This is a genomic window from Mycetocola sp. Y442, from assembly GCF_056898615.1.
In genome coordinates this window covers 858,679-915,131 of sequence record NZ_JBXHBV010000001.1, presented here as the reverse complement: position 1 = coordinate 915,131, position 56,453 = coordinate 858,679, and the positions used below count along the sequence as shown (strand labels likewise).

56 protein-coding genes, 3 tRNA genes and 1 other RNA gene (2 of these 60 only partly in view) are annotated in these 56,453 nt (G+C 64.7%); 40 read left to right on the top strand and 20 right to left on the bottom strand.

The window, feature by feature from the left end:
- On the top strand, nt 1-876 hold the 3' end of the coding sequence (locus AC1X6S_RS04360) for an ATP-dependent DNA helicase (protein ID WP_483404560.1). Its footprint begins 2,433 nt before the window's first position; the window shows 876 of its 3,309 coding nt (coding positions 2,434-3,309); the start codon falls outside the window, past its left edge; its stop codon occupies nt 874-876.
- On the opposite strand, the gene AC1X6S_RS04355 is transcribed toward AC1X6S_RS04360, so the two are convergent.
- Nucleotides 780-2,123, bottom strand: coding sequence for a phosphotransferase (locus tag AC1X6S_RS04355; protein ID WP_483404559.1), 1,344 nt, complete (start codon nt 2,121-2,123; stop codon nt 780-782). The two genes, AC1X6S_RS04360 and AC1X6S_RS04355, sit on opposite strands and share 97 nt — an antisense overlap.
- 95 nt (nt 2,124-2,218) lie before the next feature.
- Between AC1X6S_RS04355 and nudC the strand changes: the two genes are divergently transcribed.
- Nucleotides 2,219-3,211: an NAD(+) diphosphatase gene (gene nudC, locus AC1X6S_RS04350; RefSeq protein ID WP_483404558.1), complete on the top strand. Its 993-nt coding sequence runs from the start codon at nt 2,219-2,221 to the stop codon at nt 3,209-3,211.
- Complete coding sequence (locus AC1X6S_RS04345) at nt 3,208-4,956, top strand: ATP-dependent helicase (RefSeq protein WP_483404557.1); 1,749 nt, start codon at nt 3,208-3,210, stop codon at nt 4,954-4,956. Before nudC ends, AC1X6S_RS04345 begins: the two co-directional genes overlap by 4 nt.
- A gap of 776 nt (nt 4,957-5,732) precedes the next feature.
- Here AC1X6S_RS04345 and AC1X6S_RS04340 read toward each other — a convergent pair.
- A complete protein-coding gene (locus AC1X6S_RS04340) occupies nt 5,733-7,103 on the bottom strand; it encodes a zinc-dependent metalloprotease (RefSeq protein WP_483404556.1) in 1,371 nt (456 codons plus the stop codon).
- A 176-nt stretch (nt 7,104-7,279) separates the two neighbouring features.
- Between AC1X6S_RS04340 and AC1X6S_RS04335 the strand changes: the two genes are divergently transcribed.
- The 3 genes from AC1X6S_RS04335 to AC1X6S_RS04325 all read left to right on the top strand — a co-directional run bounded on the left by AC1X6S_RS04335 (nt 7,280) and on the right by AC1X6S_RS04325 (nt 11,600).
- Nucleotides 7,280-8,374, top strand: coding sequence for a YlbL family protein (locus AC1X6S_RS04335; protein WP_483404974.1), 1,095 nt, complete (start codon nt 7,280-7,282; stop codon nt 8,372-8,374).
- Between the two features lie 84 nt (nt 8,375-8,458).
- A complete protein-coding gene (locus AC1X6S_RS04330; RefSeq protein ID WP_483404555.1) occupies nt 8,459-11,392 on the top strand; it encodes a UPF0182 family membrane protein in 2,934 nt (977 codons plus the stop codon).
- A gap of 134 nt (nt 11,393-11,526) precedes the next feature.
- Nucleotides 11,527-11,600 (top strand) — tRNA-Met (locus AC1X6S_RS04325).
- 600 nt (nt 11,601-12,200) lie between these two features.
- On the opposite strand, the gene AC1X6S_RS04320 is transcribed toward AC1X6S_RS04325, so the two are convergent.
- Both AC1X6S_RS04320 and AC1X6S_RS04315 read right to left on the bottom strand, forming a co-directional pair.
- Nucleotides 12,201-13,544, bottom strand: coding sequence for a M23 family metallopeptidase (locus AC1X6S_RS04320; protein ID WP_483404554.1), 1,344 nt, complete (start codon nt 13,542-13,544; stop codon nt 12,201-12,203).
- A 337-nt stretch (nt 13,545-13,881) separates the two neighbouring features.
- Entirely contained in the window at nt 13,882-14,214 is a 333-nt protein-coding gene (locus AC1X6S_RS04315) for a DUF7882 family protein (protein WP_483404553.1), read from the bottom strand.
- A gap of 75 nt (nt 14,215-14,289) precedes the next feature.
- Between AC1X6S_RS04315 and AC1X6S_RS04310 the strand changes: the two genes are divergently transcribed.
- A complete protein-coding gene (locus AC1X6S_RS04310) occupies nt 14,290-15,105 on the top strand; it encodes a carbon-nitrogen hydrolase family protein (RefSeq protein WP_483404552.1) in 816 nt (271 codons plus the stop codon).
- Between the two features lie 13 nt (nt 15,106-15,118).
- Here the strand turns inward: AC1X6S_RS04310 and AC1X6S_RS04305 are convergent, their stop codons facing one another.
- Nucleotides 15,119-16,315: an aminotransferase class I/II-fold pyridoxal phosphate-dependent enzyme gene (locus AC1X6S_RS04305; RefSeq protein WP_483404551.1), complete on the bottom strand. Its 1,197-nt coding sequence runs from the start codon at nt 16,313-16,315 to the stop codon at nt 15,119-15,121.
- 118 nt (nt 16,316-16,433) lie between these two features.
- Between AC1X6S_RS04305 and AC1X6S_RS04300 the strand changes: the two genes are divergently transcribed.
- From AC1X6S_RS04300 to AC1X6S_RS04270, 7 genes are all read left to right on the top strand, one after another.
- Nucleotides 16,434-17,006 (top strand): hypothetical protein, encoded by a 573-nt coding sequence (locus AC1X6S_RS04300; protein ID WP_483404550.1) that lies wholly within the window; start codon nt 16,434-16,436, stop codon nt 17,004-17,006.
- Nucleotides 16,982-17,788, top strand: a complete 807-nt coding sequence (locus AC1X6S_RS04295; protein ID WP_483404549.1) for a hypothetical protein — start codon at nt 16,982-16,984, stop codon at nt 17,786-17,788. The genes AC1X6S_RS04300 and AC1X6S_RS04295 overlap by 25 nt, the downstream gene beginning before the upstream one ends.
- Before the next feature lie 237 nt (nt 17,789-18,025).
- Nucleotides 18,026-19,693 carry a S1C family serine protease gene (locus AC1X6S_RS04290; protein WP_483404548.1) on the top strand — a complete coding sequence of 556 codons (1,668 nt, stop codon included), beginning with the start codon at nt 18,026-18,028 and terminating at the stop codon, nt 19,691-19,693.
- A 163-nt stretch (nt 19,694-19,856) separates the two neighbouring features.
- Nucleotides 19,857-20,945 carry a glycosyltransferase family 2 protein gene (locus AC1X6S_RS04285; protein WP_483404547.1) on the top strand — a complete coding sequence of 363 codons (1,089 nt, stop codon included), beginning with the start codon at nt 19,857-19,859 and terminating at the stop codon, nt 20,943-20,945.
- A complete protein-coding gene (locus AC1X6S_RS04280; protein ID WP_483404546.1) occupies nt 20,926-21,741 on the top strand; it encodes a CDP-alcohol phosphatidyltransferase family protein in 816 nt (271 codons plus the stop codon). The genes AC1X6S_RS04285 and AC1X6S_RS04280 overlap by 20 nt, the downstream gene beginning before the upstream one ends.
- Complete coding sequence (locus AC1X6S_RS04275; protein WP_483404545.1) at nt 21,728-22,615, top strand: glycosyltransferase family 2 protein; 888 nt, start codon at nt 21,728-21,730, stop codon at nt 22,613-22,615. The genes AC1X6S_RS04280 and AC1X6S_RS04275 overlap by 14 nt, the downstream gene beginning before the upstream one ends.
- A gap of 18 nt (nt 22,616-22,633) precedes the next feature.
- A complete protein-coding gene (locus tag AC1X6S_RS04270; RefSeq protein ID WP_483404544.1) occupies nt 22,634-23,968 on the top strand; it encodes a CDP-glycerol glycerophosphotransferase family protein in 1,335 nt (444 codons plus the stop codon).
- 12 nt (nt 23,969-23,980) lie between these two features.
- Here AC1X6S_RS04270 and AC1X6S_RS04265 read toward each other — a convergent pair whose 3' ends face one another.
- From AC1X6S_RS04265 to AC1X6S_RS04245, 5 genes are all read right to left on the bottom strand, one after another.
- On the bottom strand, nt 23,981-24,835 hold the full coding sequence (locus AC1X6S_RS04265; protein ID WP_483404543.1) for a hypothetical protein: 855 nt from the start codon (nt 24,833-24,835) through the stop codon (nt 23,981-23,983).
- Between the two features lie 82 nt (nt 24,836-24,917).
- Nucleotides 24,918-25,661, bottom strand: coding sequence for an ABC transporter ATP-binding protein (locus AC1X6S_RS04260; RefSeq protein WP_483404542.1), 744 nt, complete (start codon nt 25,659-25,661; stop codon nt 24,918-24,920).
- On the bottom strand, nt 25,661-26,479 hold the full coding sequence (locus tag AC1X6S_RS04255; protein ID WP_483404541.1) for an ABC transporter permease: 819 nt from the start codon (nt 26,477-26,479) through the stop codon (nt 25,661-25,663). The genes AC1X6S_RS04260 and AC1X6S_RS04255 overlap by 1 nt, the downstream gene beginning before the upstream one ends.
- A gap of 59 nt (nt 26,480-26,538) precedes the next feature.
- Nucleotides 26,539-27,231, bottom strand: coding sequence for a phosphocholine cytidylyltransferase family protein (locus tag AC1X6S_RS04250; protein ID WP_483404540.1), 693 nt, complete (start codon nt 27,229-27,231; stop codon nt 26,539-26,541).
- A gap of 550 nt (nt 27,232-27,781) precedes the next feature.
- Nucleotides 27,782-28,138, bottom strand: a complete 357-nt coding sequence (locus tag AC1X6S_RS04245; protein ID WP_483404539.1) for a hypothetical protein — start codon at nt 28,136-28,138, stop codon at nt 27,782-27,784.
- Nucleotides 28,139-29,378: 1,240 nt separating this feature from the next.
- Here AC1X6S_RS04245 and AC1X6S_RS04240 point away from each other — a divergent pair.
- From AC1X6S_RS04240 to AC1X6S_RS04230, 3 genes are read left to right on the top strand one after another with little or no spacing between them, the layout of a single operon-like run.
- Entirely contained in the window at nt 29,379-30,179 is an 801-nt protein-coding gene (locus tag AC1X6S_RS04240) for an ABC transporter ATP-binding protein (RefSeq protein WP_483404973.1), read from the top strand.
- On the top strand, nt 30,155-31,738 hold the full coding sequence (locus AC1X6S_RS04235; protein ID WP_483404538.1) for a hypothetical protein: 1,584 nt from the start codon (nt 30,155-30,157) through the stop codon (nt 31,736-31,738). Before AC1X6S_RS04240 ends, AC1X6S_RS04235 begins: the two co-directional genes overlap by 25 nt.
- A gap of 27 nt (nt 31,739-31,765) precedes the next feature.
- Nucleotides 31,766-32,056, top strand: a complete 291-nt coding sequence (locus tag AC1X6S_RS04230) for a DUF3039 domain-containing protein (RefSeq protein WP_108391427.1) — start codon at nt 31,766-31,768, stop codon at nt 32,054-32,056.
- Between the two features lie 11 nt (nt 32,057-32,067).
- Here AC1X6S_RS04230 and AC1X6S_RS04225 read toward each other — a convergent pair whose 3' ends face one another.
- Nucleotides 32,068-33,339, bottom strand: a complete 1,272-nt coding sequence (locus AC1X6S_RS04225; RefSeq protein WP_483404972.1) for a nicotinate phosphoribosyltransferase — start codon at nt 33,337-33,339, stop codon at nt 32,068-32,070.
- 150 nt (nt 33,340-33,489) lie between these two features.
- On the opposite strand from AC1X6S_RS04225, the gene murI reads away from it, so the two are divergent.
- From murI to AC1X6S_RS04205, 4 genes are all read left to right on the top strand, one after another.
- The gene (gene murI, locus AC1X6S_RS04220; RefSeq protein WP_483404537.1) at nt 33,490-34,326 is read left to right on the top strand and encodes a glutamate racemase; all 837 of its coding nucleotides are present in this window, start codon (nt 33,490-33,492) and stop codon (nt 34,324-34,326) included.
- Between the two features lie 49 nt (nt 34,327-34,375).
- The gene (rph, locus tag AC1X6S_RS04215) at nt 34,376-35,119 is read left to right on the top strand and encodes a ribonuclease PH (RefSeq protein ID WP_483404536.1); all 744 of its coding nucleotides are present in this window, start codon (nt 34,376-34,378) and stop codon (nt 35,117-35,119) included.
- On the top strand, nt 35,116-35,727 hold the full coding sequence (rdgB, locus tag AC1X6S_RS04210; protein WP_483404535.1) for an RdgB/HAM1 family non-canonical purine NTP pyrophosphatase: 612 nt from the start codon (nt 35,116-35,118) through the stop codon (nt 35,725-35,727). The genes rph and rdgB overlap by 4 nt, the downstream gene beginning before the upstream one ends.
- 156 nt (nt 35,728-35,883) lie before the next feature.
- Nucleotides 35,884-36,792 (top strand): cation diffusion facilitator family transporter, encoded by a 909-nt coding sequence (locus AC1X6S_RS04205; RefSeq protein ID WP_483404534.1) that lies wholly within the window; start codon nt 35,884-35,886, stop codon nt 36,790-36,792.
- On the opposite strand, the gene AC1X6S_RS04200 is transcribed toward AC1X6S_RS04205, so the two are convergent.
- Both AC1X6S_RS04200 and AC1X6S_RS04195 read right to left on the bottom strand, forming a co-directional pair.
- The gene (locus tag AC1X6S_RS04200) at nt 36,789-37,550 is read right to left on the bottom strand and encodes a DedA family protein (protein WP_483404533.1); all 762 of its coding nucleotides are present in this window, start codon (nt 37,548-37,550) and stop codon (nt 36,789-36,791) included. The two genes, AC1X6S_RS04205 and AC1X6S_RS04200, sit on opposite strands and share 4 nt — an antisense overlap.
- A gap of 62 nt (nt 37,551-37,612) precedes the next feature.
- Nucleotides 37,613-37,694: transfer RNA gene (locus AC1X6S_RS04195), tRNA-Leu, on the bottom strand.
- Nucleotides 37,695-37,831: 137 nt separating this feature from the next.
- Between AC1X6S_RS04195 and AC1X6S_RS04190 the strand changes: the two genes are divergently transcribed.
- From AC1X6S_RS04190 to AC1X6S_RS04150, 9 genes are all read left to right on the top strand, one after another.
- On the top strand, nt 37,832-39,064 hold the full coding sequence (locus tag AC1X6S_RS04190) for a TadA family conjugal transfer-associated ATPase (protein ID WP_483404532.1): 1,233 nt from the start codon (nt 37,832-37,834) through the stop codon (nt 39,062-39,064).
- 110 nt (nt 39,065-39,174) lie between these two features.
- A complete protein-coding gene (locus tag AC1X6S_RS04185) occupies nt 39,175-39,924 on the top strand; it encodes a type II secretion system F family protein (protein WP_483404531.1) in 750 nt (249 codons plus the stop codon).
- Nucleotides 39,912-40,859: a type II secretion system F family protein gene (locus tag AC1X6S_RS04180; protein ID WP_483404530.1), complete on the top strand. Its 948-nt coding sequence runs from the start codon at nt 39,912-39,914 to the stop codon at nt 40,857-40,859. Before AC1X6S_RS04185 ends, AC1X6S_RS04180 begins: the two co-directional genes overlap by 13 nt.
- A 48-nt stretch (nt 40,860-40,907) precedes the next feature.
- The gene (locus AC1X6S_RS04175) at nt 40,908-41,093 is read left to right on the top strand and encodes a hypothetical protein (RefSeq protein ID WP_483404529.1); all 186 of its coding nucleotides are present in this window, start codon (nt 40,908-40,910) and stop codon (nt 41,091-41,093) included.
- Between the two features lies 1 nt (nt 41,094).
- Nucleotides 41,095-41,499: a TadE/TadG family type IV pilus assembly protein gene (locus AC1X6S_RS04170; protein ID WP_483404528.1), complete on the top strand. Its 405-nt coding sequence runs from the start codon at nt 41,095-41,097 to the stop codon at nt 41,497-41,499.
- Complete coding sequence (locus AC1X6S_RS04165; RefSeq protein WP_483404527.1) at nt 41,483-41,947, top strand: hypothetical protein; 465 nt, start codon at nt 41,483-41,485, stop codon at nt 41,945-41,947. The genes AC1X6S_RS04170 and AC1X6S_RS04165 overlap by 17 nt, the downstream gene beginning before the upstream one ends.
- Nucleotides 41,944-42,393, top strand: coding sequence for a Tad domain-containing protein (locus AC1X6S_RS04160; RefSeq protein ID WP_483404526.1), 450 nt, complete (start codon nt 41,944-41,946; stop codon nt 42,391-42,393). Before AC1X6S_RS04165 ends, AC1X6S_RS04160 begins: the two co-directional genes overlap by 4 nt.
- A 938-nt stretch (nt 42,394-43,331) precedes the next feature.
- On the top strand, nt 43,332-44,138 hold the full coding sequence (locus AC1X6S_RS04155; RefSeq protein WP_483404525.1) for an SDR family oxidoreductase: 807 nt from the start codon (nt 43,332-43,334) through the stop codon (nt 44,136-44,138).
- Complete coding sequence (locus AC1X6S_RS04150; protein WP_483404524.1) at nt 44,135-44,476, top strand: hypothetical protein; 342 nt, start codon at nt 44,135-44,137, stop codon at nt 44,474-44,476. Before AC1X6S_RS04155 ends, AC1X6S_RS04150 begins: the two co-directional genes overlap by 4 nt.
- A 2-nt stretch (nt 44,477-44,478) precedes the next feature.
- Here AC1X6S_RS04150 and AC1X6S_RS04145 read toward each other — a convergent pair whose 3' ends face one another.
- Complete coding sequence (locus tag AC1X6S_RS04145; protein ID WP_483404523.1) at nt 44,479-45,750, bottom strand: MFS transporter; 1,272 nt, start codon at nt 45,748-45,750, stop codon at nt 44,479-44,481.
- 57 nt (nt 45,751-45,807) lie between these two features.
- Between AC1X6S_RS04145 and prfB the strand changes: the two genes are divergently transcribed.
- The 5 genes from prfB (at nt 45,808) to AC1X6S_RS04120 (ending at nt 50,267) form a co-directional block, all read left to right on the top strand.
- Nucleotides 45,808-46,917, top strand: a complete 1,110-nt coding sequence (gene prfB, locus AC1X6S_RS04140; RefSeq protein ID WP_483404522.1) for a peptide chain release factor 2 — start codon at nt 45,808-45,810, stop codon at nt 46,915-46,917.
- A gap of 83 nt (nt 46,918-47,000) precedes the next feature.
- Nucleotides 47,001-48,035, top strand: coding sequence for a cell division ATP-binding protein FtsE (ftsE, locus tag AC1X6S_RS04135; RefSeq protein ID WP_483404521.1), 1,035 nt, complete (start codon nt 47,001-47,003; stop codon nt 48,033-48,035).
- Nucleotides 48,032-48,946: a permease-like cell division protein FtsX gene (gene ftsX, locus AC1X6S_RS04130; protein WP_483404520.1), complete on the top strand. Its 915-nt coding sequence runs from the start codon at nt 48,032-48,034 to the stop codon at nt 48,944-48,946. The genes ftsE and ftsX overlap by 4 nt, the downstream gene beginning before the upstream one ends.
- A gap of 107 nt (nt 48,947-49,053) precedes the next feature.
- Nucleotides 49,054-49,530 (top strand): SsrA-binding protein SmpB, encoded by a 477-nt coding sequence (smpB, locus tag AC1X6S_RS04125; protein WP_483404519.1) that lies wholly within the window; start codon nt 49,054-49,056, stop codon nt 49,528-49,530.
- The gene (locus tag AC1X6S_RS04120) at nt 49,530-50,267 is read left to right on the top strand and encodes a tyrosine-protein phosphatase (protein ID WP_483404518.1); all 738 of its coding nucleotides are present in this window, start codon (nt 49,530-49,532) and stop codon (nt 50,265-50,267) included. Before smpB ends, AC1X6S_RS04120 begins: the two co-directional genes overlap by 1 nt.
- Here the strand turns inward: AC1X6S_RS04120 and AC1X6S_RS04115 are convergent.
- Nucleotides 50,264-50,953 (bottom strand): SIMPL domain-containing protein, encoded by a 690-nt coding sequence (locus AC1X6S_RS04115; RefSeq protein WP_483404517.1) that lies wholly within the window; start codon nt 50,951-50,953, stop codon nt 50,264-50,266. The two genes, AC1X6S_RS04120 and AC1X6S_RS04115, sit on opposite strands and share 4 nt — an antisense overlap.
- Nucleotides 50,954-51,128: 175 nt before the next feature.
- On the opposite strand from AC1X6S_RS04115, the gene ssrA reads away from it, so the two are divergent.
- Nucleotides 51,129-51,504: a transfer-messenger RNA gene (gene ssrA, locus AC1X6S_RS04110) on the top strand.
- 103 nt (nt 51,505-51,607) lie between these two features.
- Entirely contained in the window at nt 51,608-51,895 is a 288-nt protein-coding gene (locus tag AC1X6S_RS04105; RefSeq protein ID WP_483404516.1) for a hypothetical protein, read from the top strand.
- A gap of 66 nt (nt 51,896-51,961) precedes the next feature.
- On the opposite strand, the gene AC1X6S_RS04100 is transcribed toward AC1X6S_RS04105, so the two are convergent.
- Genes AC1X6S_RS04100 through AC1X6S_RS04090 form a run of 3 tightly spaced genes read right to left on the bottom strand, consistent with a single transcriptional unit; the run spans nt 51,962 to nt 54,308 of the window.
- A complete protein-coding gene (locus tag AC1X6S_RS04100; RefSeq protein WP_483404515.1) occupies nt 51,962-52,675 on the bottom strand; it encodes an alpha/beta hydrolase in 714 nt (237 codons plus the stop codon).
- Between the two features lie 23 nt (nt 52,676-52,698).
- Nucleotides 52,699-53,472 carry a lysophospholipid acyltransferase family protein gene (locus tag AC1X6S_RS04095; RefSeq protein ID WP_483404514.1) on the bottom strand — a complete coding sequence of 258 codons (774 nt, stop codon included), beginning with the start codon at nt 53,470-53,472 and terminating at the stop codon, nt 52,699-52,701.
- Between the two features lie 38 nt (nt 53,473-53,510).
- Nucleotides 53,511-54,308: an inositol monophosphatase family protein gene (locus AC1X6S_RS04090; protein WP_483404513.1), complete on the bottom strand. Its 798-nt coding sequence runs from the start codon at nt 54,306-54,308 to the stop codon at nt 53,511-53,513.
- Nucleotides 54,309-54,419: 111 nt separating this feature from the next.
- Here AC1X6S_RS04090 and AC1X6S_RS04085 point away from each other — a divergent pair.
- A tRNA-Lys gene (locus AC1X6S_RS04085) sits at nt 54,420-54,495 on the top strand.
- 117 nt (nt 54,496-54,612) lie between these two features.
- Nucleotides 54,613-54,837, top strand: a complete 225-nt coding sequence (locus AC1X6S_RS04080; RefSeq protein WP_483404512.1) for a PLDc N-terminal domain-containing protein — start codon at nt 54,613-54,615, stop codon at nt 54,835-54,837.
- 172 nt (nt 54,838-55,009) lie between these two features.
- Here AC1X6S_RS04080 and AC1X6S_RS04075 read toward each other — a convergent pair whose 3' ends face one another.
- Both AC1X6S_RS04075 and AC1X6S_RS04070 read right to left on the bottom strand, forming a co-directional pair.
- Nucleotides 55,010-55,537, bottom strand: coding sequence for a hypothetical protein (locus AC1X6S_RS04075; RefSeq protein WP_483404511.1), 528 nt, complete (start codon nt 55,535-55,537; stop codon nt 55,010-55,012).
- Nucleotides 55,538-55,652: 115 nt separating this feature from the next.
- Nucleotides 55,653-55,841 carry a hypothetical protein gene (locus tag AC1X6S_RS04070; protein ID WP_483404510.1) on the bottom strand — a complete coding sequence of 63 codons (189 nt, stop codon included), beginning with the start codon at nt 55,839-55,841 and terminating at the stop codon, nt 55,653-55,655.
- Between the two features lie 195 nt (nt 55,842-56,036).
- Here AC1X6S_RS04070 and otsA point away from each other — a divergent pair, with 195 nt between their 5' ends.
- Nucleotides 56,037-56,453 carry the 5' end (the start) of an alpha,alpha-trehalose-phosphate synthase (UDP-forming) gene (gene otsA / locus AC1X6S_RS04065; protein WP_483404509.1) on the top strand. 1,095 nt of this gene lie beyond the right edge of the window, so the window shows 417 of its 1,512 coding nt (coding positions 1-417); the start codon lies at nt 56,037-56,039; the stop codon falls past the right edge of the window.

Here is a 56,453-nt window from a genome sequence, read left to right as displayed (position 1 = left end):
GCGGCCGACGAGAAGTTCGAGATCTGGCCGCTGAATCCGCTCGGCAACCGAGCCGATGCCGTTCACGCTGCCGCAGCATCCGTCATCGAGGCAAACCCCGCAGCCGACACCGCCTGGTCGGGAGACATCGACCTGCTGCTCGCCGAACGGAACCGCCGGATGCACGCCGAGGAGTTCGTGCCGATTCCCGACCGCGTTCCTGCCTCGCGCTTCAAGGACTACGTGACGGATGCCGCCGGCCTCGCCGCCCGAATGCGCCGCCCGCTCCCCGAAAAACCGTACCGCCAGACCCGGCTCGGAACCCTCTTCCACAGCTGGGTTGAGCAGCGGTCGGGAATCGCCGGCGGGCAGGAGAGCCTCGATTCGGATCCGTTCGAGTTGGACCTCGACCCGGATTCGACGACCGGGTCGGTCCAGGGCACGCTGATGCCGATCGAGCAGCAGGAACGGGAGGCTCTCGAGGTGCTGCAGCGCACCTTCGAGAGGTCGGAGTGGGCGGACCTCGCTCCCATCGACGTGGAACGCGAGATCAACTTCGTGCTGGAGGGCCAGATCATCATCTGCAAGCTCGACGCGGTGTACGAACGCGACGGCAGGTTCCAGATCGTCGACTGGAAGACGGGTCGCGCGCCGAAGACTGCCGCCGAGCTCGACGACCGCCAGTTCCAGCTCGCGCTGTACCGGCAGGCCTATGCCGAGTGGAAAGACGTCGACCCTGAACTCATCGACGCCGTGTTCTACTACGTCGCTGACGACCTGGTCCTGAGGCCGGAGAACCTCTACTCGGCCGAAGAGCTCGGTCGACGCTGGGTCAGCGGAGTGATCTCGCCCGATTCCGCAGCCTCGAGCGCCGCGAAGTCCAGCTCGGCGGTGTAGCCGTCACCGGTTGCGCCAGTTGCTGGAGTGCCGGTTGCTGGTGAGCCGGATGCCGTCTGGTCGCGTGCGGCAGCGTTCGCCTCGGTAGCGGCCGCGCGGGCTTTCTCGACAGCGGCGAGGTCGATCGGACCGGTCTCGATGGCATCCGTGTTGTTTGTGCCGTCGTTCTCGTCGCGGTCACCGTCTACGTCGTCCTCGGCCAGCGCTGCCTCGAACTGGGACCGGTCGTAGCTGTCCGTTTCCATGGCGAAGCCGTGCGCCTGCGCGGCAGACGTGGTCTGCGGGGTGCGCGAGAGCATCTCTTCGACGTCGGCAACGGCCATGATCGGGCCGGTCTGGGGTGACAGCGGATGCATCAGGTCGCCGAGCACGTGATCGACAAGACCGTCGAGGAGCGCCACGGCATCGTCGATGACCTGCTGGTCCTTTGTGTCGACGCCGTGCAGCAGCCAGCGCGCAAGTTCGAGCTCGGCGTGAAGCATCGATCGCTGGCTGATCAGCCGGTCCGGATGCCGTGCGGCGCTCAGCCGGTAGGCGGCGAGGACGCTGTCAGCTGCTTCACCCGCGCCGCTCAGCCAGTGCAGGTCCCGCGCCGGGTCGCCCACGCGCAGCGAACCCCAGCCGATAATCCCGGTAACGATCGGGCCGACGTTGTGGTCGGTGATGACGAACGATTCTGCGCTCAGGGAGCCATTGATGACCGCCGGCTGGAACTGCCACAGCGCTTCGTCGGCGGCGGCGTCGGTCCAGCGCTGCTTCACCGCGGCGGGGAGCAACCGCGTTGCCGCGGCGCGCTCGATGACGTTGCGGGCTTCGGTGCGGCAATCGGCTGCGGTCAGCGACGGCAGCCCGACCTCGGCCACAAACGAGCCAGGGAGAGAGTGGATGGCGGCGATCGCAGCGCCGATCGACGTTGCGACTCCATCGCCGGCGGGAATGTGCTCGGCGGGCACGCCGTACCCGGGCAGGTAGTCGTAGACGACGGCGCGGGTTCCGCGAACGGATGTCTGACCGACGACGGTGGGGACCTCGAACGGCAGCCGGCTCCGGATTCCGGCCGTCATCGCCTGGAGAGCGATGAGTTCGACCGACTGGTCACTCGCCGATTGCTCGTTGGCGGGCACCCGGACGACGAGTTCCCTGTCGTCGCTCGTGCGGAGGAGTGCGGAGTCGAAGTCGCCGGTCTGGCCGTGACCGAACGGGCCGCTGCCGACGAGCTGCAGGTCCGCGACAGCTGAAGTTGCCAACGCGGCTAGAGTTAGATGCGATCTGGCCATGGCATCTAGGTTAGGTCGCTAAACGGGCTGGCAGCCACACGCCACGCCCTTCTGAACCGGAGTGTATGTCGTTGATTCCTGGCGCGCTAGCTAACCTGCCCCTTGCGCCAAGCGCTGTCGACCGCGACGCTGACGCGCGAGAGCTGGCAGAGATCTTCACAGACCTCGCGGCAGACCCGGCAACACGAACGCTCGTTCTGTGGCGTGGCCGCCTGGTTCTCGACGGTGATGCCGTGCGGCTCTCTCCCGCCGACATCGTGACCGGAGAGTCGACGCTCGTCTATCTGGGCAGGACCATCGCCGATTCGCCCTCGGTGTCAGCCGGTACGCGGGTGGTGCTGGTGATCGCCACCGACGACGTTGCACGTGAGATCGAACCGGACGAGGAGAAGTGGGTGACGTTCCGCACGGCCGCCCCGCTGGTCGGCGAGCCGTACTCGAGCCTGGTGACCGAGGCAGCCGCCCTGTCGAACTGGCACCTCAGCTCATCGTTCTGCCCCCGCTGCGGGTCGGCGACCGATCCTGAAAGCGCCGGGTGGGCCCGCCGCTGCGTGTCGTGCAACAACCAGATCTTCCCCCGCACAGACCCCGCCGTTATCGTCCTCGTCCTCGACGACGATGACCGGCTCCTGCTTGGCTCGAACATTCTCTGGCCGGAGGGGCGATACTCGTTGCTCGCGGGGTTCGTCGAAGCGGGTGAGTCGCTTGAACAGGCCGTCGTCCGGGAGATTTTCGAGGAGGCAGGTGTTCGTGTCGACAGCCCGCGGTACCTCGGCTCGCAGGCCTGGCCGTTCCCACGCTCGATCATGCTCGGGTTTTCTGCCCGGGTCGCGCCGGGGCAGAACCCGGCTGGAATCGAACCAGACGGGCTCGAGATCGTCGACCTGCGCTGGTTGAGTCGCGCCGAGCTCCGCGCCGAAGCCGGAACGCTGTTGCTTCCCGGCTCCACCTCCATTGCCCGCGCACTGATCGAGCACTGGCTTACCGCCGACGGTGGGCCCAGCCTCGACGAGGCGGCGAAGAGTACGACTGCGCACGACACGGAGAACTCGCGATGACGGCATCCGTTACCGAACCAGCGGCATTGCTCGCAGGACTCGACGATGACCAGCGAGTCGCGGCGGAGGCCCTCAGGGGACCCGTCTGCATCCTGGCCGGTGCCGGAACGGGAAAGACACGGGCGATCACGCACCGAATCGCCTACGGCGTCGCGACGGGAACCTACGCGGCGAACCGGGTGATGGCACTGACCTTCACCAACCGTGCCGCGGCCGAACTCCGGGGGAGGCTTCGCAACCTTGGCGCCGGTTCAGTGCACGCCCGTACCTTCCACGCTGCGGCGCTCAGCCAGCTCAACTACTTCTGGCCGCACACGGTCGGGGGGACAATGCCTGCCCTCATCAACAGCAAGGGCCGCATGCTCGGTCACGCTGCTGAGCGTCTCCGGCTCAAGCTCGACACGGCCACCCTGCGCGACATTGCCGCGGAGGTCGAGTGGCGCAAGGTGTCCGGTTTGAGCATCGAGCAGTACGCAGCCGCGGGCCGACCGAGCCCGCAGGCGCTCACCGTTGAGCAGGTTGCAGACATGCAGCAGGCGTATGAGGACCTCAAGGATGAGCGCAAACAACTCGACTTCGAGGACGTCCTGCTCGCCTGCGCCGGGATGATCGAAACCGAACCGGCCGTCGCCATGCAGGTGCACGAGCAGTATCGGTTTTTCGTTGTCGACGAGTACCAGGACGTGTCACCGCTCCAGCAACAACTGCTCGACCTCTGGATCGGCAACCGCAACGATGTGTGTGTCGTCGGCGACGCGAGCCAGACCATCTACTCGTTCGCGGGGGCAAAGAGCGATTACCTCCTTGACTTCCCCGCACGGCACGCGGATGCCACTGTCGTGCGCCTCGAACACAACTACCGGTCGACCCCGCAGATCGTCGATACCGCGAACCGGCTGATGCGGGGGAGGACGGGAGCGCTCACCCTGCAGGCCGACCGATCCGGCGAGGCCCAGCCCGCGCCAGAGGTGACGGCGTACCCGCACGACCACGCGGAAGCACGCGCGATCGCGCAGTCGGTGCTCCAGCAGATCGCGTCCGGCGTGAAACCTGAGAACATCGCCATCCTCTATCGGATCAACGTGCAGTCCGCCGCGATCGAAACAGCGCTCGGCGATGTCGGGGTGCCGTACCTGCTGCGGGGGAGCAAACGCTTCTTCGACCTGCCCGAGGTGCGCCAGGCGATCCTGACCCTGCGTGGAGCGTCGGTCTCGGTCACGGGCGAACCGCTGTTCAAGTCGGTGTCCGATGTGCTGCGTTCCCTCGGCTGGACCCAGAAAGCCCCGGAAACCGCCGGAGCCGTGCGTGACAAGTGGGAGTCGCTCAACGCGATCATGGGTCTCGTCGACACGATGCCGCCGGGAACCACGTTCCGCGAATTCACCGATGAACTGCTTGAGCGGCAGGCCGGTCAGCACGAACCGACGGTTTCAGCGGTGACGCTCGCCACCCTGCACTCCGCCAAGGGGCTGGAATGGGATGTCGTTTACCTTCCCGGCCTCAGCGAGGGCCTCGTTCCGATCAGTTACGCCAAGACCTTCGAGCAGATCGACGAGGAACGCCGACTGCTTTACGTGGGGATTACCCGAGCCCGCTCGCGGCTCTTTCTGTCGTGGGGAGAACAGCCCGGTCGTGGCTCGCAGCCACGTGAGCGGTCTCGATTCCTGACAGAGATCGGCATCCGCAATGCGGGTGTTGCCGGTGCCAGGCGCGGCGCCCCGACTGCGAGCGCGCGTCGAAGCTGAGCGTCGCTGACGCGAGGTCGTTCACGCGGCCGTTCAGTCGTGACTCGGTGACTCGAGCGGCGAGCCCGGCAACCACGCTGATGAGTGGTTCGCGTTCGGACGTCGTTGCCTGCCCGAGCAGTTGCGAGGCGATGGCCGGCCAGGCCGGATCTCGCTCGGCTGTGTCCCTGGCGAGACAGTGCAGGCACGGACCGGTTCCCGGTTCCACGAGTGGGCCGACGCGCACCCCGGTGTCTGTGTAGACGACGGCCAGGTGGGGGATGTCGCGGCTCAGCCACCGGACATACCGGCGGGGGTCGATGACGTGATGGGCGATGATGATGGCGAGACCCGGGCTTTGCGAGTCCCCGGAACCCAGCCCGGGAATCCCTGTCGCCGTCAGAAGGGACGCAATCCGCTCGGCGGTCGGTCCAGCGCCTTCCACAATCCAGCTCGCTTCAGTCGGTGGGACGGATTCGGGCACGAGCGCTGGGCCAATCTGGCTGACCAGGCTGGATACCTCGCTCTCCTCGATGCCGAGCCGGACGGCCAGCCTGTCAAGCTCCGAGCGGCTGATACCGGCCATCAGGGCGCCGATCAGCCGTTCGGTCGGTCCGCTGACGTGCTCCAGCGTCACGACGGGAGTCTCTGCACCGATCTGGAGTGACAGCTGGTCGCGCCAGACCAGCGGATATCGCGGGTCGAGTCTGAGCACCATGCACGCCATCATGCCGGAGCCGGTGATAACGCCGGAGAGTTATCCACAGTGCTGCCCGGGTGCGCGTGAGCGCGTCGGGTCAAACGTGCGGCGGGGTCTCGCCGTCCGCAGTGCCGGAGCCGTCTTCCTCGCCCCGCAGGAGGTCCTGGAGCGCCGTGTCGAACTCGTCGGGCTCGGGCGCATCGCCACGCGCGCTGGCCTCGAGTCGCTGGATGAGCGCCGTCGGGTCGTCGATGTCTTCCGCGGAGGGGATGAGGTCGGGGTGAGACCAGAGCGAATCGCGCTGTTCGTTGCCGACGGCATCCGTGATCTTCTGCCACATCGCGGCAGCCTCGCGCAGCCGGCGTGGCCTCAATTCGAGGCCGACGAGGGTTGAGAAGGCGGATTCCGCCGGACCGCCAGTCGCTCGGCGGCGCTTGACGGTTTCCGCGACGGCATCGGACTTGGGGAGGCGGGCTGTGGCAGCGCCTGTGACGACGTCGACCCAGCCCTCCACGAGCGCGAGGATCGTCTCGAGCCTGGCGAGGGTGACCAGCTGGGCCTCGGTCTTCGGCGGGATGAGCGAACCGTCGACCATCGCCTGCCTGAGTTCCTCGGGGTTGGCGGGGTCGAAGCTGTCTGCGAGGCCCTCGAGCCGGTCAGTGTCGATCCGGATGCCGCGAGCGAACTCCGTGATGGAGGTGATGAGGTGCAGGCGCAGCCACCGCGCGTGCCGGAACAGGCGAGCGTGCGCGAGTTCGCGGACGGCCAGGTAGATCTGCACCTGGTCGTCGGGGATGTCGAGGCCCTCACCGAACGCTGAGACGCTCTGGGGGAGCAGCGCGGCCTGGTTGTCGTCGAGGAGAGGGATGCCGATGTCTCCGCCAGACACAACCTCGGTCGAGAGCTGGCCGACGACCTGGCCCAGTTGCATGGCGAAGAGCGCTCCACCGATGCTTCGAAGCAGGCTGCTTGCGCCCTGGACCATTCCCTGCATTTCCTCCGGCGCCTGTTCGCTGAGAACCCGGGTCAGCGCGTCGGAGATGCTGGTTGCGACAGGCTCGGCGAGCTGGGTCCAAACCGGCATCGTTGCCCGAACCCATTCTCCGCGCGTCATGAGCCCTGGAACGTTGGTGAGTTCGGTGATCTGGGTGACGTCATCGAGCCACAGCGCTGCGATGTGGAAGGCCTGGTCGAGCTGTGCCCTCTGCTCAGGTGAGGTGGGCACGGCGCTCGCCGTGGCGATCTGCACCGCCTGGTCTGTCGCCACCTGCCAGTTGATGCCACCATCGGACGCGCCGCGCATGGCGTTCTGCAACTGGGCGAGCATCGCCTGGATGCTCGCTGGATCGGCGGGCAGACCGGCAGCTCCGGCGAGTTGGCTCGGGTCGACTCCGCCCTTTCCCGACAGGAAATCCCGCAGCATGTCGCGGAATTCGTCTTCGGGATTGTTGTCAGGTACGTCGGGCACTGAGGCCACCTTTCAGACATCGTGCGGTTGCTCGATCTACGCTAGTGCGTGAACCTCTGAGTTTCGCGTGGCTTCGGCTTGCCGGTGTCCGCCCGCCGCGAACAGCACGAAAGGCCGCAGTGACCCTCTATCTCCCCTCGACGCCTGAACCGGACGAGCAATACCAGGCGACCGAAATCGAACTCGAACGCCAGGAACGCGCCCAGAAACGGTCGCAGCGGGGCTGGCTGGCACTCGGGCTGTCATTCGTGATCCTGCTCGCGCTCGCGCTCTGGCCGAGCTCGTATGTCATTCAGCAGCCCGGCCCGGTGTTTAACACACTCGGCACCGTGGAGATCGACGACAAGAAAGTGCCGATGATCACGGTCGATGGCGCGGAGACCTTCGAGACGAGCGGAGCTCTCGATATGCTCACCGTTCAGGCGGTCGGCAATCCTGAGCAACGACCGAACTGGTTCGAAATCACCCTCGCGTGGTTCAACCCGAGCAAGACAGTTGTTCCCCTCGAGTCGGTCTTCCCCGTCGGTGAAACCACCGAGGAGCGCGACGCGCAGAACGCAGCGCTGATGGTCGATTCGCAGCAGGACGCTGTTGCCGCTGCGCTCACCGAACTCGGATACGAGTTTCCCGCACAGCTCACCGTCGGTCAGATCGCTGACGGCGCCCCGGCCGAGGGTGCACTCAAGGTGGAGGACGAGATCATGGGCGTCAACGGGGTGCCGGTGACCGACCTCGCCTCGCTCCGGGAGGCCATCGCCGACAACGGCACAGAGCAGGCCGCGACGTTCGACATCGTGCGTGCCGGGGTCCCGATGACGATCTCGATCACACCGACGCCGGCAACTGCGGCCGACGGCACGGAAACCGGCGTCATCGGAATCGCAACCAAAATGGTCTACGACTTCCCGATCGACGTGACAATCCAACTCGATAACGTCGGCGGCCCGAGCGCCGGCATGATGTTCGCGCTGGGAATCGTGGACAAGCTCACCGAGGGTGAACTCAACGGAGGAGCGGATGTCGCTGGCACGGGGACCATCGATGCCCAGGGTGCTGTCGGCGCCATCGGAGGCGTCCGCCAGAAACTGTTCGGGGCGAAAGACGCGGGTGCTGAATACTTCCTTGCGCCAGAGGCCAACTGCAACGAAGTGATCGGTCATGTGCCGGACGGACTGAGCGTCTTCAGCGTCGCGACGCTCGACGACGCCGTCACCGTACTTGAGGCGATCGCCGACGAATCTGGGCTTGAGATGCTCGCTACCTGTGAGTGAGCGGTGACCGCTGGCCCACAGGGTCAGAGCGGCTGATCTCCCCAATAGAATGAAAGTCCGTCCGAGTATTGACAGAGGCCAAAATTGACTTCCGCTACATCCGCAAATTCCACAGCACCGAACAAGACACGAGCACCGCTGGCGATCACGGCGGCTGTAGTCGGCGCCCTCGTGGTGGCGTTCTTCATCTTCGCGGGTCTTTACTCTGATTTCCTGTGGTTCCAGCAGGTTGGCTTCACCAACGTGCTCACCACCCAGTGGTTCGCCTCCGCGATCATGTTCGTCGTCGGCTTCCTGGGCATGGCAGTGCCCGTCTACGTCGCGATCCAGCTCGCCTATCGACTCCGCCCCGTCTACGCGAAGCTCTCGAGCCAGCTCGACCGGTACCAGGAGCTCGTCGAGCCGCTTCGCCGCGCCGCGACCTACGGCATCCCCGCGCTGCTCGGCCTCTTCGCAGGCTTCTCGGCGGCGACCCGCTGGGAGACCGTGTGGATCTGGTTCAACCGCACACCGGCAGGAACCGTTGACCCGCAGTTCGGCCTCGACGTGTCGTTCTACATGTTCGAGCTTCCGTTCTACCGCGGCCTCGTCGGATTTGCATCGGCCGTCATCCTCATCGCGACGCTCCTCACCGTCGCCGTCTGCTACCTCTACGGTTCGATCCACGCGACGGGTCGCGAGTTGCGCATCTCGAAGGCCGCCCGAATCCAGATCGCGGTTCTCGCCGGGCTGTACCTCGCCCTGCAGGCCGTCTCCATCTGGCTCGACCAGTACGCGACGCTCAACCAGACCGGTGACCTCATCACCGGTGCGAACTACACCGACGACAACGCAACGATCCCCGGCCGCGTCATCCTCGCCGGGATCGCCGCGCTGGTCGCCCTCTTCTTCTTTGTCACGGCCTTCATCGGCCGCTGGCGTCTTCCGATCGTCGGAACGGCGCTCCTGCTCGTTGCCGGACTTCTCGTTGGAACCGCATACCCGTGGGTGGTGCAGCGCTTCCAGGTCGACCCGAACGCCAAGAGCCTCGAGCAGCCGTATATTCAGCGCAACATCGACCTCACTCGTGAGGCCTACGACGTCAAGGACGTCGAGGAGATCCCCTTCAACGCGAAGACCGACACGACGGCCGGTGCGCTCCGCGCGGATGCCGAGACAACGGCATCCATTCGTATCATCGACCCCGCGCTCGTCAGCCCGTCGATTTCGCAGCTCGAGCGATTCAAGAACTACTACGCGTTCTCCGAAGACCTCGACGTCGACCGCTACTCCATCAATGGCGAGAGCCAGGACACGGTCATCGCGCTTCGTGAACTGAGGCAGGACGCCGAAGACAACTGGGTCAACAACACGCTCGTGTACACCCACGGTTACGGTCTCGTCGCCGCGTACGGAAACCAGCGCTCCGTCGACGGACAGCCGGTCTTCCTCGAGTCGGGTATCCCGACCACAGGGGCGCTCGGTGACTTCGAGCCGCGGATCTACTTCGGCGAGGCCTCTCCCGAGTACTCGATCGTCGGCGGGCCCAAGGACGCGACCCCCATTGAGCTCGACTACCCGTCAGGTGAAGAGGGAAACTCGGAAACCTACAACACCTTCGACGGTGACGGTGGGCCGAAGCTCGACAGTGTGCTCAACAAGCTGGTCTACGCGCTCAAGTTCCAGTCTGAGCAGATCTTCCTGTCGGATGCCGTCACCAACGAGTCGCAGATCATGTACGACCGTGACCCGTCGACGCGTGTGCAGAAGGTCGCTCCGTACCTGACGCTCGACTCCGACCCGTACCCGAGCGTCGTGGACGGTCGGGTGGTATGGATCGTGGACGGTTACACCACGTCTGATGCTTACCCGTACTCACGGACGGTGGGACTGTCGACGGCGATCGCTGACAGCGAGAACAACGACCAGCGGTTCGCGCTCGACAACATCAACTACATCCGGAACTCCGTCAAGGCAACAGTCGACGCGTATGACGGCTCGGTCACTCTCTACGCCTGGGACACCGAGGACCCGATCCTCAAGACCTGGCAGAAGATCTACCCGTCGTCACTCCAGCCGATCTCCGAGATGAGCGGCGACCTGATGAGTCACGTGCGTTACCCGGCTGACCTGTTCAAGGTCCAGCGGTCGATCCTCGGCCAGTACCACGTGACCGACGCGGGCAAGTTCTACTCCAAGACTGACGCATGGTCGACTCCCGTCGACCCGCAGTCGGAGGCCGCGGAGAACCTTCTCCAGCCGCCGTACTACCTGACCCTGCAGATGCCGGGTCAGGAAGCTCCGACCTTCTCGCTCTACTCCACCTTCGTTCCGCGAGGAACCGGTGACAGCGCGTCGAGCGTCCTGACCGGCTATCTGGCTGTGGACGCTGACGCTGGAGCCGACGACGGAACGATCGGCGACGACTACGGCAAGATGAGGCTGCTGACGCTTCCGAAGGAAGTGACAGTGCCGGGCCCGGGTCAGGTGCAGAACGCGTTCAATACCGATCCCGAGGTCTCCTCGCTCATCAACCTGCTCAAGCAGGGACAGTCGAAGGTCCTCAACGGTAACCTGCTGACCCTTCCTGTCGGAGGCGGCCTGCTCTACGTGCAGCCGGTCTATGTGCAGTCGACCGGTGAAACAAGCTACCCGCTGCTCCAGAAGGTCCTCGTTGCCTTCGGTGATCAGATCGCGTTCGAGAACACTCTCGATGAGGCGCTCGACTCGCTGTTCGGTGGTGACTCCGGTGCAACCGCCGGCGACACGAATACGCCTCCGACCGACGACCCGATCGTTCCTGAACCGGATGCCGGTGGCGAGGCGAGTCCTGACACTGATGCGGGTGACGGCGGTACCGGTGGAACCGAGACCGGTGACCCCGCAACTGACGCCGAAATCAAGGCAGCACTCGAAGAGGCCAGGACCGCAATGGCGGAGCGCGACGCCGCTCTCCAGGCCGGAGACTGGACCGCGTACGGCGAAGCCGACAAGCGGCTCTCTGAGGCTCTGGCGCGGGCGATCACGCTGATCGGCTAGCGAGGCCTGACGTGTGGGGTGATGACCGATAGCGGTCATCACCCCACCTTTAGTTAACGAGAGACGACAGCTCCCGTCCCTGCGGCGCTCGATTCGCGCGGCAGGGAGACCCGTGATAGAGTAATTTCTTGTGCCGCGGGGTGGAGCAGTTCGGTAGCTCGCTGGGCTCATAACCCAGAGGTCGTAGGTTCAAATCCTGCCCCCGCAACAATAAAGGCCCGGAATCGAAAGATTCCGGGCCTTTTGCTTTGCCCTCTGTGCTGTCAGGACGCTGTGTTGTCAGGACGCCGTGTTGGGCTGACGTCGCGTGTTGCGTGAAGCTGTGTGTCGCTTTGGCGCTGTACGCCGGCGTGGCTCGTTGTGGGCGCCCGGGCGCCGCGGGTGCGTGTGTCGGTCAGGCAGGCAGGGGGTGCGGGGCCACGCGGGGGAGTGCCAGCGGAAAATCTGCGCAGCGCCTCGGGCGCGAGGAATGCCGTGAGGCCGACAGGGATCGACGCACCGCCCTGCGGGTGGCCCGGCCCGTTTTCAGGGTCCTGGTGCGGCGCTGAAGGACGGGGTCCGACCGTCGTCGGTCGGACTCGTATGCCTGGACAGCGGCATCCGGGCGAATCGGGCGTCCCCACGATTCGGCATCGGTGGTCGGTCTGTCCTGCGTCCCATTGAGTGGGGGAGAGACAGACAGGGTGTCACGGCGAAAGTAGCGTACCGCGATGGCATGCCTGACGGTGCGCCAGACGGCGTACCCGAATGGCGTGCTGAAGCTTTGTGCCCGAAGGGCACGCCTCAGCGACGCGCCTCAGCGGTGTGCTTAGACGACGACGCCCTTTTCGCGGAGGAACGGAGCCGGGTTCGTGTGCTCACCGTCGATGTTCACCTTGAGGTCAAGGTGGCATCCGCTGACAACGCCCGTCGCTCCAACCTCAGCGATGACGTCACCACCGGCAACCGTGTCACCGACCGCGACGGAGTAGGAACCGCTTAACAGGTGACCGTAGATGGTTTCGGTACCGTCGCCGTGATCGATGATGACGCGGTTGCCGTAGGCACCAGCATTGCCGACGAAAGTCACGCGACCGGCGGCGGTCGCTTTGATCGGTGTTCCGCAGGCGCCGGCGAAGTCCATTCCTTCGTGGAAGGAGTTGGAGCATCCGACGCTGTTGCAAATGAGGCCGCGCGGGCCGTACTTCGACGTGATCACTCCGGGAAGCGGACGCCACCAGCCGCTCGCAGAAGGAGCGAGGTACGCGGCAAGCGCCGTCGCGTTATCGAAGATGTACGTGCTTGACGCGTAGGCGGCGTCGAGTTCTTCTTCGCTCGTAGCGGAGTACCCGTCACGCTCGAGTTCTGCGAGGGTGACGTCGCCGCTCACCGTGAGGGACTGGCCCTTCACCGCGCTGCTCATGATCTGCTCGTTGGCGTCAGCAACAGCACCGTCGGAGGGGGCGAACGCGTATGCGGGAAGAGCAACCGTGGCGAGAAGACCCGGAATCGCGAGAGCCACGATGCTCGTCGAGCGCAACGAGCTCCAGCGGCTCTTGCGTTCGGCGGGAAGCAGGCTTTCTGTGTCGCGCGTGACCGAAGCGGCCGCGACAGTTGCGTTGATGGCCGCATCAGCGGACAGCCGGCGCGCCGTCGCGCGGGGAGCGTGCGCGGACGTTGGTGGTGCGATGAAAGCTGCGGCGAGGAAGGCCGAGGTGTCGTTGGCCAGCACGGGAGGCTGGATGCGCTGTTCCGCCTGTGCCTCCTGACTGGTCGCTGCGCCAGCGGTTACGCTTTCTGCCGAATCCGCCCAGGCCGGCGTCGGCAGAACGATTTCGTCGATTTCAACGGGCTGCGCTTCGGCATCAGGTGCAACGGCGGGTGGGAAGACCGTAGTGGACTCGGCCGTGGTGGACGCTTCGGCGCGGTCGATGGTCGGCACAGCCGTGCGGTTGCGGCGGCGGCGAAGAAGGGGCGCCTCTTCGGCGTGCGCGAGCGAGGTGGCGACAGCTTGCTCGGCAAGGAGCGTTGCTTCTGCCTGAAGCGCTGCCTGCATCCTGCGGCTGCGACGGCTGGGGAGCTGCTCACCTGCGGTGACGGGAGGGGACTGCTGCTCGGTGCCTCGAGGGGTCGACTGGACGTTCGAAGGCTGGGGGGCAGCAGTATTCGCCAAAGTGTTTTTCTCCGGGCCTCAGGAACAATTACGGGTGATTGCGTCGTCATTCAACGTAGATCGGGTTTATCCAGACGAGGAGACGATGTGAGGCGCCTCGCGTGGAATCCTTTGGCGCTGAAGAGGCCGGTGGACATCCCAAGGTTACGCTAAATCACTGGGCATTGCATCTTAAATGCCAGATTTATAACAGGTTTATAACGTGAATAATTAGCAAATAAAACGTATTCGACACGAAAAGCAGCAAGAACGTGTACGGGATCGGCGAATCGCGCAACGAATCGTGCGACGAACGAAGGTCGGACTCAGGGAAACTGAATCAGGCGTCCAGCTCGGCTTAACTGCCGTTTGCGCGCACCGGCGGCATCTTGTCTGCCTCTGCCTCGCTCACGAGGTGCAAGCCGCGTGGCCCGAAGGATGAATCAGCGAGGACCTCGAGCCAATGACGGTTGAGCTGCGGAGGCTTGCTGCCTACGAACCTGAACTGGAGAGGGATAGCGGGGGAGACCCAAACCGAAACGCGGCCGGATCCGTCTTCGGGACGGTGCTCCCAGCTGACAAAGAAGCCCTCCTGACGGCGGAGCTTTGAGCCGATAACGATTTTGAGGTGAGCAAGGGCGCGGTCATCGATTTCATATTCCGTGCCATCGCCGTAGACGAGGTATCCCATGGGATCATTCTGCACGACAGGGCAGGCATTGTCCGCATCCGGGACGATTCGGTTCTCGGTGTCTATGCTGGGCGCATGACCGAGCACGCTCCGATAGGTATTGCCGTTGCCCAGTTCAGCCCCGGTGCTGATGTGGACGCAAATCTCCTGGACATCCGGGTGCTCGCCGAGCGCGCCGCGGAGCGCGGGGCCGACGTCGTCGTGTTCCCGGAGTATTCCAGTGCTTTCATCAACCCCCTGGGCCCCGAGCTTGTCGCGCGGGCGGAGCCCCTCGACGGGGTGTTCGTCGAGACGCTGGCCGGTGTCGCGCAGGACCTCGGAATTCACCTGGTCGCGGGCATGGTGGAGCGCACGGGTGACGCCAGCCGATTCTCCAACACGGTTATCGCGGTCTCCCCGCAGTCCGAACTCGTCGCCAGTTACCGCAAACAACACCTCTACGACGCTTTTGGGCAGACCGAGAGTGACTACGTTGTCGCCGGTGATCTGTCGGATCCCGAGACGTTCACCGTCGGCGGTCTCCGAGTGGGAATCCAAACCTGTTATGACATCCGATTCCCGGAAGTGACCCGGCGCATTGTTGACGCCGGGGCAGACGTCGTGCTGGTTCCCGCTGAGTGGGTACGCGGACCGCTCAAAGAGCACCACTGGAAGACACTCATTACCGCGAGAGCGATCGAGAACACCGTGTACGTCGCTGGTGCAGACCACACGCCCCCCATCGGCGTCGGCAACAGCATGATCGTCGATCCCGCCGGCATTCAGGTCGCTGGCATCGGCGTGGAGACCGATGTTGCCGTGGCTTTCGCGTCGGCGACCCGTGTTGCAGACGTCCGTGAGTCCAATCCCGCTCTTGAATTGCGGCGGTTCCGCGTCGTCCCTCGCACCTGAGCGGAACCGACGGTCAGCGGCCGAGCCGAGCCAGTTGGGCTGCGGCCCGTTCGAGCACGTCGACCTTCTTGCAAAAGGCGAATCTCACGAGCGACGCATAGTCGGCGAGGTGCTCCCCGCTCACGAACGCCGCGAGTGGAACAGCGACAACACCGGCGAGGTCAGGGAGGCGGCGACAGAATTCCGTTGCATCCTCGAATCCCAGCTCGGCGGCATCCGCGACGATGAAGTACGAGCCGTCGGGCTTCGACAGTGCGAATCCGGCCGCATCGAGACCGGATGCCAGGAGGTCGCGCTTGTATCGGAGGCCGTCGGCGACCGCGGCGAAGTAGTCATCGCCCAGCCGGAGTCCCGCCGCTATGGCCGGTTGGAACGGCGCGCCGTTCACATAGGTGAGGAACTGCTTGACGGTCGTAATCGCGGTGATGAGGGCCGCTGGCCCGACTGCCCAGCCGATTTTCCACCCGGTTGTATTGAAGGTCTTACCGCCGGAGGAAATCGTGATCGTCCGGTCCCACGCCCCGGGCAGGCTGGCGACGGGCACGTGCTCGACGCCGAAGGTGAGGTGTTCGTAGACCTCGTCGGTGACCAGTATCGCGTCGTGCTGGTGCGCGAGCTCCACGAGAAGCTCGAGCGTCTCGCGGGAGAGCACTGAGCCAGTTGGGTTGTGGGGATTGTTGATGAGGATGATCCGCGTCCGGTCGGTGACCGCCCGGCGCAATTCCTCATGGTCTGGCTGAAAGTCAGGCCAGCGCAACTGCACCGTGGTGTGCCTTGCGCGCCCGAGCGCGATGAGGCCGCCGTACGCGTCATAGAAGGGCTCGAACGTGAGAACTTCGTCGCCGGCATCGGTGAGGGCGAGGATCGTTGATGCCAGTGCCTCGGTGGCGCCCGCGGTGACGAGAACGTCGGTGTCAGGGTCGGAGGGGATGCCGTAGAAACGCTGCTGATGCTCAGAGATCGCCGCGCGGAGCTCGGATGTGCCACGGCCGGGCGGGTACTGGTTCATTCCGTCGCTGATCGCGCGGTGTGCTGCATCGAGGACCTCACGCGGACCGTCCTCATCCGGGAATCCCTGCCCCAGATTGATGGCGCCGGTTGAGGAAGCGAGGGCGCTCATTTCAGCGAAAATGGTCGCGGCAATCGAGCCGTCTGGCCGGAGCAGTCCGGCGCCTTCCGCTGTCCGCTGCCAGGAGCCGTGCACAGTCATCCGTATCCTTTCGCGAGTCGACATTCGTTGTCACTCGCCTTCCTAGGCTATCCGGCCGCAGACCAGAGCCTGTGGATAACTCCCACAGGATCAGGTCGATTTGCTCTACCGTGACTGCATGGAACGCGGCGGGCGACACCGGATGCCGATGCTCGTGCGCGCGGTCGCTGCCGGTGTCGTGGTTGTGAGTGCGGCGGTGCCCCTCGTTGCCTGTGCCCAGCCAGCACCACAGCCCACCCCCACTCCGACCGCGATCTTCGCGAGTGAGGAAGAGGCGCTCGCCGCTGCGACTGACACTTACGCGAAATACTCGGCGGCGTTCGACCAGACCAATTCGATTGGCGGCGGTGACGTTTCCGCCTTGGCGCCGTACGTGACGGGGGCGCATCTAGAGGATCTAGGTGTACCTGGGATGCTTGAAGAGAATGGTTGGCGCACCACAGGGATCTCTACCTTTACTGCTGTCGGGATCGATGGTCTGGAACAGGACCTCGAACATGCCGAAGTGATATTGAACCTGTGTCGTGACGTCTCGCAGGTGAGAATCATTTCAGCTGACGGCGCGGACGTAACCCCCGAAGAGCGCTCGGATGTCGTCCCCCTCGCAGTCACGCTGACATCAGCGACCGAAGATCCGAGGAAACTACTTGTCTCGAAGGTCGAATCATGGGATATAGACGTTACCTGCTGACCGCGCTGGTACTCGCGACCGCGGGCGGTTTCATTTCTATAGGCGGGCCCGCGAATGCCGCTGCGTGCGATGTTACCGACCGGCTAAATGGATTCTGCACCGGCGGCAGCCTGGAGAATGGCGAAGCCATCATCCGGGGCGACCAGGACAGCGGCGGTGGGGGAGGTGGCGGCGGAAACGGTGGCGGCGATGATACCGATGGCCGCGCGGATGACAACGGTAACGCGGATGGATCCGACGGCCCGGGAGGGATCGACCGCAGCGTGCAGTGTGTCTCGGGCGAGCTGTGTCTCCCCGACGTCGTGACCATCAGCGACCTCGCTCGGTTCCGTCCCGCAGCTCCTGCACTCACGATGGAGCCTGACGGCTGGCTCCTGATCGGCCTTCCCGCCAATTTCATCGCCGATACGAATCGCCACATCCAACCGGGTGTGCTCTTCGACGTTCCGATTGAGGTTCGGTTCACACCAGTGAGTTATTCCTGGTCGTGGGGAGACGGTTCTCGTTCGCGAACAAGTGTGCCCGGTTCGACGTGGGCCGAGCTCGGACTGCCGGAGTTTTCGCCGACGGCCACGAGTCACGTCTTTGCTGACACCGGCGTTTACGCCGTCATGGTCACGGTGGCGTTCGCCGTGGAGTACCGGGTGGCGGGAGCGTCGTGGATAGGGATTGATGGCACGCTGTCATCGCCTGCGGTCACCATCGCGGCGCTCGCGGGCGATGCCAAGACCGTCCTCGTGGACAAAGAGTGCAACAGGAACCCCGCCGGCCCCGGCTGCTGACGACTGCGAGGACATCCGGACCCGTCGGGTCCTCGACAGCTCGGACCCTCGACAGGACGAAGGTCCCGGGCCCGATTAGGGCAGAGTAGGTAGTCTCTGGGTATGTGAGATCCCGCTCCGTGGCAGTTCTTCGCGGGCTTTGATGTCCCAGCCCACCCATGGCCCGCTCACAGGCAGCGTGAATGAAACGCACAGCTCCGACCGGGATGCTGATTGTGCTTTGGAAGGAGCGCCACCATGACCGACCACTCTCAGGACTCGAGTCCAGACGGAGACCAGCAGCGTCCCTCTGCGCAGAACCCCGATGCCGCTAGCCGGGCGCACGAGGGCACGACCCCCGCCCCGCGCCTGCCACAGCCGGCAGCCGGGCAGGGATCGACCGACGGCGGATCGATCGGGCAGAATCCTGACCGGGCAACGCCGCCTGAGGGTTCTCCCACCGCGGCCGCCGCTCACGATTTCGGTGCATCGCCCACGCAATACCCGGGCCACGACCGCACCTCGCCCCAGAATGCCACGGCGCCAACGGGGGCACAGCACCCCACCGGCAACCAGTACCCGGGCTCTTCAACCGGAAACGGTTATGACGGCACGTCGCACTTCGCTGGCAACGCGTATCCGACACAGGCCGATCCCGCGAGCGCCGCTTACGGCCCGAACGGTTACGCGCCGGGCTCGCACCCGCAACCGCCTGCTCCTCGCGAAAAGCGTCGGTCGAACGTGGGCCTCCTGGTTGCCGGTCTCGCGGTTGGAGCGCTTGTTGGTGGTGCTGCCGGTGCGGGTACGTCGGCCCTGATCATGTCCAACCAGTCGGGCACGGTCAGTCCAAACGCGACGGGGTCCGAGAACATCACCATCAATGACACATCAGATGTCTCGCTGGTGTCGGCCATCGCGGCCAAGGCGTCCCCGAGCGTTGTCACACTTTCCGTCGAGGGCAGCCAGAGCGCGGGGAGCGGCTCAGGAATCATCCTGAGCGAGGACGGTTACGTTCTCACCAACAACCACGTCGTCACTCTCGACGGGCAGCTCAGCGACCCGGCGATCCAGGTGACCAGCAACGACGGCAAGCTCTACGACGCAACGGTCGTCGGCACGGATCCCGCGTACGACCTCGCTGTCATTCAGCTCGAGGACGTGTCCGGGCTGACCCCGATCGAATTCGCCGACTCGAACAAGCTCAACGTCGGTGACCTTGCTGTTGCAATTGGCGCGCCGCTCGGTCTCGCTGGCTCGGTCACTGACGGGATCATCAGCGCCCTGAACCGAAGCATTACCGTTGCCTCGTCCGCTGTTCCTGAAGAGGGCTCCAACGGCGACGACACCGAACAGGACCCGTACGACGTGTGGGGCTTCGACATCCCGGGCCAGACGCCAGAGTCGGCCCCCAGCGAGCAGGCGGTTATCTCCCTTTCGGTCATTCAGACGGATGCCGCGATCAACCCGGGTAACTCCGGTGGTGCGCTCGTAGATGCTGAGGCGAAGCTCATCGGTGTCAATGTCGCCATCGCAACCGCAGGCTCCGATTCGAGCCAGGGCGGCAGCATCGGTGTCGGGTTCGCCATCCCCTCGAACGTCGCGAAGCGCGTCGCGGAGGAGATCATCGAAGACGGTGAAGCGACACACGGGCTTCTCGGTGCCACCGTCGGAGATGCGGCCAGTGCCGAAGGCAGCCCGGTCGTCGGCGCATTGATCAACGAAGTGACTCCCGGTGGCGCCGCCGAAGAGGCAGGCCTCGCGTCGGGAGACATTGTGACGAACTTCAACGGGTATCCGATCACCGGGGCCACCGACCTGACCGCACAGGTCCGGGCGCTCGCGGCCGGCGACGAAGCCGAGGTCACGTATGTGCGCAACGGCGACACAAGGACGGCAACAGTCACCCTCGGGCAACTGGTCCTCTAGGCCGAGAACGAATCACCCAGCCGACGACGAACCAGGCGCCCGGGAGCTTCTGCTCACGGGCGCCTGGTCTGTGGCGTCGCGCTGTTACCGGGCGTGTGTCTCGCAGGAGACCCCCAAAGCCTCACTGGTAGGCTCGAGCCGACCAATTCAGCGAGTGGAGACCATGACTGAGAACTCATCAGTTGGCGGAACCGCCGAACTCGTCGGTGTTTCATACGTCATGCCGGTTCTCAACGATGTCACCCACGTCACGGCAGCGGTTACCAGTCTGCTCCAGCAGGACTACCAGGGGCCGTTCGAGATTGCCATTGCTGTCGGCCCGAGTATCGACGGCACCAACGAGCTTGTCGATGAGCTTTCCCGCGCAGATCCCCGGATCCGCGTAATTCCGAATCCCGCCGGGTCGACTCCCGCCGGCCTGAACATCGCCATCCGCGCGACCACGTACCCCGTGGTCGTCAGGGTGGACGCCCACTCGGTGCTTCCTCCCGACTATGCCCGACTCGCCGTAGAGGCGATAGCGCGCACCGGGGCCGACAACGTCGGCGGCATCATGGACGCCCGGGGGACGACCCCATTCGAGCGTGCTGTCGCGCGTGCGTACGGCAGCAAGGTCGGACTGGGCGGGACGCCCCACCATGTCGGCGGAGCCGAAGGGCCCGCCGACACGGTGTACCTCGGCGTATTCCGTCGGGAGCCCCTGGAACGCGTGGGCATGTTCGACGAACGTATCAAGCGTGGCCAGGACTGGGAGCTCAATCGCCGCCTCCGACAAGCGGGAGGCGTCGTCTGGTTCACCCCCGACCTCAGGGTCACCTATCGGCCCCGGCCGCGACTGTCGGCACTTGCCCGGCAATTCTTCTCGACGGGCATGTGGCGCGGCGAACTCACGCGGCGGTTCCCGAGCAAGAACACGCTGCGCTACTTCGCGCCGCCCGTCATGGTTCTTGGCGTGGGCATCGGCATCGTGCTGGGAGTCATCGGACTGGTGCAGGTGGCGATGGGCGGTTCCGCCATTCTCACGCTGGGCTGGGCGATCCCCGCCCTCTATCTCCTCCTCGTCATTGGCGCGACGGTTACCGTGGCCAGACGCGACGGCGTGAGAACGCAGCTGTGGTTTCTCGTAGTGTTGCCCTGTATTCATTTCTGCTGGGGAGTCGGCTTCGTGCTCGGCTTCCTCTCGCTGGCGAGCAACATCTCAGCGTTGAAGAACGAAAGAACCGGAGGTTCGAGTGTCGGAAGCGTCGGCTGAACGCCCCCTCAAACCACGCTCGATTTCGGAACTGCGGGACGTCGCCCAGCCGCCCGAGGTACGTGGGCGGCGCAACGCGGAGCACTGGACGGCATCGCTCTACCTGCGCGATATCTCGCCTTACCTGACCTGGCTGCTGCTCAGGACGCGGATTTCTGCGAACGGGGTCACCGGCCTCATGATTCTCACCGGGTGGAGTGTCGCGGGCGCCCTGCTCATCCCCGGGATCTGGGGTGCGCTTCTCGGGCTGCTCCTCGGCCAGCTGCAGATGCTCGTGGACTGCAGCGATGGCGAGGTCGCCCGGTGGCGTCGTACATCTTCTCCGGCAGGGGCCTTTCTCGACGCCGTCGGTCACTATTCAACAGAGTCGCTCATTCCGCTGGCACTGGCTATCCGCGCCGCCGGATACCCGTTCGACGCTCCCGCGGATTACCTGTACACGACGCTCGGAGCGTTGCTCGCGCTCGTCATCGTGCTCAACAAGGCCCTCAACGACATGGTCAGGGTCGCCCGGGCGAACTACGGCGCGGCGAAGCTCACGTATACCGAAAGTGAATCAGCACCGAGCGGGGGAGCGCTCGCGGTCGCCCGCAAGATCGCGAAGTTCCTGCCGTTCCACCGGATCTTCCACTCGGTCGAGCTCACCATGGTGATCTTCGCGGCTGCCGTTGTCGGCCTGTTCGTCGGTGAGGTCGTCGCCATGCGCTGGGTGCTGGTGATTCTGCTCAGTGTGGGTCTCGTCACACTGTTCGGGCACTTCGTCGCGATCATGTCGTCGAAGCGTGTCCGTGCCTGACGCGGCGAACCGGCCGACCGTCGGTGTCGTGATCCTCACTCAGGGGACGCGTCCCGACGACCTGGCCCGCGGCATCCGCAGCGTCGAGGCGCAGCAGGAAGTCGATCTCGACATCGTTGTCGTCGGGAACGGCTGGCAGCCGACAGGGCTGCCCGACGGTGTGCGAGGCCTCGGCCTCGCCGAGAACCTCGGTATTCCCGCCGGCCGCAACCGGGGTGCTGCCGCGGTCAGCGGCGACTACATCTTCTTCCTCGATGACGACGCCTCGATTCCGGATGCCGGTTTCCTTGCCGCGTGCATCGACCTCGTGAAACAGCAGCCCGACATCGGGCTGGTGCAGCCGCGGCTCGACGATCCCACCGGCATCCCGTCGCCCCGACGGTGGATTCCGCGCATTCGCAAAGGCGACCCGCGGCATCCGAGCAATATCTTCTCCTGCCTTGAGGCCGCTGTATTCCTGCCGCGGCCGGTCTTCGACGCCGCTGGGGGCTGGGCTGACGAGTTCTTCTACGCTCATGAGGGCATCGAGCTGGCCTGGCGGGTGTGGGACCAGGGAAAACGTGCCTGGTATGCCGGCGACCTCGAGGCGAACCACCCGGTGGTCGAACCTACGCGCCACACCGAGTACTACCGGCTGAACGCTCGAAACAGGGTGTGGCTGGCGCGGCGTAACCTGCCGCTCGTGCTCGTCCCGGTCTACGTGGCGACCTGGACCGGCATCCAGCTGCTGCGCTGGTGGAAGAAGCCCGCTGCGTTGAAAGCGTGGTTTGGCGGCTGGCGTGAGGGCTGGCGCGCATACCCGGGTGAGCGGCGCCCTTTGCGGTGGCGCACGGTTGTGCGGATGACCCGCGCTGGACGGCCGCCAGTCATCTAGTTGGGTACCCTTGAAGGCATGGGTGTACTCGGCGACGCGCGCAAAGCCGTCAAGATGGGCAGGAACCTTCTGGCCAATAGACGTGCCAGGGGTGAACTGTCGCAGCGGCTCGCGAAGCTGCCTCCGCTTCAGCCAGGCAGGTACAAGATTGCCGTCTATTTCGCCGACGGCGAGGTCAACATGTACCAGATCCGCCAGTGGTACAAACCGCTCGAGGAACTGGCTCGTACCTGGCCCGTCGTCGTGCTGAGCAGGGGAGCAACAGCGGCCACGAAGCTCTTCGAGGAGTCGCCGCTGCCCGTCGCTTACGTTCGGACCGTTGCCTCCCTCGAGCAGACGCTCGCGGAACAGGACATCCGCATCGTGTTCTACGTCAACCAGAACACCAAGAACTTCCAGATGTTCCGTTACGGACAGCGCTGGCACGTTTTCATCAACCACGGTGAGAGCGACAAGATGTACATGACCACGAACCAGTTCAAAGCGTATGACTACAGCTTTGTCGCCGGTGATGCTGCGCTTCGACGCCTTGAGAAGGTGCTCTGGGACTACGACTTCGACAAGCGCGCGATCAAGATCGGCCGCCCACAGGCCGATCACTACTCCGGCGAGCTCCCGTACACCCCCGACGAACGCACAGTGGTGCTCTACGCACCGACGTGGGAAGGGGACCGTCGGTCGGCTGCCTATGGGTCGATCGCCAGCCACGGGGTCGCTCTGGTCCGCGCGCTCCTGGCGACGGGCAACCACCGTGTCATCTACCGACCGCACCCGCGAAGCGGCGTCGTCGAGCATTCGTACGGTGCCGCCAACCGCGAGATCATCGGTATGCTCGCCGCGGCGAACGCTTCTGACCCGACGGCCGGGCACGTACACGACACGGGCTCTGAGCTCGGCTGGCAGCTGGCTTCGGCCGATGTCGCCATCGTCGACATCTCGGCAATGGTCTACGACAGGCTGGCCAGTGGCAAGCCGCTCATGATCACACGCCCGGTCGACCCGGAAGCGAAGATCGACCTCGGCGGCTATCTCTCAGCGTGCGAGTGGCTGGACGCCGGTGAAGCCCCGAACATTGTCCAGCACACCGACAGGCTGCTCCATGATCCGGATGCCGTCGGTCGGCTCGCGGAGTGGGTCGAGAGATACTTCGGAGATACAACCCCGGGGGCAGCGACCGCCCGCTTCCACGCGGCAGTGCAGACCCTTATGGAGCGGTGGGACTACTTCGCCGCCCTTCATGCATCGGACGAAGAGCAGCAGATTTCCGCGCCTCCGGCTCCGGTATCCGCGACCAGGGCGGAACAGAGCGAGGTCCCAGCGGAGGGAACGGGCGAGGACGACGACGAGGGGTGAGGCCAGCGACGGTCAGTCGGGCCGTTCGGCCGAGCGGCTGGCCTTCGGCTGACGCGACCGCGTCGGCATCCGCTCGCGCAGCGCTCGAACCGTTGTTGACACACGTCCTGGCCCGTGCCTGGCTTCGAGCTCGAGCGGCAGCACAAGCGGGGCAGGCCCGAAAGCGCTTCTCGACGCCTCAATCACCTGTTTGCCCGCGAGGTGGTTTCCGATGCCGCCGATGGCCGCACCAATCCCGAACGGCATCGCCTTGCCGACCAGCGAAGAACCCTGATTCCGTGCGAAGTGCTTCAGGAAGCGTCGTTTCAATTCGTCTGCGACGGGGCCCATAACGGCCTGTGGAACGTTCGAGGCGACCAGCTGACCCCAGTACTTCGTGCGCGGCGGCCCACCTCTCAGCGCCTGCCCGGTGAACTGCTTGACGAGGTCGGTGCCCGACTTGCCGAGCATGAGCGTCATCACCAGCGCGCGGGAGCGCACCGGGTCGTCCAGAGCGATTCCGTGCACCTCGGCGATCGACTGGGCGAAGAGGGCTGTGGTTTCGAGGAACCCGACGGTTTCAGCGCCGGAGAGCGCGATCGTGATTCCGGTGCCGAATCCTGGCACCATTGCCGTGGCGCCGACGGCCGCGCCCCCGGACGTAATGGCCGCCAGGTACCGCTTTTCGAGAACGCGGATGAGTTGCTCCGGAGTGGCTCCAGGGTACTGGCGGCGGACAGCACGAACGTGCGCAACGACCACTGGTCGTTGTACGGACAGGGTCTTGTCGATGCCGCGCAGCCAGAGCGGCCCCCTGGCGGGATCCATCGGTGTCGGTGCGGTGAAAGCGTCGTCGACGATCCGGACCCGTTCAGACTGTGTACTCATGGAACCCCCAAATGACGCGTGGCACAGGACTTCAAGCTTAGGTTCGTACGCTGGGAGACTGTCGGGCTTGACGACGGGCTCGTCAGCTGTGGTACTGGGCGTTATACCTGTCGAGGACCTCGTTGATCGGGCCGTCGAGAATCAGCTTGCCCTTGTCGAGGTAAAGGCCGCGGGTGCAGAAGCGCCGCAGATCCTTCTCGTTGTGGGACACGAAGAAGAGCGTGCGCCCACCGGCGAGCAGTTCTTCAATGCGCCGGTAACACTTCTCCCTGAACCCGCGGTCACCGACAGCCAGGACCTCGTCGACCAGAATGATCGGTTCTTCGAGCATGGAGATGACGCTGAATGCGATCCGAACCTTCATCCCGCTCGACAGGTGTTTGTAGGGGGTGTCGATGAAGTCGCTGATCTCGGCAAACTCGATGATGTCGTCGAATCGCGCTTCGATCTCACGCTTGGTCATACCGTGCAGACCGGCGGTGAGAAAGACGTTGTCGCGAACAGTGAGGTCGTTGACGAAGCCTCCCGTGATCTCGATGAGAGGAGCGACGCCGCCCGACACCCTGACCTGGCCTTCGTCGGGGAGGACGACTCCGGCGACGAGCTTCAGCAGTGTGGATTTGCCCTGGCCGTTTCGGCCGACCACGCCGATCGCCTCGCCCGGCATGACGTCGAAACTCACATTGCGGAACGCCCAGAATTCGCCCGGGCGCGATCGTCGCGTGTTACCTGAGAACAGATCCTTGAAATTACGGCGACCACCGCGATTGCGGCGGAATCGGATGCCGGCGTCGACGACGCTGATGACTGGGGCTTCTCCCGGCATCACAGCTCCTTCAGGACAGTGCGCTCGGAGCGCTTGAATACCCACAGACCGACGAGCAGGAAGAGGACGCTCATAATTGCGGAGACAACCACCGGGTACCAGTCGAGTTGCTGGGGGAAGAACGCGGAGCGATACAACGAGAAGATGCCTCCGAGCGGGTTGAACGCGGCGAACGGCTGCAGTTCGGCGGGGAGGTCTCCGAAGCCGTAGACAATTGGCGATGCGTAGAAAAGGAAGCGGAGGACGAGCTTTACGGCCCGCTCCAGATCCCTGAAGAACACGACCAGTGGGGCGACGATCAGGCAGACGCCCACGGTGAGGGTGGCCTGGATCAGAATCGCGAGCGGGAACAAGAGTACGTCCCAGCTGAGTGCGGCCCCCGTGAAGAACGCGAACGCTGCGAGGACGGGTAGAGCGGCGACGTACTCGATCCCTTTGGACAGCACGAGCCGGTTTACCCAGATGGTGCGGGGAATCGACGTGGAGCGCACGAGTTTCGCCTCACGGATGAAGGCCCGGGTGCTGTCTGAGACGGCGCCGTTGAACCACATCCAGGGGAGGAGCCCGGCAAGGAGGAAGACGATGTACGGGTCTTCACCCACCGATCCACCCCGGCCGAATACCACCACAAAAACGAAGTAGTAAATGAACGCCATGACCAGCGGGTCGAGGATGGACCACACGTAGCCGAGAGCGCTCGTCGAGTAACGCACGCGGAGATCCCGCTTCGTGAGAAGCCAGAGGGCGTTGCGGTATCGGGTGAGGTACGACCGCTGTGTGCGGTGCGCGCCGGGATCAAAACTCACAGGCACAAACATATCCGCAAACGAAGACCGGCACGGTCAGTGACGCGTGCCGGTCGTTCGAACGATGGTGATCAGACGTAGAGGTTCGCTCGCTCGAGGTCTTCTGCGAAGTCAACTTCGACGGCGTAAAGGTCGGAGATGTCGACAGGCTCAACAAGCATCCGGTCCTGCGCGATTGCGAGCTCAATTCCGCGCTCGAAGTAGTCCTGGTCGTCGACACGAGCCAGCTGGCGGAGCAGGTTGGCCTTGTCGTCGCGGGAGACGTAGTTGATGCCTACTGCCTCGCCGAGTCCGCCCTTGACGGTCTTGGAGAGTTCCTTGATGTAGCCCTCGGCGCTCGTTGTGTACTTGACCTCTTCGTCGGACACCTTTGACGTGTTGACGGTGACGAATGACTGGTCGCGCGCCATCATCACTGCCGCACGATCGAGAACGGCGGGGTCGAAGACGACGTCACCGTTCATCCACAGCACGCCACCAGGCTGCGACGAGTTCAGTGCACGCATGAGGCTCTTCGAGGTGTTGGTCTGGTCGTACTGCTCGTTGAAGACGAACGAGGCGTCCGGGAAAGCTTCGATGATGTGCTCGAGCTTGTAGCCGACAACGATCGTCACCTTGACGTTCTTTCCGAACGCGTGGTGGATGTTGTCGAACTGCTGCTGCATGATGGTGCGGCCGTCGCTCAACTCGGTAAGTGGCTTCGGAAGTGAACGGCCGAGTCGGCTTCCCATACCTGCTGCCAGAATGACTACCTGGGTGGTCACGAGATTCTCCTCAAGATTGATTCACGTTGTCCGGCCGCCGTCTGTGGCGAAATTTACGCGGAGTTAACCTGAAAGTAGATGAAACGACACCCCGTTATGCCTTTGCCTACGTTAGCGCGGCACCTCTACTGGGGCCAGCATCAGGACGACCGTTGTTGTCGTATCGTAATAAGGCACTCGGCGTATTGACAGGTTCGGTTGTGACGCAAAATGCCGTCGGCCTCGAAACGGGCACGGCCAAAGGGTAGGTTGGATCAGTGACTATTGTGCCGCCCGCTTCCCCCGACGACACACCAGAAGACTCCATGAATGATTCTCGGATCGATAGCTCGCAGAGCGCGTTTGGCGGCAGCCAGACGGGGTCCGAAAAGGACCGGAATCTCGACAGCGAACTCACGCCGGCGGCTGAGTCACCCGCCAAGCCGAAGGCCGCAGCGAAGCCCCGAACCGCGTCGGCGAGGAAGAAGCCAGTCAAGCGAACATCGGAGTCCGCTTCAGCGGCAACCGCTGAGGGCACGGCCGTTCCCGCTGTTGAGGATGGCGAGGGTACTCAACCCGAGAGCGCCGGGCCAGTGGCGAAGAAGGCCGCTCCCCGCACCCCCCAGACCAGAACGCCGCGGGTATCCAGCACGAAGGCCCAGACCGCTGCTGCTGGCGGTGCAGGTGTCGATGGGCCGGATGATTCGTCAGCTGTGATCCCCTCGGCGACCGAAGTCGCGCCAGCGCCAAAGAAGAGCGCACCACGATCGACGCAAGCCCGGAAGAAGCCTGCCAGGCCCACCGCGGCAACCACAGGAGAGACACCAGGCTCTGGGGTCGCACCGGTTGCTCCGTTGTCCACCGGCGGTGACGCCGACGCAACGCCGGCAGTTCCGAAGAGGAAGCCCCCGGTGAAGAGGGCTGCCACGTCGGCGCCGAAGGGGAAATCCGCCGGAGCGAAAACAGGGACGGCCCGAAGTCAGGCTGCTGCTGCCGTGGCAAAGTCGCCCTCTGGCATCGTCCAGCACGTCGCTCCGGGGTCTCAGGAGATTCCCCCGGCGCCGCCTCTTCCCGTCCTTCCTCCGGTTCCTCCCATGCCTCCCATGCCGCCGCTGCCGTCGGAGGTTGTCACTCCGGCTGTCACGAATGACAGGGATGGCAGGGGGAGTGTCGACGAAGATCACGCAGCAGCGCCCGGTACCGCAGCAGCGCCCGAAATCTCCGAGGTCGCGGACACGTTGACTGCGCCCGTGACCTCCGACGCCGTGGAGACGTCGACAACGCCTGTGAGCGACATGCCCGCCGACGAGGCCGCCAGGCCGCCGCGCGCTCCAGACGAGCTGCCCCCGCTTCCTCGGATGTCCGCGGAAGAGGCTGCGCTCCGCTTTGAATCCATGCCGGATGCCGCAGAGCAGGCCACAGGGCTGGAGGATCACGAGCCCCTGAAGTTTGTGTGGAGCAAGCGCTGGCCGTTCCTCACCCTCGTCCCGGCTGACGCCACGGTGACGGATACGAAGGCCCCGACCGACACGGCAACGGAGACGGACAGCGTTGCCATCGCCGGTGTTGCCAACGACGGTGTGACGAACGAGAGCGTCACCAACGACGGCGTCGCCAGCGACAGCGTCGCCAACGACCGAGCTGCGTCCGAGGCTGACGAAGCCCCGGCTGCCGCTCAGGATGACCTCGGTGGCAGCGCCGAACCCACGGTGGACGACTGGTTCGATTTCGGCGCCGACACCGACACCGACGATCACGATGACGTCGAGCGCACCGACATCCGCGATCACGACGAACAGCCCGACGCTGGTGATCACGACGAACAGCCCGTGGCCGTCGATAACCGCCTGGCAGACGAGACCGACGCACCGTCGGCTGATCCCGCGTGGGCGGACGCCTCGTGGACGGACGCCGCGTGGACCGGGACAGCGTGGGATGACACTGACCCGGCCGATTCGGATGTGCCGACCTCAAGCAATCCCATCGGTGATGACGTGACCATCGAGCTCCTGACGACCGATGACACCGGGACTGAGGTGTTCGCCGCAGAGGCGTCAAGGGCTGTTCTCCCGGCTCCGGATTCCGCAACTGAGCTGCTTCAGCCGTCGGCCGACCCCACACCGATTCCGCTCGTCGACGAGGGGGCGGCAACGGGCGAGCCCGTTGCCCTGGCGGATGCGGGTGCCGGTGATCCTGCGCCGTTCGAATCGCCCGTCGTCCTGAGCATCCGGAATCTTTCGCGCAGCTTCGGTGACACGATCGCCGTCGACGGTATCGATCTCGATGTGCGCCGCGGTTCTTTCTACGGAATTGTGGGTCCCAACGGCGCGGGCAAGACCACGACGCTGTCGATGGTCACCGGTTTGCTTCGCCCGGATTCCGGGAACATCACGGTGAACGGCATCGACGTGTGGCAGGACCCGGCGAAGGCGAAGAAGACGATCGGGGTGCTGCCCGACCGCCTGCGCCTGTTCGACCGGCTCACGGGAGCCCAGCTGCTCTACTACTCCGGAGTGCTCCGCGGCCTCGACGGCGCCACAGTGCGGGCGCGTGTCAAAGACCTCGCATCCGCCTTCGGCCTCGAAGACGCCCTCCATCGTCTGGTGACCGACTACTCAGCGGGAATGACGAAGAAGGTCGCCCTGGCATCCGCCATGATTCACTCGCCACGCCTGCTGGTTCTCGATGAGCCTTTCGAATCGGTCGACCCGGTCTCGTCAGCGAACGTCATTGAAATTCTGCAGGGATACGTGGCCAACGGTGGCACTGTCGTGCTCTCCAGCCACGGAATGGACCTCATCCAGCGGGTGTGCGACCATGTCGCGATCATCGTGAACGGCCAGGTGCTCGACGCGGGTGCTGTCGACGACGTCCGGGGTGGCGGAACGCTCGAAGGGCGGTTCGTTGAACTGGCAGGCGGACGAAAGGCCGCAGAAGGTATGGAATGGTTGCACAGCTTCTCCGACTAAGGCTTCAGTTGCTGGGCAACCTGTTCCGGCAGAGTCCCAGGCGAGCGGCAGTGATCATCCTCACGACCGTCGCCGGGTTTGCGCTCCTCTATCTGCTTGGCGCAACGCTCGTGGCGCTTCGATTCTCTCCCGACGAGTTCACGCGGAACCTCCTTGTCTTCCTGGGTTCGTTCGTGATCCTCGGATTTGTCCTGTTCCCCATGATCTTCGGGGTCGAAGACGACATGGACCCGCGGTCATTCGCGTTGTTCGGCGTTCGCGACCGCTCACTTTCCACTGGCCTGCTCGTTGCCGCGCTCGCGAGTGTGCCGTCGATCGCGCTTGTGCTGGTTGTCCTCGTCCTGAGTCTCACGACAGCCGTCAGCGGATCTCGCGGCTTCCTGCCGGTTCTCCTCGCGATTCTGTCAGCCGTGCTCGCTGTCGCCACCTGTGTGATCGGTGCCCGTGTCACGACCGCGGCTGCCTCGCTCCTTCTGGCCTCCCGCCGGTCAAAGGAACTCTCGAGCCTGATCGGAATCGTGCTGCTCGTGCTGCTCGCGCCTGCCGCGATTCTGCTCTCCAGCGTGAACTGGGGCAGAGACGGTGCGGCGGTGCTCGGCAGCGCCGCCGATGTCATCAGCTGGACACCGTTCGGGGCTGTCTGGTCATTCCCGGGGGATGCCGCCCTCGGTGACGGTGGCGTCGCTTTCCTCAAACTCCTGATCGCTGTAGCGACCGCCGCAGCCTTGTGGTTCGTCTGGGACCGGCTCGTGTCGTACTTGCTCGTGACTCCCGGCCGCGAGATTGCGGCCACATCGAGCGGCCGGATGGGGTGGTTCGACCTGATGCCAGCGCGGCCCGGTGCTGTCGTTGCAGCGCGCAGTATGACCTATTGGGCCCGCGACCCCCGGTACCTGATGTCGGTCGTGATCATCCCGATCGTTCCTTTCGTGATGATGGTGCCATTCCTCGTCGTCGGCGTTCCGATCGAGCCGCTGGCGCTGCTGCCGCTCCCGGTCATGGCGATCTTCCTCGGCTGGTCCGTGCACAACGATCTCGCCTTCGACTCAACGGCAGTGTGGCTGCATTTCGCCTCGGGAGTGCGGGGCTACGCCGACAGGCTCGGGCGACTTTTCCCGATCGCGCTCATCGGTATTCCGCTTGTCGTCATCGGCTCCATGGTCAGCATTCAGTTCTACGGCGACTGGGTGGTTCTGCCGTCGATGATCGGGGTCTCGTCCGCTCTCTTCCTCGGCGGGCTCGGATTGTCGAGTTTCATCTCTGCGCGTTTTCCCTATCCCGTGGCGCTGCCGGGCGACAGCCCGTTCCAGCAGCCCCAGACGTCGAGCCCGGCTGGCGGTTTCTCCCAGGCCGCTGGACTCATCGGGTCTGCCCTCGTGGCGGCCCCGGCCGGAGTTCTCGCCTGGCTGGGCTTCACCGATGACCCCTCGTGGCATGTGCTTGCGCTCTGGGCGGGAGTGGGCCTCGGCGTCCTCACGCTGGTTCTCGGCGTGTGGGCCGGCGGGCGGGTCTTCGACCGTCGCGGCCCTGAGATCATGGCTTTCGCCGTCAGCCACTAGGCAGCGTTTCCCGCGTACAATTGGAGCATGATTGACGCACGCGTGAGCATCGCAGATCCTGGATCCCGGCCGGACGCCGGCGGCACTTCAGTCCTCGACCGTGAACTTGAAGAACTCCTCAACAGCGAGGGTGTTGAACCCGGCGACCACGAGCGTTTCTCGCACTACGTGAAGAAAGACAAGATCCTCCAGTCGGCCATCAGCGGCAAGCCCGTGAAGGCGCTCTGCGGCAAAAAGTGGACGCCGGGACGCGACCCGGAGAAGTTCCCCGTCTGCCCGACCTGCAAGGACATCTACGAAAAGATGAAGTCCGAGTAGACGCTGGCGCGTTACTTCGCGAACCGCGTCGGCAAGGAGGGATCCCCGCGACCCAGCCGCGCGGCATCCGCCGGGAGCTCCGTGAGGATGCGTGCCCTGTGTTCCCGCGCCAGTGCCGTCCCTGCTGGACCGGTGTACCGCTCGTCGATGTCGCCACCGCTCGCCAGCTGAACGAGCAGCGGACGTTCCAGGTCATTCGTGGCGTCTGCCGTTTCGGGCCCGTCACCGACATAGATGAGTTCCTCGACAGCGACCCGGGCACCGTTCAGCCGACGAACGGGGAACTTGCGCCCACCGACCCCGACCTTGCCCTCGGACGTCTTGGCGACGGATACCCAGTCACCGTCGCGGTTCTTCCGAGCGACGAGCTTGTAGACCATGCCAGCGGCGGGAGAACCCGATCCAGTGACGACTGACGTGCCGACCCCGTAGGAATCCACCGGCACGGCCGCGAGGGCGGCGATGGCATGTTCATCGAGGTCGTTGGTGACGGTGATCTTCGTCCGGGTTGCGCCGAGAGCGTCCAGTTGCTCACGGACCTCAAGAACGAGGGTGGGGAGGTCACCCGAATCCAGCCGGACAGCGCCGAGCTCCGGACCCGCAACTTTCACCGCCGTCCTGATGCCCTGCTCCACGTCGTAGGTGTCAACGAGGAGAGTCGTCCCCGGGCCGGACGCAGCGATCTGGGCACGGAACGCCTCCTCCTCGGTTTCGTGCAGCAGGGAGAAGGCGTGTGCCGCGGTCCCCATGGTCGGGATGCCCCAGGTGCGGCCGGCTTCCAGGTTGCTCGTCGCATCGAACCCGGCGATGTACGCGGCACGTGCGGCCGCCACCGCGGAGTGCTCGTTCGCGCGCCGCGAGCCCATCTCGGCCACCGGCCTGCCGTGGGCCGCCGTCACCATGCGCGTTGCGGCGTTCGCGACCGCCGTGTCGTAGTTGAGGACGCTGAGGATGAGAGTTTCAAGGAGGACCCCCTCCGCGAACGTCGACTCGACGGTAAGGATGGGGGAGTTCGGGAAGTACGCCTCGCCCTCGCGATACCCCCAGATATCGCCGGAGAACCTGTAGTTGCTCAACCAGTCCAGCGTGCGGGGCGATACAACGTTGTTCTCCCGCAACCAGCTGAGTTCAGCGTCGCCGAAACGGAAGTCGCGGATCAGCTCGAGGAGGCGACCGGTCCCCGCGACGATGCCGTAGCGGCGCGCCCCGGGCAACCGGCGTCCGAACACTTCGAAGATGCACTCCGTGTCGGCGGTGCCGTGCGCGAGCGCGGCATCGACCATCGTCAGTTCATAACGGTCGGTGAAGAGGGCTGTTGAGGTTTCCGATGACGTCGAGGTGCTCACCCCGCCAGCCTATCGATGGCGTCCGGCATCCGGTGCCCGCTTGCGCCTGCCGGATTACGGCCGTATGGAGCGGGTAGGCTGGAACCCGTGAATGATGCGCCAATCGGAATCTTCGACTCCGGAGTCGGCGGGCTGACAGTCGCTCGTGCGATCCAGGACCAGCTGCCCAACGAAGAAATCCTCTACGTCGGCGATACCGCGCACTCGCCATACGGCCCGAAGCCCATCGCCGACGTCAGGCGGTTCTCGCTCGAGGTACTGGACGACCTCGTGGCACAGGGTGTCAAGATGATCGTCATTGCCTGCAATACGGCGTCGGCGGCCATGCTGAGAGACGCTCGGGAGCGATATTCCGTCCCCGTGATCGAAGTCATCCAGCCGGCTGTCCGTCGCGCAGTGGCGAGCACCAGGAATGGGCGTGTCGGCGTGATCGGCACCGAGGGAACCATCAACTCTCGCGCGTATGAAGATGCGTTCGCGGCGGCGCCCGAACTGCAACTGTTCACGGCAGCGTGCCCGCGGTTTGTTGAATTCGTTGAAGCCGGGATCACCACCGGTCCCGAGGTGCTCGCGACAGCACAGGAATACCTCCGTCCGCTCGTCTCGGCGGACGTCGACACCGTCGTCCTCGGATGCACCCACTATCCGTTCCTCAAGGGCGCCATTTCCTACGTCATGGGCCCGGGCGTGACGCTCGTCTCAAGCGACACCGAGACCGCAAACGATGTGTACCGTGTGCTGGTCTCGGGTGACCTCGAACGCACGAGTCCTCATCCGCCAGCGCACCACTACGAAGCCACCGGGCCGAGCGAGGCCGAGTTCCTCGAGCTCGCGCATCGTCTGATCGGTCGGGAGATCTCCCACGTCGACCTGGTCCAGACCGGTGTCATCGATCTCGCAGCGCTCAGGGCATTCGGTTCTTAGCCAGTCTTTCCCCATCCGCCGATCGTCGGCGCTTTTCTCAGGAGTACCCGTGACAGACACCATCCGCAAAGACGGCCGCACCAACACCCAGTTGCGGGAGGTGACAATTGAGCGCGGCTGGAGTGACCAGGCCGAGGGCAGCGCGCTCATCTCGTTCGGAAAGACGAAGGTTCTTTGCACGGCATCCTTCACCAACGGCGTACCCCGCTGGCTCGCAGGCAAGGGTAAGGGATGGGTGACCGCTGAGTACTCGATGCTTCCCCGGTCGACGAACAGCCGTATGGACAGGGAATCGGTCAAGGGCAGGATCGGTGGCCGGACCCATGAAATTTCCCGCCTCATCGGGCGGAGCCTTCGCGCGGTCATCGACACGAAGGCCCTCGGCGAGAACACCATAGTCATCGACTGCGATGTGCTTCAGGCCGACGGCGGTACACGCACGGCAGCCATCACCGGCGCGTATGTCGCTCTCGCCGACGCGATCGAGTGGGCTCGTGAGAAGAAGTTCATCGGACAGAAGGCGACTCCACTCATCGACAGTGTCGCCGCGGTGTCGGTCGGCATCATCGACGGGGAACCGATGCTCGATCTCGCATATGTTGAGGACGTGCGTGCCGAAACCGACATGAACGTTGTTGTGACCGGACGCGGTCTGTTTGTCGAGGTTCAGGGCACCGCGGAGGGCGCACCGTTCGATCGCCGGGAGCTTGACGCTCTGCTGGACCTGGCCGTCGGAGGCGCTGCGGACCTCACCGCTCTCCAGGTGCAGTCCCTCGCTCGGAGCGCCGAGTGACGATCGAGGTCGTGCTGGCAACTCACAACCAGCACAAGGTCGAGGAGTTCCAGCGGATCCTGAGCGCGGCGATGCCCGAGATCACCGTTCTCGCCTACGACGGCCCTGAACCCGTCGAGGACGGCGTGACCTTCAGCGAGAACGCACTGATCAAGGCACGCACCGCGGCGGCGCACACCGGCCGCATCGCCATGGCCGACGACAGCGGCATCTCCGTCGACGTTCTCGGCGGCGCGCCCGGGATCTTCTCGGCACGGTGGTCCGGGCCGGGGCACGACGACAAAGACAACCTGAACCTGTTGCTCGCGCAACTGTCAGACATCGCTCCTGAGCACCGCGGGGCCGAGTTCCACTGCCACATCGCGCTCGTCGTTCCAGAGAATCAGGACCGCGCCGGGTTTGAGCACGTGTCGGTCGGAGTATGGCCCGGGACGCTGGCAACCGAGGCCAGTGGCGAAAACGGGTTCGGCTACGATCCGATCTTCATCCCCGCGGGCTACGACGTGTCGTCAGCCGAGCTCCCGCCAGAGACGAAGAACGAAATCAGCCATCGGGCGAGGGCCTTCGCCGATCTCATCCCCACCCTGCAATCCGTTGCATCCGCCTGAGTCCCGAAACCTGAATCGCTGCAGCCTGAATCGACGGGGCGAGAGCGGGCGGGGGCGGTGACTGGTCGACCGGGACGCACCGCAATGAGAATGGCCATCGTTAGCATCAAGCGCGGCGGTATGGCGGATGGATCGCGCGCGGCTTAGCGTTGAGGTATGGCCCATGACCACGCCCCACGCGATGTCCATCGCTCTCGGTTGCTCATCGTCATCGCGATCGTCACTGTCGTGCTTGTCGCGGAGGTCATCGGCGGCATCCTGACCGGATCGCTTGCCCTGCTCGCCGACGCGGGACACATGCTGAGCGACCTCACCGGGCTTCTCATCGCGCTCATCGCGCTGAGCATCGCTGCCCGGCCGGCCAGCGAGCGGCACACCTATGGCTACCGCCGCACCGAGGTTCTTGGCGCGCTGCTCAACGGACTGCTGCTCGTCGTGGCCGCCGTCGGAATCGGTTTCCAGGGCATCCAGCGCTTGATCGACCCGAGCGGGATCGAGATCCTCGCCGTGCCCATGCTCGTCGTGGCCGCCATCGGTCTCGTCGCGAACGCGATCTCGATGATGGTTCTTCGCAGCGGCGCGAAGGAATCCCTCAACATGCGGGGTGCGTATCTCGAGGTGTTCGGCGACCTGCTCGGGTCGGTTGGTGTTCTTATCGCCGGAATCATCATCCTGTTCACCGGGCTGGTGCAGGTGGATGCCATTGCGTCGCTGCTGATTGCCGCTGGCATCCTTCCCCGCGCGTGGGTCCTTCTCCGGGACGTGTGGCGGGTGCTCAACGAATCGACTCCGTCAGACACCGACGTGCAGCAGATCCGCGACCACATCAGGGGCGCGCCAGGCGTGGTCGATGTGCACGACGTCCACGTCTGGTCGATCACCTCGGGCGAACCAGTATTCACGGCCCACGTGGTCGTCGATTCTGAAGTGTTCAGCGAGGGGAGAACCGGAGAGATGCTCGACACGCTGTCGGAGTGCCTGAGCGGCCACTTCGACGTTGAGCACTCCACCTTCCAGCTCGAGCCGGCGAAACACGCCGGCCACGAGCATCCGCAGCACCCCTAGGGAAGATCGGGCTTCTTGTTGAAGGTCTCCGGGTCAAGCACGAGCCGGGCGGCTTCCTCAGCGTCGGTGAGACCATCGGGTCCCGCGGCCATTTCACGCTTCGCCTTGCGGCTCGACTGCACGTAGTGCCAGACCGTCGGGATCAGGGTGATCACGACGGCGCCGATCAGGATGACGTCGATGTATTCCTGGACGAAGGTGGCGACCGGCGGGATGTAGCCAAGAAGGTAACCGAAGTAAGTGAGTCCGACGCCCCAGATGATGGCGCCAACGAAGTTGTAGAACGAGTACTTCTTGTAGTCCATGTGGCCGACGCCGGCAGCGACAGGGGCAAAGGTGCGAATGATCGGGACGAAACGAGCGAGGATCACCGCGAGTCCACCGAACCGGGTGAAGAACGCGTTGGTGCGCTGGACGTTCTTCACACTGAAGAGGCCTGATTCCTTGCGCTCGAAGATCCGGGGACCCGCCTTATGGCCGATCAGGTATCCGACTTCACCGCCGAGGAACGCCGCGAAGCCGATGGCGAGCGCCACCCACCAGATGTCGAGCTCGAGTCCCTGCGTCGTGGCGGAGTGCATGCCGTGGAAGGTAAGCAGCCCGGTGATGACGAGCAGGGTATCGCCGGGAAGGAGGAAGCCGATGAGAAGGCCAGTCTCGGCGAAGACGATGAAGCACACAACGACGAGGGCCCATGGCCCGGCCGCGCTGATGATGCTCTCGGGGTCAAGCCAGGGAATGAGTCCTGTCGAAATCATGGCGGCTACTACTCCGTAGGTCGTGCTCGTCGATGGTCAGTGGCTTACGCCACGTGTTTCCGTGCGGAAGGTGGGACTTGAACCCACACGCTCGAAAGCACAGGAACCTAAATCCTGCGTGTCTGCCAATTTCACCACTCCCGCTGGCCCGTCAAGTCTAGGGGGAAGCGGGCGCTCGTGAACCGGATTCGTCGCAGTCGCGGATGATGCGACCTCGTGAGCGAAAAGGGGCCTGTGGATAACTCCAGCAGGGTTTTCCGGCTTTCGTGCAGAATTCCTCCATGTCGTCGCCGGCGCAGATCATCACGGACCGCGTTCGCGAGCGCGTGCGTCGCGACGGTGCAGACCTCTCGACGTCAACCGGTTTGGCGCAGAGTTACGTTCGTGACGAGGTGCGCCGATACAGCGAACGAGCGCTGGGCGGGACACTTCCGCTCATCGCCGATGAAGCTGCGACCGAACGCCAGGTGGTCGCGTCGCTCACCGGCTTCGGGCCGCTGCAGGAGTACCTCGACGACCCGGGCGTCGAGGAGATCTGGATCAATTCACCGACGCGGATCTTTGTCGCGCGCGATGGCGTTTCCGAACTGACGAATACCGTCCTCACCGAGGCGGGGGTGCGGGACCTTGTGGAACGGATGCTGCAATCCACGGGTCGGCGAGTCGACCTCAGTTCCCCGTTCGTCGACGCGTCACTCCCGGACGGTTCCCGCCTGCACGTGGTGATCCCCGACGTGACTCGGAGACACATGTCCGTCAACATCCGGAAGTTTCGCCGCAGCGTTCGCGATCTGGGGCAGCTCGTTGCGCTTGGGTCGCTGAGTGCGCAAGCGGCTGAGTTCCTGCGGGCGTCGGTGCTTGCGGGCCAGAACATCCTGGTGTCTGGGGCGACCCAGGCGGGGAAGACGACACTTCTCGGCGCTCTGCTCGGCACCGCGCCGGCACGCGAGCGGATTGTCACGGTCGAGGAAACTTTCGAACTCGATCTGTCCGCACAGGATTTGGTTGCGATGCAGTGCCGGCAGTCGAACCTCGAGGGCTCGGGCGAGATCACTCTGCGGAGGCTCATCAAGGAGGCGCTGAGGATGCGGCCCGACCGGCTCATCGTCGGTGAGGTGCGTGAAGCGGAGAGTCTTGACCTGCTCATCGCGCTCAACAGCGGTTTGCCCGGGATGTGCTCGATTCACGCTAATTCGGGACGCGACGCGCTCGTGAAGCTGTCCACGCTTCCGCTCCTCGCGGGGCGGAACATCGATTCGTCGTTTGTTCTGCCGACGGTGGCGTCCTGCATCGATGTGGTGGTGCATCTCGAGATTGATCGCAGTGGGCTCCGGCGGGTGAGGGAGATCCTCACGGTCACCGGGGTCGTCACCGGTCCGGTGATCGAGACAAGCCGGCTGTTCGCGGTGCGCGACGGGCTTCTCGAGCCGACCGGGAGTTACCCGACCAGAACCGGAAAATTCGAGGCGGCCGGCATCGATCCTCTGCCCATCCTGCGGAGAGGGTTCGTGTGACGCTGCTGCTGGGTTGTCTCCTTGCCGCGGGCCTGGTGCTGACCGCATCACCCTGGCTCTTCCCGCGGGGAACAGCGCGCTCCGAACACCGACCGCGGCGGACAGGCAGGTTGCGGACCGCACTGTCGGCGGCGGGGTTTGGCTCGGTTCCCATCGGCGTATTCCTGACGCTGTCCGCCCTCACCGGTGTTCTCTTCGCCGCTGTCGCTTCTGCCATCACCGGAGTCATCGCCCTCGCCGTGAGCGCCGCGGTCCTCGGAGGAGCGGCTCCTGTGCTGCTGGTTCGGTGGCGGGCACGCACGAACCGGCTGGCGCACCGTGCACTCTGGCCGGATGTCGTCGACCACCTGATCGGTTCGGTCAGGTCTGGACTCGCGCTGCCCGACGCCGTCGCATCCCTCGCTCACACAGGGCCAGAGGCCCTGCGCGGAGATTTCGTGTCGTTTGAGCGGGACTACCGCAGCACAGGATCATTCGGCGGCAGCCTCGACCGTCTGAAGGATGCCCTGGCAGATCCGGTTCCGGATCGCATCATCGAGACATTGCGCATGGCTCGTGAGGTCGGTGGCGCCGACCTCACCACGGTGCTGCGGAGCCTGTCCGCTTATCTTCGGACTGACAACGCCATCCGCTCGGAGGTAGAAGCACGACAGTCCTGGATCAAGAGCGCCGCCAAACTCGGTGTCGCCGCGCCGTGGTTGATCCTGCTTTTGCTGTCCACCAGGCCAGAGGCATCGCTCGCATATAACTCTCCGGGCGGATCGGTGCTCATCGTGGTCGGCGCGGCGGTGTCAATTGTCGCATACAGGGTGATGCTCGCGCTCGGGCGGCTGCCGCAGGAGAAGCGGTGGTTCACGTGAGTGTGTCCGCCGCGTGGGGACTTGTCTTCGGTGTGACCCTCGGGCTCGGGCTGTGGTCGGTCGTTGCGATGCTGCCGCGGTTTGGGGGTCCAACGCTGGCGGACCGGGTGGCCCCGTACCTCGTCGACGTGTCCGAGGGCGCGCGGCAGTACAGCGAGAAGCGGTTCACGGACCCGCTACCTATTGTCGGCAGGTTGCTCAGTCCCGTCCTCCGCCGCCTTACCGCGGCCCTGGCTGCGGTGCTTGGAGGCAACGTCGCCGTCCAACGCAACCTTGATCGTGCAGGCTCCGACAGGCAGGTGCAGCGGTTTCGGATGGAGCAGGTGCTGTGGGGTCTGGCCTGCACCGGTGTTGGTGTCGTCTTCGCCGGTATCGGGAGCGGCGGTCACCTTTTGCCTTTTCCCGTCGTCGTCGCACTCCCGATCGTCTGCGGCATCTCCGGGCTTGTTCTCCGTGACGCGACCCTCACCCGGCAGGCGACCGCCCGGGTGAGCCGTATCGCGGCAGAGTTGCCGACGGTTCTCGAGTTCCTCAGTTTGAGCCTGTCGGCGGGGGAAGGGATTCTCGACGCACTGCGGCGGATGAGCGCCATCGGATCGGGCGAACTGAGCCAGGAGTTTCGAGCGGTCGTCACGGCGGTCAACACGGGGATACCGCTGGCATCCGCTCTGACGGAGGTCGCTCGTCGCACCGATCTCCCCGCGCTCACGCGCTGCGTTGAGCAACTCGTCGCTGCGCTCGAACGGGGATCGCCTCTCGCGGAGGTGCTCCGCGCCCAGGCGCAGGACGCACGAGACGAGGCGAAGAGGGAATTGCTTGAGGTCGCGGGGAAGAAAGAGGTGGCCATGCTTGTGCCTCTGGTTTTTCTCATCCTCCCGCTCTCGATTCTCTTCGCGATTTTCCCCGGAATCTTCGTCCTTCAGGCCGGTTTCTAAGTCGAGAACACGAACACGCACTGCACGAACACAAGAAGGAGGATCCTCATGAAAACACTGCGACGCCTTCGCCAGTCAGCCACAGGCCAACTCGCCGATGACCAGGGTGACGTGCCCGGCTGGGTCTTGATCACCCTGATGACGGCCGGCCTGGTGATCGTCATCTGGGGACTCGCCGGGCCTGCCCTGAGCCAGATCTTCGAGCAGGCGATCAGCAAGGTCTCCGGGCTGTGACGTGACCAGGGGGCCTGACTGGCGAAGCGACGAGGGTTCCGCCGTCGTTGAGTTCACACTGGTCACGGTTCTGTTGACGCTGCTGACCGTTTCGGTGATGCAACTCGGCCTCGCGCTGCACGTCCGCAACACGGTTACCGATGCCGCGGCCGAGGGGGCGCGATTCGCGGCGCTCGCCGACAATGGCCTCGCCGAGGGGGTGCAAAGAACACGGCAACTGATCGCGGCGGCGGTCGGCCCGGATTATGCGGGTGACGTGACCGCGAGCTATGGCACCTACCGTGGTCACCCGAGCGCGGAGGTGCGCGTAGTGACGACACTGCCGGTGATTGGTCTGCTCGGTCTCGGCAGCGGGTTGGAGGTGACCGCGCATGCTGCCGTGGAAACCCTTGACGAATTCCCGTAGGCGCTGGTGCCGGATGCTCGGGGCCGAGACGGGGACAGCATCACTCGAATTCATCACCGCCGGTCTTATTCTTCTGGTCCCGCTCGTGTACCTCGTCCTTGCGCTCGCCGCGCTCCAGGCGGGGACCCTCGCGGTGGAGGGCGCCGCTCGACAGGCAGCCCGGGTGTACGTGCAGGCACCGAACCCGGAAGAGGCCGCGATTCGGGCAGCGCGCGCCGTCGAATTCGCCCTGTCTGACTACGGAGTCGACGCGTCCACCGCCACCGTCGCGGTGCAATGCACCGGTGCTCCTGCCTGTCCTGCTCGCAACGCGACCGTGACGGTCACCGTCCGCGCGACGATCCCGCTCCCGCTCGTGCCCGACGTGCTCGATCTGTCAACGGCGGCAAGCGTTCCCGTCGAGTCGTCCGCGACCCAGCGGGTGTCACGGTTCTGGACCGGGCAATGATCCCGCTCCGTCGACGCATCGGCGAGGAGGAGCGGGGTTCAACATTGATCCTGGTGATCTTCTACGGGATGCTCGCGCTCATCCTGATCCTTGTGGTGACGGCGGCCACGTCGCTCTATCTGGAGCGTAAACGGCTGTTCAGCCTGGCGGATTCCGCCGCCCTCGTCGGTGCCGAGGCATTCGATCTTGCGACGGTGTCAGTCTCGGATGGGGTGCCACGCGTCGAGCTGTCGTCCCGTGATGTCGAGGCCGCGGTGGAAGAGTTCCTCCACGAGCACCCGAACGGGCGGTTCGAGGACCTGCGGCTGGAGCGGGCCGCGAGCGTTGACGGCAAGAGCGCAACTGTGACGCTCTCGTCGTACTGGCGACCGCCGGTTCTGACCGCGTTCGTGCCCGACGGCATCCGTCTCGACGTCACCAGTGTGGCGCGGAGCGTGTTCCGCTGAGCCTCTCGTGTCGTTTGGGGAGGAGGATCCGGGGGTCGGGGTGCCTATGGCGCCCGGACCCCACGTCTTTCCTCCCGAAGCACTGCACCCGGACCGCAGACGTTGTCAGCCAGATGCTGTGGGTGGTGCCGGGGTAGTGCGTGGCAGCATTCGGTTTGGTGTCACCCGTGTGGCACGGGGCGTGTTCCGGGAAGCTTCTCACGTGGTTTCGGGAGGAGGATCCGGGGGGCGGGCTGTCTATAGGGCCCGGACCCCACGTCCTTCCTCCCGAAACCGCGACTAGTGCGGGGGCGCGCCGGCCCACGATTTTCGTCCCGGAGCGCTGAGCCTTGCCTGACCCGGACCGCAGGCGTTGTCAGCCAGATGCTGTGGGTGGTGCCGGGGTAGTGCGCGGCGGCATTCGCGTTGGCGTCACCCGTGTGGCACGGGGCGTGTTCCGGGAAGCTTCTCACGTGGTTTCGGGAGGAGGATCGTGGGGTCGGGGTGCCTATGGCGCCCGGACCCCACGTCTTTCCTCCCGAAGCACTGCACCCGGACCGCAGGAGTTGTCAGCCAGATGCTGCGGGTGGTGCCGGGGTGGTGCGTGGCTGCATCCGCGTCGGTGTCACCCGTGTGGCACGGGGCGTGTTCCGGGAAGCTTCTCACGTGGTTTCGGGAGGAGGATCCGGGGGTCGGGCTGTCTATAGGTCCCGGACCCCACGTCTTTCCTCCCGAAACCGCGACTAGTGCGGGGGCGCGCTGCGCGGTGTTTCGGGAGGAGGATCCGGGGGTCGGGGTGCCTATAGCGCCCGGACCCCACGTCTTTCCTCCCGGCGGGCAACCTGCCCGCTGCGGCGAGTCGCCCCGCAGGCGTGTCAAGGGGTTGAGCGGGGAGCGCGGCCGGTGTTGCGTAGAAGTCGACCACGCACGCCTCGCGTGCCTGACCGAAGGAGCAGTTCATGGGCTTTGAGCCACGATTCGCGATTGTTACAGGAGCAGACTCAGGGATTGGCCGGGCGACCGCCGTCGCGCTCGCCGAAGCCGGGATGGACGTCGGCGTCACCTGGCACAGTGACGAAGAAGGCGCGGAGGAGACCGCCCGCGAGGTTCGGAGCCTCGGACGCGAGGCCGTCACGGCCAGGTTGGACACGACCGACCTCGACGGGGTCGGTGCTGCCGTCGACGCGCTCGCCGACAAACTCGGCGGACTCGACGTGTTCGTGAACAACGCCGGCACAGGCGACAACGGACCGTTCCTGGAGATGCCGCTCGAAGACTGGAGGCACACCATGGCTGCCGACCTCGACGGAGCGTTCGTCTGCATCCAGCGTGCAGCGCGGCGGATGGTCGCCGCTGGCAACGGTGGCCGGATCATCGGTGTGACGAGCGTGCACGAACACCAGCCGCGTGTCGGTTCCGCCGCGTACGACGCAGCGAAGCATGGGCTCGGCGGGCTGATCAAGACTGTTGCGCTCGAGCTGGGGCAGTACGGCATTACGGCCAACGCCGTCGCTCCCGGTGAGATCGCGACACCGATGACCGGACAAACCGACGAGGACCCGCGGGGCACCTCCCGTCCGGGCATTCCGCTCGGCAGGCCAGGCGACGCGCGTGAGGTCGCTTCGGTCATTGCTTTCCTCGCGTCTCCGGCATCCGCCTATGTCACCGGCGCGTCATGGGTCGTCGACGGCGGCATGCTGCAGATGGGGCCGCAGGCCGGTTCGCATCTCGAAAACGACACGTGGCGGGATGCGGACTCACAGTGACAGATCCACGTAACCGACCGGAGGACGACCCGACGCGGGTCCGCAACCAGCCCGCCCTTCAATCCTCGACCGGCGCGATCTGGATTGTGACCGGCGCGATCATGAGCGCTGTCGTCATCGCCGTGCTCGTACCGATGCTCGCGCTCAACGCGATGATCGCCGGAGTGGGCATCGCACTCGTCGTCCTGTTGTTTCTCGGCCTCGTGCTCGCGCGATTCCGCATCGGAGCCGGGCGCGCACGGCTCGCCATGATGGCGTCGCTCTTCGTGGGGATCGCCGTGGTCGGCCTGCTCGCGGTCTTCCTCGTGAGCAGCATCCAGGCCGACTCGCTCCGCTGAGGTCAGGGGAGTCGGCGTCCAGGGCGTGGCTTGAGGTACCGAGGCATGATCCTCGCCAGCCGGACCGCGCCCAGGATGCCGACCACCCCGATCAGGCCGGACGCGAATGACAGAGAGACCGCGGCGGTGAGTCCGCCGACCACGAGCGGTGCGGCGGCCGCGCCGACGTCGCCCGTGAAGCGCCAGGCACCGAGGAACGGCGCGGGCCGGCCAACGGGGGCCAGGTCCGCGCCGAGCGTCATGAGGATGCCGCTGCCGATGCCGTTCGCAACGGACAGGATGCCGGCCGCAGCGATGAACCACGCCACGGCGTGTGGTGCGTCGTGGGTGAACGCGAGTACGAGCATCCCCAGGCCGAGTCCGGTCATCGAGGGAATGGCGCTGAACATGCGGCCGAACCGGTCCATAATCTGCCCGCTCGCATAGAACAACGCGAAATCCACGGCGCCGGCGATGCCGATGATGAGCGCGGTGTTCACTTCGCTCACCCCGAGGCTCACCGCCCACAGCGGAAGAATGACCGTGCGGGCGGCACGCATCGCTGAGATCATGGCGGCACCGGACCCCATGCGGAGCAAAACCCCGCGGAAGGTCCAGATGGTGTGGAACAAGCCCTGGTTCGGTGTCGCCGCCTCTTCACCGGCTGTCTGCTCGACCCCGCCGGTCGCGGGGGAGCGCCGGGCGTGACCGAACATTGACTCGGGGTCGGGAAGCAGGATGAGGATCACGACGGCGGCGAGGCACGAGATCACCATGATCCAGAACGCGCCCTGTGTGCCGCCGGTGAAGTGAATCACGGGTGCAGCGAGAAGGGGGCCGATGAAGAGACCGGCCCTGAAGACACCGCCGAGTGTAGACAGAGCGCGAGCCCGGTACTGGATCGGGACATAGCTGGTCATGAAAGCGTGGCGGGCAAGGGCGAACACGGCGGTGGAAAGCCCGAGGACGAAGATGGATGCCGCAAGGATCCAAGCGTTCGGCGCGAGGACAGCTCCGAGGACAGCGAGCACCGAGATGGCGGCCGCGCCGATCATGGCAACGCGTTCGCCGATCTTGTGAACGAGCCAGCCACTCGGAATGTCACCGACGAGTTCACCGATCATCACCATGCCCGAGATCACACCGGCTATCGCGAGGCTCGCGCCCAGATTGGTTGCCGCCGCGGGAATCAGCGGGATCAGCGCGCCCTCACCGATCGAAAACAGCAGGGTGGGGAGGAAGACGACGACAGCGACACCGCGGAACGAGAACTCGGCGGTCTTCTTCTCTGTCATCACTTTTCAGTGTATGCCCGCGAACGGATGCCGTGCCGAAGGTAGGCTGGGCTTGACATGTTAGATCTAGACCTGAGTGCCCAAATCGCCTCCATCCGCGCGACCTTCAACGACATCCGTGAGGTCGTCGACCTCGACGGATTGCGCGCCGAAATCGCTGACCTCAGCGCGCAGGCCGGAGTTCCCGACCTGTGGGACGACACCGAGAAGGCGCAGGAGATCACCAGCGCGCTCAGCCACCGCCAGTCCGAGCTCGCCAGGATCGTCGCCATCGAGCAGCAGCTCGACGACCTCGAGGTGCTCATCGAACTGGCCAACGCAGAGGGTGACGAGGACTCCGCTGCCGAGGCACGCACCGAACTCGCCGACCTGCAGAAGCAGATTGGCAGCCTGGAGGTGCAGACGCTGCTCAACGGTGAGTACGACCCGCTGCCCGCCGTTGTGACCATCCGCGCCGGAGCCGGTGGGGTCGACGCCGCCGACTTCGCCGACATGCTGTTCCGGATGTACCTGCGCTGGGCTGAGCAGCACAAGTACAAGGCGACGGTGCTCGACACGAGCTACGCCGAAGAAGCGGGAATCAAGAGCGCGACGTTCGAGATCGACGCACCGTACGCGTTCGGAACGCTGAGCGTCGAAGCGGGAACACACCGGCTCGTGCGGATGAGCCCGTTCAACTCTGCGGGCAAGCGCCAGACCAGCTTCGCTGCCGTCGAAGTCGTTCCGCTGATGGCCGAGACCGAAGAGGTCGACATCCCCGACAACGACATCCGCGTCGACGTGTTCCGATCGTCCGGACCCGGCGGCCAGTCCGTCAACACCACGGACTCCGCTGTGCGCATCACCCACCTGCCGACCGGCATCGTCGTCAGCTGCCAGAACGAGAAGAGCCAGATCCAGAACCGCGCCGCGGCCATGCGGGTGCTCAAGTCGCGCCTTCTCCTCGTGCAGCGCGAACAGGAGAACGCGAAGAAGAAGGAACTCGCCGGCAACATCACGGCGAGCTGGGGCGACCAGATGCGTTCGTACGTCCTCGCGCCGTACCAGATGGTCAAGGACCTGCGCACGGACTTCGAGGTCAACAATCCGCAGAACGTCTTCGACGGTGACCTCGACGGTTTCATCGCCGCCGGCATCCGCTGGCGTAAGCAGCCCGTCGACAGCTAGCCGGACCGGCCACAGGGCCGAGTCATGCCCGGCAGGCGTGTCATGCCGGCAATGCCCGGATCGCTGCCTAGGCTCAAGAGGTCATGATTCGGTTTGAGAACGTTACGAAGAAATACTCCGGTACCAAGCGTCCGGCAATCGACAGCATGGACCTCGAGATCGCGAGGGGGGAATTCGTCTTCCTCGTCGGCGCATCGGGTTCAGGAAAGTCGAGCTGCCTGAGGCTGATCCTCAAGGAGGAGAAGCCGACGGCCGGGTCGATCTTTGTCCTCGGCAACGACCTGGGGTCGATTTCAAGCCGGAAAATCCCGTACTTCCGGCGCAACCTCGGCGTTGTCTTCCAGGACTTCCGCCTGCTGCCGAACAAGACCGTGTTCCAGAACGTCGCGTTCACGCTTCAGGTGATCGGCAAGTCTCGTGGTTACGTGCAGGAAGCTGTCCCCGACGTGCTCAAGATGGTCGGGCTCGAGACCAAGGCTGACCGGCTGCCGCACGAACTCTCCGGTGGTGAGCAGCAGCGCGTGGCGATCGCGCGTGCTGTCGTCAACAAGCCGCAGATCCTGCTCGCCGATGAGCCGACCGGAAACCTCGACCCGGCAACGAGTGCCGGCATCATGCAGATTCTCGAGCGTATCAACGCCGGTGGAACGACGGTGCTCATGGCAACGCACGAGGCGGGAATCGTCGACAAGATGCAGCGCCGCGTGATCGAACTCGTCGACGGCGTCATCGTCCGCGACGAACGTGAGGGCGGGTACGGCACGACAGGGGTCGTGCCGGAGCTCAGGCCGGCCGTAGCCAAGGGACAGTCGGCCAAGAACGCCCGCCAGGAAGTGCGCGAAGCCGCTGCCGAGGCCGACGCAGAAACGAAAGCCCACCAGATTTTGATTTCAACACCGGATGCCGGCGCGACCGGCCCAGCTCCAACCCGTACCGCGCCGGCCAGTGACAGCGCCGACGCCGGGTCGGCGTCGAACGCGACAGGCGCCATCGCACTGCCACGCCAGGACACGACGAGCGACCTCACCGAGCACCTCTCCCTCGCGGAACGGCTGGGACTCCGGGGTACCGTCGACCCGGAGACGGGCGACGAGCAGAACGTGGGTCCGGTCAAATGAGGCTCTCGCTGATCTGGCAGGAGGCAACAACCGGCCTCCGCCGCAACGTCTCGATGGTGATCTCCGTCATCCTCGTCACTTTCATCTCGCTCACCTTCGTCGGAACCGCCGTGCTGCTGCAGATGCAGATCGGCCAGATGAAGAACTACTGGTACGACAGGGCGCAGGTCGCCATCTATCTCTGCACCGCCGATTCGCAGGCCGAGACCTGCACGGCAGGCGCGGCGAACGACGACCAGAAGGCGGGGGTGCTCGGCCAGCTCGAGTCGGAAACCCTCTCTCCGTTCATCGACAAAAACTACTTCGAAGACCACCAGCAGGCTTACGACAACTTCCAGAAGCAGTTCGAGGGCAACCAGCTGGCACAGCTCGTCTCGCCCGAGCAACTCAACGAGACCTACTGGGTCAACCTCAAGGACCCGTCGCAGTCCGAGGTGCTCGTCGAAGCGTTCTCCGGGACCCCAGGCGTTGAGGAAGTGACCGACCAGCGGCAGTACCTCGACGCCATCTTCCGGGTGCTCAACGTCGCCAGTTACACGGCGATCGGTATCGCGGCGCTCATGCTCGTCGCGGCTGTGTTGCTCATCGCCACCACGATCAGGCTCTCCGCATACTCCCGCCGCAAGGAGATCGGGATTATGCGCCTCGTTGGCGCGTCGAACCGGTTCATCCAGACCCCGTTCATTCTCGAGGGTGTTTTCTCCGCGGTGATCGGCTCGGTGCTGGCCGGGGGAGCGGTCATCGCCATCGTGTACTTCTTCATCGACGGTTACCTCGCGCCCATGATGCCGTTCGTCAACTTCGTCGGTATCGCTGACGCCATCGTTGTTGTGCCGCTGTTGCTCATCGTCGGAATGGTGCTCGCCGCCCTCTCGGCCAACTTCGCGATCAAGCGGTATCTGAAGATCTAGCGCGCACGGCCAGACCGTGTTGTTAGACTGATGGGCTGCCGGGCAACGCGCCCGGCGCTTTCACGCAGGCGGACAGCATCCGCCCACACCAAACAACGGAGTAGCTCGTGCCCAGGGAACGTGGTCAAAACGTTGTGGCCACCAATCGCAAGGCGCGCCACGACTACATCATCGAAGACACCTTTGAAGCCGGAATGGTTCTCACCGGTACCGAGGTGAAGTCGCTCCGTGCGGGGCGCGCGTCGCTCGTCGACGGCTACGCCTTCATCGAGGGCGGAGAAGCCTGGCTCGACGCTGTGCACATCCCTGAGTACACCGGTGGCACCTGGAACAACCACCCGCCGAGGCGCAAGCGCAAGCTGCTGCTGCACAAGGCGCAGATCCTGAAGATCAGCCACAAGGTGGCGCCGGGCGGATACACGATCATCCCGCTCAAGCTGTACTTCAGCGACGGCAAGGCCAAGGTCGAAATCGCCATCGCCAAGGGTAAGAAGGAATACGACAAGCGCCAGACGCTGCGCGAGCGCGAAGCGACGCGCGAAGCTGCTCGCGCGATCGCGGCAAAGAACCACCTGGGGGAGTAGTGACGATTGCGCCGAAGTTGACGGTGAACGGCACCTACAACTTTCGCGACGTCGGCGGGTATCCGACCCTCGACGGCCGGGTGAAATACGGTCGACTGCTTCGCTCCGACGGCCTCTACCGGCTCGGTGACGACGGCAAACAGGACATTCGCGATCTCGGTGTCGGCGTGGTCATCGATCTACGCGACGACTTCGAGGTCAGGGTCATGCCGGACGACCTCGACGGGCTCGATGTCCGCAGGGTGCATCTGCCGCTGTTCGAGGGCTCCGGTGCCTCGCAGGGCGAAGCTGCCGTGAGCCTGACCACGCTCTACCGTCGGATTCTCACCCAGCACTCGGGTGTTGTAGCCCAGGCCCTCCGCGAGCTACTGGCGATGGAGGAGCATCCGGTTCTCATCCACTGCACTGCGGGCAAGGACCGCACGGGCGTCGTCGTCGCACTCGCTCTCGTCGCTGTCGGTGTCGACCGGCGTCTCGTGGTCGAGGACTACGCCCGATCGGAAGAAAACCTGAGCGGTGAGTGGCTCGAGAACATGATCTCGATCATCGTTGAGCACGGCGGCACGGAGACGCCGGAGCTCCGTGTTCTCATGGGCGGAAGCCCGGGAGAGGTGCTTGACGAGGTACTGGATGAGCTCGAGGCCGAGCATGGCTCGGTTCGCCAGTATCTGCTCGGTGCGGGGTTCACGCTCAGTGAACTCGGCCGGCTGCACGACGCTCTCGTCGAGCAGGGTTAATCCGCCGGTCGCGCTTCAAACCTGGCGTTGACCTCTGCTCCGATACGGATCGGTTCGGGTGTGAACCCGGTCGGAGTCGCCGGGGCAGACGCAAACGCCATCCTGCTCACGGCGCCGTACTCTGCGCCCGGGGCGCCCAGCACCACGGGTTCCGCGATCTCGGTCGGACGAACATACCCGAGTCCGAGCGACGAGGCATAAACGGATGCCTTTGACAGGGCGTTCTGGACGGCGTCCCGCTGGCATCCTTCCGTGAGTTCCCGCCGGGTGCTGTCGGTGATGCTCCAGTCGATTCCGGCGAGAGCGACCGCGTCGTCGTGGGTTGCATCGTCGATCCAGGGGCCGACGAACTCGAGGTCGGAGAACGTGGCGGACACGGTGGATCGCGAATGGAACACCAGCGGGAGCTGGACGCCATCGGCGTTCCACGGCCGTGAACTCCATACCTGCAGCTGGTCGGCAGTCCAGTCCGCGATCGGTCCACGTACCGGGTCATGGCCAGACCGCGCAGCATCGATGCACCCGTTTCGTGCGTCGGCCGCCCGCCGCTCGACATCCGTTTTGTCCGCTCCGTCCACCTCGATCACGATGTTCACCCTGGCGCGTTCCGGTGGTACCTCAACAAAGGCCTCCCCCCGAACGGCGATCACTGTCGGGCCTGCGATGTCGTGCGCTTCTGAGCTCATGCTGCGAGAATACAAGCCAGAATCATTTCCGGCCTGCTCGTTCGCGAGGTATACTGGAGAGCTGCATCGGAAGATGCAGCAAGCGCCGGGTATCCCGGTTTAATAATTCAACAGCGCGTGATAGTGATTCACTTCGAGGCTCGTTCTGTACGCAGGGCTTGCACACGATTCGCATGGGGATGATCGGTTTCGACACTGCCTGCGCAACTGTGAGAAGCGGGTCGAGGATCCAGGGTTATCTCGTTAACGATCTCTGGAAAACAATAAGTGCCAATTCAAAGCGCACTGACTTCGCCCTCGCTGCCTAAGCGAGCGCACTAAAGAAGTCCGTCAGACCGGGAATGCTCTCTACCCGGATCCTGGCGCCATTTAGAGAGATTGCTTCTACGTTTCGTCTCAGGGCGTAGAGGGACTCAAACTGAGGCTGGGCTCGTCGGAGTAGGTGCCAGTGGCAAATTCCGGAGCCGAGTAGAACGTCTTCACTGGATACACCCGTAGAAGGCACACGACCACAGCAGTGGACCGGGGTTCAATTCCCCGCATCTCCACTCCCGGGTTGCTATCACGCGTTGTCGAACACGAAAGGGCCACCGTCCGGTGGCCCTTTTTTGTGCGCCGGAATCGCCGGCGAGGCATTCGTGGTTAGCTGGGAGGATGGCCGAGACCCGACGACTTGAACTCACGCTCCACAAGCCCAGGATGGGCTGGTTTCCGAAGCCGACCGTGGTGTTCAACGGACGGGGGCAGCCGGCACAGTGGGGGACGGGGACCTGGCAGCTGTCAGAGGACGGCCCGACGGAGGTGACGGTCTTCCTGTTCAACCGGCTCTGGAAGTTCGGGCACGCCACTGCGGTTATCGATGCCGATACGCCCGAGCCGGTGCACTATTGGGCACCGCCGGTGTTCTTCGGGCCGGGAAGGCTGGCATCGGTTCGGCGCTGACGGTTCTCGCGCAGGCTGTCAGAGGCACTGGGCGTCCGAGGTACTGGGCGTCCGAGGTGCTGGGCGTCAGTGGCCCTGCGCGTCCCGCCAGGCCTGGAACTCTTCGGTGATGACCTGCCTGACGTCGGCGTCGTCGACAGCTGACTCTCCGTCGCCCGGCTGAACACCGTAGTCGCCGAAGTCCGCGTGGTTCGCACCGGGGAGTACCACGGTGACGGTGTCCGCGGGGAGCAAGCCAGCGGCATCCTCGATTTTCTGCGGTGTGCTGAGTCCGTCGTTTTGTGCCACGAAGCTGAGAACCGGGATGCCCGTGCCTGACAGGTCGGTCGCACAGTAACTGCCGAACAGTACGAGACCCGCGACGAAAGGGTCGGATGCGTACTGGCACGCCTTGACCCCGCCGAGGGAGTGTCCTCCGACGAACCACTCATCGATCCCGGGGGCAGTGGCGGTGAATGCGTCGAGGGGCCTGAGATCGGCAAAGGCAAGGTTGAGGGTCGGTTTCGTGATCACGACAGTGGTGCCGTTCTCGACGATTCCCGACAGCTTGTAGAGGTACGCGTACGGATCGACCTTCGCGCCGGGCACGAAGACCAATCCCGTGGACGTCGCCCCCGCCGTCGGTTCCATGACGATGCCCGTTTCGGTGTCGGTGATCTCGATCGAGTCGTTCTGCCACGCGTTGAGCGCCGCATCGCGGTCCCCGGGCATCACCTGGTGAAGCCACACCGCTCCGACCACGACGGCAAGCGCGAGGGCGGCCAGCGCCCAGAGTGCCACCTGCCCCAGTCGCCTCGCCGACATCACTTCCGAGCGGCTTCGGCTGCTTTGCGTTTCTGGCGTTCGGCTTCGGCGATCGCGGCCTCTTCCGGGGTGGGTGCTGTTCCGCCCAGGTGGGCGGGCTGCCACCACGCCCCCTTGCCGTCGACCGGGTATGAGGCCTGAGCCTCGTCGAGCAGAGCCTGCATGGTTACCCGAAGCGCCAGCGTGCTTTCGCGGACGTCGGACGTGGCATCCATCTGGATGGGTTTACCGACGGTATATCTGATCGGGGTGCGGAACGCTTCGCGGAGCGTCGGCTTCCTGCCCTTGGTGAGAAGGCGGTGGCCACCCCAGACGGCGATCGGAATGACGGGCACCCCGGCCTCGGCGGCCATGCGGACCGTGCCCGTCTTCAACTCGCGCACGGTGAACGAAGTGTTGACACCGGCCTCGGGAAACACGCCGATCATCTCGCCGGCCTTCAGCGCGACGATTGCCTTGGAGTACGCCTCGGCGCCCGCGGACATGTCGACCGAGATGTGCTTCATGCCCCGCAGCAGCCAGCCGACCATGGGCTTATCGAAAGCGCCCTTCTTCGCCATGAAGCGGACGCGCCTCCGGGTGCGATCCCACACCATCCACTCGGTGAGCGCGAAATCCATGTACCCGAAGTGGGTGATCGCGAGAATCGCGCCCCCGGTCGCCGGGATGTTCTCGGCACCGGTGACGATGCGCTTCAGCCCCAGCCCGCCGAAAATGGTTTTTCCCACTGCGACGGCTGTGCTGTAAACGGGTTCACTCGGGAGCGGTCTCATACAGGAATAGTAGGGGCAGCCGGTGTAAATCGGCCTGCTCAGTGTCCGAGGTTGCGGAGGACATCATTGTGCAGTATGCCGTTGGTCGCGAGCGCACTGCGTGCGGCGATCGAGTCCTCCCCGTCGATGGCGCTGAACCGACCGCCCGCCTCCCGGATGAGGATCACGAACGGAGCGATGTCGTACTCCTTGACGCCGAACTCGCCCACGATGTCGACGAGTCCTTCAGCGAGCAGCCCGTATGACCACATGTCGCCGTATGCCCGGTCCCGCCAGACCTGGCGGGTCAGCGAGACGAGCTGGTCAAGATAACCCGCCTCGTCCCACTGGGTGATGCTCTGGAAGCTCAGTGACGCGTCTTCGAGGCGTTCGACGCCGGAGACGGAGAGCCGCCGGGGTTCCGCGCCGTCCTCGGCGAGCCACGCTCCTCCGCCGGTATGTGCCCACCAGCGCTTCCGGAACGCCGGAGCGCTCGCGACGCCGACCACCGGCTCTGAATCGACGGCGAGGCTGATGAGCGTCGCCCAGTTGGGCACGCCGCGAAGAAAGTTCGCTGTGCCGTCGATGGGGTCGAGGATCCACTGCCGCGCGGTGGAGCCCGCTGTACCGTACTCCTCACCGAGGATGCCATCGCCCGGGCGTTCGGTCGCCAGGATGTCACGGAGGGCTCGCTCGACCGCCAGGTCGGCATCCGTCACGTGCGTGGCATCCGGTTTCGTCGAAATCTCGAGGTTGGCGGAACGGAAACGTGCGAGGGAGATGGCGTCGGCGGCATCCGCCAGTCGAAGAGCCAGGGAGAGGTCGTCCGCGAGGGACGGAGCCGGGGGAGTGGTCATGGCACCTACGATACCGGCGGCCGAAATGCTGAGGCGCCCTCGATTCGCTCGGGGGGCTCAACGCATGCTATTGTTTTCCACGGTTCGAAGCGCGAGTTTCGAACGAGAAACGCACCTCTAGCTCAATTGGCAGAGCAACTGACTCTTAATCAGTGGGTTCCGGGTTCAAGTCCCGGGGGGTGCACCAGATAGCCCCGATCATGACACATGGTCGGGGTTTTTTGTGCGCTCGATTGTGTCGGCGAACGGATGCCGTCAAGCTGGAGCGACGAAGTTTCCGTCACAGTCGAAGAGGAGAACCGCGATGAAAAAAAATCTGACGTTCAAGAACCTCAGCGTGGGGCGGAAGATCGCTGTGGTTGTCGCCGGCTCGGTGCAGGTCGCACTGGCCGCAGCGGCGTGGGCAGACCTTGCCAAGCGTCCCGCGGCACAAATCAACGGACCGAGACCCCTCTGGGCGGCCGTGATCGCAGTGAACTGGATCGGACCCATCGCGTACTTTGTGCGGGGTCGTCGTCAGGACGGTTGAACGGCCGCCTGGACGCGTCACGCGCTCACAGGGCGCGTCGTGGTGCCTGGAACTGCGGTGTCGCGGAACTGCGGTGTCGCGGAACTGCAGTGTCGCGGAACTGCAGTGTCGCAGAACTACCGTGGCACAGAACTACCGTGGCACAGAACTACCGTGGCGCAGAACTACGTGGTCAGGAAACGTTTGCCTTTGAGCCCGAAGCGATGGGCGGCGTGACGAGATCCGGGTTGACGTGGCTCGGGTCGTGGCGCTGCGGGTCGGCCCACACGGCGATGGCGTTGAGCTCGAACGTCACCTGTTCGGTGATCGGCGTGGTCACGAAGGCGTCGAGGTCAGCGGTGTCAGCGGGCGCGGAGTCGAGAACGGGTGCACCAAAGCCGACGAAGCCGGAGACTGTCACTTCGGGGGCGGGCTCGGGCTGTGTCTCGGCGTCCTGCCCGGCGCGAGCCGTGGCCAGGATCGATGTCGTGACATCGCGGGCAACAGAGAACGCGGTCATGCTCTGGAAGAACTCGTCGGTGTCACTCTCGGAGCGCCGTACGAGCGTCCATTCCCCCCGCGCGCCCAGGAATTCGTCGAGGCGTTCGCGCACGACATCGAACAGCTGCTCCTCGGAGAGCTGAGGGGCGGGAGTCGGCGCCTCAACGGGCGTCGGAAGGGCAACCTGTGCGCGAGCGCGGTGTCGGCGTCGACCAAACATGTGCGGTCTCCCTGGTACTGGTGCGAGTGGTAGCTCCAGTGTGGACCTGACGTCCCGAACGGGGGCGTCTGACACGCCGACACGCCTCGAATATCGCGGAAAGAGAGCCTTGAGTTCAGGCCTTGAGCTTCTTCTGCTCTGATTTCTCGTTCACGGTTGCCACAGCGTTGGCGACGGTCACGAGCCAGCCAACCCACAGCAAGACCAGGCGCCAGTCGCGTGGGGCGGTCTTCGAGGTCTGGATGAGTGAAAACGCGCCGGCGATGGCGCTCAGGACACTGAAGTTCAAAACGTACTTACGCATATGGGATTCCCTCCGTTGCGACAACGGTAGCGACTATTCCCGTCCCTGGTGCACGCTTGACAACGTGCGGTCCTGTGCAATATCCCTCGGTCGGCTCTCTATCACAATTGGTCTCTCCCTTCCTCCCCGAAGCCGTGATTTGGCCCGGCTGGTAGCGTTGGCCTCCACGAAACAGTGGCAATAAAGGGGAACAGCGTGGCATCGCAGACCGAAGACGGCCCGGATACTTACGATTTCATCGTGGTGGCGAACCGGCTGCCGGTCGACAGTGTCACCGACAGCGCGGGCAACCAGCAGTGGCGGATGTCGCCCGGTGGCCTGGTCGCGGCGCTTGAGCCGTTGATGAAGACCACGGATGGCGCGTGGGTCGGCTGGCCAGGTGCAGCCGACGTCGTCCTCGAGCCGTTTGAGCACGAGAACATCCGCATGGTGCCTGTCGCACTGAACGCGGAAGAGATCGAGCGTTACTACGAGGGTTTCTCGAACGACACACTCTGGCCGCTGTATCACGACGTCATCGCGCAGCCCAGTTATCACCGCGAGTGGTGGGAAGCCTACGTTGCGGTGAACCGTCGTTTTGCCGAGGCCACCGCACGCATTGCGGATGCCGGC

Bases quoted from the DNA above. Each gene is read 5' to 3' on its own strand.
- AC1X6S_RS04260 (WP_483404542.1), bottom strand. From the start codon at position 25,661: ATGCCGGGAGAAGCCCCAGTCATCAGCGTCGTCGACGCCGGCATCCGA.
- AC1X6S_RS04090 (WP_483404513.1), bottom strand. From the start codon at position 54,308: ATGACCACTCCCCCGGCTCCGTCCCTCGCGGACGACCTCTCCCTGGCT.
- AC1X6S_RS04300 (WP_483404550.1), top strand. From the start codon at position 16,434: ATGGAACGCGGCGGGCGACACCGGATGCCGATGCTCGTGCGCGCGGTC.
- AC1X6S_RS04175 (WP_483404529.1), top strand. From the start codon at position 40,908: ATGAAAACACTGCGACGCCTTCGCCAGTCAGCCACAGGCCAACTCGCC.
- AC1X6S_RS04310 (WP_483404552.1), top strand. From the start codon at position 14,290: ATGACCGAGCACGCTCCGATAGGTATTGCCGTTGCCCAGTTCAGCCCC.
- AC1X6S_RS04285 (WP_483404547.1), top strand. From the start codon at position 19,857: ATGACTGAGAACTCATCAGTTGGCGGAACCGCCGAACTCGTCGGTGTT.
- AC1X6S_RS04270 (WP_483404544.1), top strand. From the start codon at position 22,634: ATGGGTGTACTCGGCGACGCGCGCAAAGCCGTCAAGATGGGCAGGAAC.
- prfB (WP_483404522.1), top strand. From the start codon at position 45,808: ATGTTAGATCTAGACCTGAGTGCCCAAATCGCCTCCATCCGCGCGACC.
- AC1X6S_RS04265 (WP_483404543.1), bottom strand. From the start codon at position 24,835: ATGAGTACACAGTCTGAACGGGTCCGGATCGTCGACGACGCTTTCACC.
- AC1X6S_RS04205 (WP_483404534.1), top strand. From the start codon at position 35,884: ATGGCCCATGACCACGCCCCACGCGATGTCCATCGCTCTCGGTTGCTC.
- AC1X6S_RS04255 (WP_483404541.1), bottom strand. From the start codon at position 26,479: ATGTTTGTGCCTGTGAGTTTTGATCCCGGCGCGCACCGCACACAGCGG.
- AC1X6S_RS04200 (WP_483404533.1), bottom strand. From the start codon at position 37,550: ATGATTTCGACAGGACTCATTCCCTGGCTTGACCCCGAGAGCATCATC.
- AC1X6S_RS04190 (WP_483404532.1), top strand. From the start codon at position 37,832: ATGTCGTCGCCGGCGCAGATCATCACGGACCGCGTTCGCGAGCGCGTG.
- AC1X6S_RS04075 (WP_483404511.1), bottom strand. From the start codon at position 55,537: ATGTTTGGTCGACGCCGACACCGCGCTCGCGCACAGGTTGCCCTTCCG.
- ftsE (WP_483404521.1), top strand. From the start codon at position 47,001: ATGATTCGGTTTGAGAACGTTACGAAGAAATACTCCGGTACCAAGCGT.
- AC1X6S_RS04155 (WP_483404525.1), top strand. From the start codon at position 43,332: ATGGGCTTTGAGCCACGATTCGCGATTGTTACAGGAGCAGACTCAGGG.
- AC1X6S_RS04095 (WP_483404514.1), bottom strand. From the start codon at position 53,472: ATGAGACCGCTCCCGAGTGAACCCGTTTACAGCACAGCCGTCGCAGTG.
- ftsX (WP_483404520.1), top strand. From the start codon at position 48,032: ATGAGGCTCTCGCTGATCTGGCAGGAGGCAACAACCGGCCTCCGCCGC.
- AC1X6S_RS04160 (WP_483404526.1), top strand. From the start codon at position 41,944: ATGATCCCGCTCCGTCGACGCATCGGCGAGGAGGAGCGGGGTTCAACA.
- AC1X6S_RS04305 (WP_483404551.1), bottom strand. From the start codon at position 16,315: ATGACTGTGCACGGCTCCTGGCAGCGGACAGCGGAAGGCGCCGGACTG.
- nudC (WP_483404558.1), top strand. From the start codon at position 2,219: ATGTCGTTGATTCCTGGCGCGCTAGCTAACCTGCCCCTTGCGCCAAGC.
- AC1X6S_RS04230 (WP_108391427.1), top strand. From the start codon at position 31,766: ATGATTGACGCACGCGTGAGCATCGCAGATCCTGGATCCCGGCCGGAC.
- AC1X6S_RS04345 (WP_483404557.1), top strand. From the start codon at position 3,208: ATGACGGCATCCGTTACCGAACCAGCGGCATTGCTCGCAGGACTCGAC.
- AC1X6S_RS04225 (WP_483404972.1), bottom strand. From the start codon at position 33,339: ATGGTCGATGCCGCGCTCGCGCACGGCACCGCCGACACGGAGTGCATC.
- AC1X6S_RS04070 (WP_483404510.1), bottom strand. From the start codon at position 55,841: ATGCGTAAGTACGTTTTGAACTTCAGTGTCCTGAGCGCCATCGCCGGC.
- AC1X6S_RS04115 (WP_483404517.1), bottom strand. From the start codon at position 50,953: ATGAGCTCAGAAGCGCACGACATCGCAGGCCCGACAGTGATCGCCGTT.
- AC1X6S_RS04235 (WP_483404538.1), top strand. From the start codon at position 30,155: ATGGTTGCACAGCTTCTCCGACTAAGGCTTCAGTTGCTGGGCAACCTG.
- AC1X6S_RS04290 (WP_483404548.1), top strand. From the start codon at position 18,026: ATGACCGACCACTCTCAGGACTCGAGTCCAGACGGAGACCAGCAGCGT.
- AC1X6S_RS04315 (WP_483404553.1), bottom strand. From the start codon at position 14,214: ATGGGATACCTCGTCTACGGCGATGGCACGGAATATGAAATCGATGAC.
- AC1X6S_RS04105 (WP_483404516.1), top strand. From the start codon at position 51,608: ATGGCCGAGACCCGACGACTTGAACTCACGCTCCACAAGCCCAGGATG.
- AC1X6S_RS04295 (WP_483404549.1), top strand. From the start codon at position 16,982: ATGGGATATAGACGTTACCTGCTGACCGCGCTGGTACTCGCGACCGCG.
- AC1X6S_RS04145 (WP_483404523.1), bottom strand. From the start codon at position 45,750: ATGACAGAGAAGAAGACCGCCGAGTTCTCGTTCCGCGGTGTCGCTGTC.
- AC1X6S_RS04080 (WP_483404512.1), top strand. From the start codon at position 54,613: ATGAAAAAAAATCTGACGTTCAAGAACCTCAGCGTGGGGCGGAAGATC.